The sequence below is a fragment of the Microbacterium sp. SL75 genome (genome assembly GCF_026625865.1).
Classification (GTDB): domain Bacteria; phylum Actinomycetota; class Actinomycetes; order Actinomycetales; family Microbacteriaceae; genus Microbacterium.
This window is the reverse complement of sequence record NZ_CP113067.1, coordinates 3,354,929-3,411,939: the sequence shown is the minus strand read 5'-3', so window position 1 is coordinate 3,411,939 and position 57,011 is coordinate 3,354,929. Positions and strand designations below refer to the sequence as shown.

The 57,011-nt window shown below is 70.0% G+C and carries 51 protein-coding genes (2 of these 51 running past the window's edge); 20 read left to right on the top strand and 31 right to left on the bottom strand.

The features are described from left to right. The 4 genes from OVA17_RS16245 to OVA17_RS16230 all read right to left on the bottom strand — a co-directional run. On the bottom strand, positions 1–1,383 hold the 5' portion of the coding sequence (locus OVA17_RS16245; protein ID WP_267787468.1) for a polysaccharide deacetylase family protein. 69 nt of this gene lie to the left of the window's left edge; only the first 1,383 of its 1,452 coding nucleotides appear in the window; the start codon lies at positions 1,381–1,383; the stop codon falls past the left edge of the window. Between the two features lie 83 nt (positions 1,384–1,466). Then, a complete protein-coding gene (gene glmS / locus OVA17_RS16240; protein WP_267787467.1) occupies positions 1,467–3,281 on the bottom strand; it encodes a glutamine--fructose-6-phosphate transaminase (isomerizing) in 1,815 nt (604 codons plus the stop codon). Further along, the gene (locus OVA17_RS16235; RefSeq protein ID WP_267787466.1) at positions 3,281–4,345 is read right to left on the bottom strand and encodes an NAD-dependent epimerase/dehydratase family protein; all 1,065 of its coding nucleotides are present in this window, start codon (positions 4,343–4,345) and stop codon (positions 3,281–3,283) included. Before OVA17_RS16235 ends, glmS begins: the two co-directional genes overlap by 1 nt. Further along, entirely contained in the window at positions 4,342–5,673 is a 1,332-nt protein-coding gene (locus OVA17_RS16230) for a nucleotide sugar dehydrogenase (protein WP_267787465.1), read from the bottom strand. Before OVA17_RS16230 ends, OVA17_RS16235 begins: the two co-directional genes overlap by 4 nt. A gap of 293 nt (positions 5,674–5,966) precedes the next feature. Here OVA17_RS16230 and OVA17_RS16225 point away from each other — a divergent pair, with 293 nt between their 5' ends. Next, positions 5,967–7,247, top strand: coding sequence for a glycosyltransferase (locus tag OVA17_RS16225; RefSeq protein WP_267787464.1), 1,281 nt, complete (start codon positions 5,967–5,969; stop codon positions 7,245–7,247). Positions 7,248–7,361: 114 nt separating this feature from the next. Here the strand turns inward: OVA17_RS16225 and OVA17_RS16220 are convergent, their stop codons facing one another. The 7 genes from OVA17_RS16220 to tkt all read right to left on the bottom strand — a co-directional run bounded on the left by OVA17_RS16220 (position 7,362) and on the right by tkt (position 18,295). Continuing rightward, positions 7,362–9,887, bottom strand: a complete 2,526-nt coding sequence (locus OVA17_RS16220) for a helix-turn-helix transcriptional regulator (RefSeq protein ID WP_267787463.1) — start codon at positions 9,885–9,887, stop codon at positions 7,362–7,364. 230 nt (positions 9,888–10,117) lie between these two features. Further along, a complete protein-coding gene (gene pgl, locus OVA17_RS16215) occupies positions 10,118–10,909 on the bottom strand; it encodes a 6-phosphogluconolactonase (RefSeq protein ID WP_267787462.1) in 792 nt (263 codons plus the stop codon). Next, positions 10,906–11,853: a glucose-6-phosphate dehydrogenase assembly protein OpcA gene (locus OVA17_RS16210; protein WP_267787461.1), complete on the bottom strand. Its 948-nt coding sequence runs from the start codon at positions 11,851–11,853 to the stop codon at positions 10,906–10,908. The genes pgl and OVA17_RS16210 overlap by 4 nt, the downstream gene beginning before the upstream one ends. Then, positions 11,850–13,400: a glucose-6-phosphate dehydrogenase gene (gene zwf / locus OVA17_RS16205; RefSeq protein WP_210076639.1), complete on the bottom strand. Its 1,551-nt coding sequence runs from the start codon at positions 13,398–13,400 to the stop codon at positions 11,850–11,852. Before zwf ends, OVA17_RS16210 begins: the two co-directional genes overlap by 4 nt. A 2-nt stretch (positions 13,401–13,402) precedes the next feature. Then, a complete protein-coding gene (locus OVA17_RS16200) occupies positions 13,403–15,028 on the bottom strand; it encodes a glucose-6-phosphate isomerase (RefSeq protein WP_267787460.1) in 1,626 nt (541 codons plus the stop codon). Next, positions 15,025–16,146: a transaldolase gene (tal, locus tag OVA17_RS16195; RefSeq protein WP_267787459.1), complete on the bottom strand. Its 1,122-nt coding sequence runs from the start codon at positions 16,144–16,146 to the stop codon at positions 15,025–15,027. Before tal ends, OVA17_RS16200 begins: the two co-directional genes overlap by 4 nt. A 19-nt stretch (positions 16,147–16,165) precedes the next feature. Further along, positions 16,166–18,295 carry a transketolase gene (gene tkt / locus OVA17_RS16190; RefSeq protein WP_267787458.1) on the bottom strand — a complete coding sequence of 710 codons (2,130 nt, stop codon included), beginning with the start codon at positions 18,293–18,295 and terminating at the stop codon, positions 16,166–16,168. A 229-nt stretch (positions 18,296–18,524) separates the two neighbouring features. On the opposite strand from tkt, the gene OVA17_RS16185 reads away from it, so the two are divergent. Continuing rightward, on the top strand, positions 18,525–19,451 hold the full coding sequence (locus OVA17_RS16185) for a heme o synthase (RefSeq protein WP_267787457.1): 927 nt from the start codon (positions 18,525–18,527) through the stop codon (positions 19,449–19,451). A gap of 97 nt (positions 19,452–19,548) precedes the next feature. On the opposite strand, the gene OVA17_RS16180 is transcribed toward OVA17_RS16185, so the two are convergent. The 3 genes from OVA17_RS16180 to OVA17_RS16170 form a co-directional block, all read right to left on the bottom strand. After that, positions 19,549–20,103, bottom strand: a complete 555-nt coding sequence (locus OVA17_RS16180; protein ID WP_267787456.1) for a GNAT family N-acetyltransferase — start codon at positions 20,101–20,103, stop codon at positions 19,549–19,551. Between the two features lie 85 nt (positions 20,104–20,188). Beyond that, positions 20,189–20,680 (bottom strand): dinucleotide-utilizing enzyme, encoded by a 492-nt coding sequence (locus OVA17_RS16175; RefSeq protein WP_267787455.1) that lies wholly within the window; start codon positions 20,678–20,680, stop codon positions 20,189–20,191. 280 nt (positions 20,681–20,960) lie between these two features. Continuing rightward, on the bottom strand, positions 20,961–21,947 hold the full coding sequence (locus OVA17_RS16170) for a COX15/CtaA family protein (RefSeq protein WP_267787454.1): 987 nt from the start codon (positions 21,945–21,947) through the stop codon (positions 20,961–20,963). Positions 21,948–22,196: 249 nt separating this feature from the next. Between OVA17_RS16170 and sufB the strand changes: the two genes are divergently transcribed. From sufB to OVA17_RS16135, 7 genes are all read left to right on the top strand, one after another. Further along, complete coding sequence (gene sufB / locus OVA17_RS16165; RefSeq protein ID WP_094734162.1) at positions 22,197–23,615, top strand: Fe-S cluster assembly protein SufB; 1,419 nt, start codon at positions 22,197–22,199, stop codon at positions 23,613–23,615. Then, complete coding sequence (gene sufD / locus OVA17_RS16160) at positions 23,616–24,809, top strand: Fe-S cluster assembly protein SufD (protein WP_210076624.1); 1,194 nt, start codon at positions 23,616–23,618, stop codon at positions 24,807–24,809. Continuing rightward, positions 24,806–25,135 (top strand): non-heme iron oxygenase ferredoxin subunit, encoded by a 330-nt coding sequence (locus OVA17_RS16155; RefSeq protein WP_115918788.1) that lies wholly within the window; start codon positions 24,806–24,808, stop codon positions 25,133–25,135. Before sufD ends, OVA17_RS16155 begins: the two co-directional genes overlap by 4 nt. Positions 25,136–25,176: 41 nt before the next feature. After that, on the top strand, positions 25,177–25,947 hold the full coding sequence (sufC, locus tag OVA17_RS16150) for a Fe-S cluster assembly ATPase SufC (RefSeq protein ID WP_056232130.1): 771 nt from the start codon (positions 25,177–25,179) through the stop codon (positions 25,945–25,947). Between the two features lie 9 nt (positions 25,948–25,956). Further along, complete coding sequence (locus OVA17_RS16145) at positions 25,957–26,286, top strand: metal-sulfur cluster assembly factor (protein ID WP_056232125.1); 330 nt, start codon at positions 25,957–25,959, stop codon at positions 26,284–26,286. Positions 26,287–26,404: 118 nt separating this feature from the next. Continuing rightward, positions 26,405–27,568 (top strand): MalY/PatB family protein, encoded by a 1,164-nt coding sequence (locus OVA17_RS16140; protein ID WP_267787453.1) that lies wholly within the window; start codon positions 26,405–26,407, stop codon positions 27,566–27,568. Between the two features lie 69 nt (positions 27,569–27,637). After that, a complete protein-coding gene (locus OVA17_RS16135; protein WP_267787452.1) occupies positions 27,638–28,567 on the top strand; it encodes a siderophore-interacting protein in 930 nt (309 codons plus the stop codon). Positions 28,568–28,634: 67 nt separating this feature from the next. Here the strand turns inward: OVA17_RS16135 and OVA17_RS16130 are convergent, their stop codons facing one another. From OVA17_RS16130 to OVA17_RS16115, 4 genes are read right to left on the bottom strand one after another with little or no spacing between them, the layout of a single operon-like run. Then, positions 28,635–29,462, bottom strand: coding sequence for an ABC transporter ATP-binding protein (locus OVA17_RS16130; RefSeq protein WP_267787451.1), 828 nt, complete (start codon positions 29,460–29,462; stop codon positions 28,635–28,637). After that, positions 29,459–30,535, bottom strand: a complete 1,077-nt coding sequence (locus OVA17_RS16125) for a FecCD family ABC transporter permease (RefSeq protein WP_373458854.1) — start codon at positions 30,533–30,535, stop codon at positions 29,459–29,461. The genes OVA17_RS16130 and OVA17_RS16125 overlap by 4 nt, the downstream gene beginning before the upstream one ends. Next, entirely contained in the window at positions 30,532–31,578 is a 1,047-nt protein-coding gene (locus tag OVA17_RS16120) for a FecCD family ABC transporter permease (RefSeq protein ID WP_267787450.1), read from the bottom strand. Before OVA17_RS16120 ends, OVA17_RS16125 begins: the two co-directional genes overlap by 4 nt. A 25-nt stretch (positions 31,579–31,603) precedes the next feature. Next, the gene (locus OVA17_RS16115; RefSeq protein ID WP_267787449.1) at positions 31,604–32,641 is read right to left on the bottom strand and encodes an iron-siderophore ABC transporter substrate-binding protein; all 1,038 of its coding nucleotides are present in this window, start codon (positions 32,639–32,641) and stop codon (positions 31,604–31,606) included. A 264-nt stretch (positions 32,642–32,905) separates the two neighbouring features. On the opposite strand from OVA17_RS16115, the gene OVA17_RS16110 reads away from it, so the two are divergent. Further along, complete coding sequence (locus OVA17_RS16110; protein ID WP_267787448.1) at positions 32,906–34,504, top strand: ABC-F family ATP-binding cassette domain-containing protein; 1,599 nt, start codon at positions 32,906–32,908, stop codon at positions 34,502–34,504. A 151-nt stretch (positions 34,505–34,655) separates the two neighbouring features. Here OVA17_RS16110 and OVA17_RS16105 read toward each other — a convergent pair whose 3' ends face one another. The 4 genes from OVA17_RS16105 to OVA17_RS16090 all read right to left on the bottom strand — a co-directional run bounded on the left by OVA17_RS16105 (position 34,656) and on the right by OVA17_RS16090 (position 36,999). Further along, entirely contained in the window at positions 34,656–35,558 is a 903-nt protein-coding gene (locus tag OVA17_RS16105) for an SURF1 family protein (protein WP_267787447.1), read from the bottom strand. A gap of 78 nt (positions 35,559–35,636) precedes the next feature. Continuing rightward, the gene (locus OVA17_RS16100; protein ID WP_210076610.1) at positions 35,637–35,843 is read right to left on the bottom strand and encodes a hypothetical protein; all 207 of its coding nucleotides are present in this window, start codon (positions 35,841–35,843) and stop codon (positions 35,637–35,639) included. Further along, the gene (locus OVA17_RS16095; protein ID WP_267787446.1) at positions 35,840–36,211 is read right to left on the bottom strand and encodes a DUF3099 domain-containing protein; all 372 of its coding nucleotides are present in this window, start codon (positions 36,209–36,211) and stop codon (positions 35,840–35,842) included. The genes OVA17_RS16100 and OVA17_RS16095 overlap by 4 nt, the downstream gene beginning before the upstream one ends. Before the next feature lie 113 nt (positions 36,212–36,324). After that, the gene (locus OVA17_RS16090; protein ID WP_267787445.1) at positions 36,325–36,999 is read right to left on the bottom strand and encodes a DUF4190 domain-containing protein; all 675 of its coding nucleotides are present in this window, start codon (positions 36,997–36,999) and stop codon (positions 36,325–36,327) included. 134 nt (positions 37,000–37,133) lie between these two features. Between OVA17_RS16090 and fabG the strand changes: the two genes are divergently transcribed. Beyond that, positions 37,134–37,844, top strand: coding sequence for a 3-oxoacyl-ACP reductase FabG (fabG, locus tag OVA17_RS16085; protein WP_267787444.1), 711 nt, complete (start codon positions 37,134–37,136; stop codon positions 37,842–37,844). A 75-nt stretch (positions 37,845–37,919) separates the two neighbouring features. On the opposite strand, the gene OVA17_RS16080 is transcribed toward fabG, so the two are convergent. Beyond that, on the bottom strand, positions 37,920–38,597 hold the full coding sequence (locus OVA17_RS16080) for an alpha/beta fold hydrolase (protein ID WP_267787443.1): 678 nt from the start codon (positions 38,595–38,597) through the stop codon (positions 37,920–37,922). Between the two features lie 118 nt (positions 38,598–38,715). Next, positions 38,716–39,357 carry a phosphoserine phosphatase SerB gene (serB, locus tag OVA17_RS16075; protein WP_267787442.1) on the bottom strand — a complete coding sequence of 214 codons (642 nt, stop codon included), beginning with the start codon at positions 39,355–39,357 and terminating at the stop codon, positions 38,716–38,718. Positions 39,358–39,518: 161 nt separating this feature from the next. Here serB and OVA17_RS16070 point away from each other — a divergent pair, with 161 nt between their 5' ends. Then, positions 39,519–39,992 carry an S-ribosylhomocysteine lyase gene (locus OVA17_RS16070; protein WP_150956214.1) on the top strand — a complete coding sequence of 158 codons (474 nt, stop codon included), beginning with the start codon at positions 39,519–39,521 and terminating at the stop codon, positions 39,990–39,992. Positions 39,993–40,175: 183 nt separating this feature from the next. Here the strand turns inward: OVA17_RS16070 and glgC are convergent, their stop codons facing one another. Beyond that, the gene (gene glgC / locus OVA17_RS16065) at positions 40,176–41,420 is read right to left on the bottom strand and encodes a glucose-1-phosphate adenylyltransferase (RefSeq protein ID WP_210076594.1); all 1,245 of its coding nucleotides are present in this window, start codon (positions 41,418–41,420) and stop codon (positions 40,176–40,178) included. 76 nt (positions 41,421–41,496) lie between these two features. Between glgC and glgA the strand changes: the two genes are divergently transcribed. From glgA to OVA17_RS16050, 3 genes are all read left to right on the top strand, one after another. Continuing rightward, positions 41,497–42,687: a glycogen synthase gene (gene glgA / locus OVA17_RS16060; RefSeq protein WP_267787441.1), complete on the top strand. Its 1,191-nt coding sequence runs from the start codon at positions 41,497–41,499 to the stop codon at positions 42,685–42,687. A gap of 236 nt (positions 42,688–42,923) precedes the next feature. After that, positions 42,924–43,706 carry an ABC transporter ATP-binding protein gene (locus OVA17_RS16055; RefSeq protein ID WP_210076589.1) on the top strand — a complete coding sequence of 261 codons (783 nt, stop codon included), beginning with the start codon at positions 42,924–42,926 and terminating at the stop codon, positions 43,704–43,706. A 131-nt stretch (positions 43,707–43,837) separates the two neighbouring features. Beyond that, on the top strand, positions 43,838–44,089 hold the full coding sequence (locus OVA17_RS16050) for a type B 50S ribosomal protein L31 (RefSeq protein WP_013586710.1): 252 nt from the start codon (positions 43,838–43,840) through the stop codon (positions 44,087–44,089). Positions 44,090–44,629: 540 nt separating this feature from the next. On the opposite strand, the gene OVA17_RS16045 is transcribed toward OVA17_RS16050, so the two are convergent. From OVA17_RS16045 to OVA17_RS16035, 3 genes are all read right to left on the bottom strand, one after another. Continuing rightward, positions 44,630–45,457: a carbon-nitrogen hydrolase family protein gene (locus OVA17_RS16045; protein ID WP_267787440.1), complete on the bottom strand. Its 828-nt coding sequence runs from the start codon at positions 45,455–45,457 to the stop codon at positions 44,630–44,632. 606 nt (positions 45,458–46,063) lie between these two features. Next, a complete protein-coding gene (locus OVA17_RS16040; protein ID WP_267787439.1) occupies positions 46,064–47,842 on the bottom strand; it encodes an HNH endonuclease signature motif containing protein in 1,779 nt (592 codons plus the stop codon). A gap of 832 nt (positions 47,843–48,674) precedes the next feature. Then, positions 48,675–49,409 (bottom strand): exonuclease domain-containing protein, encoded by a 735-nt coding sequence (locus tag OVA17_RS16035; protein WP_210076583.1) that lies wholly within the window; start codon positions 49,407–49,409, stop codon positions 48,675–48,677. Positions 49,410–49,519: 110 nt separating this feature from the next. Between OVA17_RS16035 and OVA17_RS16030 the strand changes: the two genes are divergently transcribed. Beyond that, complete coding sequence (locus tag OVA17_RS16030) at positions 49,520–50,392, top strand: alpha/beta fold hydrolase (protein WP_267787438.1); 873 nt, start codon at positions 49,520–49,522, stop codon at positions 50,390–50,392. Between the two features lie 52 nt (positions 50,393–50,444). Here the strand turns inward: OVA17_RS16030 and OVA17_RS16025 are convergent, their stop codons facing one another. After that, on the bottom strand, positions 50,445–51,005 hold the full coding sequence (locus tag OVA17_RS16025; protein ID WP_210076578.1) for a CGNR zinc finger domain-containing protein: 561 nt from the start codon (positions 51,003–51,005) through the stop codon (positions 50,445–50,447). Positions 51,006–51,076: 71 nt separating this feature from the next. Here OVA17_RS16025 and OVA17_RS16020 point away from each other — a divergent pair, with 71 nt between their 5' ends. Then, on the top strand, positions 51,077–52,069 hold the full coding sequence (locus tag OVA17_RS16020) for a DMT family transporter (protein WP_267787437.1): 993 nt from the start codon (positions 51,077–51,079) through the stop codon (positions 52,067–52,069). Between the two features lie 46 nt (positions 52,070–52,115). Here OVA17_RS16020 and OVA17_RS16015 read toward each other — a convergent pair whose 3' ends face one another. Beyond that, on the bottom strand, positions 52,116–52,589 hold the full coding sequence (locus OVA17_RS16015) for an Lrp/AsnC family transcriptional regulator (protein ID WP_210076576.1): 474 nt from the start codon (positions 52,587–52,589) through the stop codon (positions 52,116–52,118). Between the two features lie 173 nt (positions 52,590–52,762). Between OVA17_RS16015 and pdhA the strand changes: the two genes are divergently transcribed. From pdhA to OVA17_RS16000, 3 genes are read left to right on the top strand one after another with little or no spacing between them, the layout of a single operon-like run. After that, positions 52,763–53,899 (top strand): pyruvate dehydrogenase (acetyl-transferring) E1 component subunit alpha, encoded by a 1,137-nt coding sequence (gene pdhA / locus OVA17_RS16010; protein ID WP_267787436.1) that lies wholly within the window; start codon positions 52,763–52,765, stop codon positions 53,897–53,899. Positions 53,900–53,948: 49 nt separating this feature from the next. Continuing rightward, the gene (locus OVA17_RS16005) at positions 53,949–54,977 is read left to right on the top strand and encodes an alpha-ketoacid dehydrogenase subunit beta (RefSeq protein WP_267787435.1); all 1,029 of its coding nucleotides are present in this window, start codon (positions 53,949–53,951) and stop codon (positions 54,975–54,977) included. After that, positions 54,974–56,575, top strand: a complete 1,602-nt coding sequence (locus OVA17_RS16000) for a dihydrolipoamide acetyltransferase family protein (protein WP_267787434.1) — start codon at positions 54,974–54,976, stop codon at positions 56,573–56,575. The genes OVA17_RS16005 and OVA17_RS16000 overlap by 4 nt, the downstream gene beginning before the upstream one ends. Before the next feature lie 234 nt (positions 56,576–56,809). On the opposite strand, the gene OVA17_RS15995 is transcribed toward OVA17_RS16000, so the two are convergent. Beyond that, positions 56,810–57,011 carry the end of a TetR/AcrR family transcriptional regulator gene (locus tag OVA17_RS15995; RefSeq protein WP_267789418.1) on the bottom strand. The gene runs 425 nt beyond the window's last position, so only the last 202 of its 627 coding nucleotides appear in the window; its start codon lies beyond the right edge, outside the window — the gene reads right to left on this strand; it ends in the stop codon at positions 56,810–56,812.

The window sequence follows — 57,011 nt, the reverse complement described above, 5'->3', positions numbered from 1 at the left end:
CGGGGCGAACGAGGGAGCGGTCACGGTGGCGGGAGCCAGGGGCGGGGCACCGGCGCTGTCGTAGAGCTGCAGGTCGTCGGCTCGGAGGGTGCCGTTGCCGAAGATCGTCAGCGCGAAGCTGATGCCGCTGTACCCGGCCGGGATGGCCGCGGTCGTCCAATCGGCCTGCGTCCAGTCCGACGCCGAGCCGAACCAGGGGCTGGAGGTCCAGTACGACCACGAGCCGCTCGTCGAACGGAGATAGACGGCGAACTGCGTCACTCCGCTCGACTGGTACCACTCGCGAAGCGTGTACGACGTGCCGGGCGTCACGGTGGGGGAGCACTGCCCGAGGTCGAACTGCGGCAGCAACTTGGCGTCTCCGTCGACGTAGTTCGACATCGCGATAGCGCTCGAGATGTTGCCCGTATGGGCGGGAGACCCCGTGCTGAAGGCCGGTGAGTTGTCGCCGTATCCGCCCCTCATCCAGCAGTCGGGGGCACCGGTCTCCATGCTCGGGTTGACGATGCCGTTGGCGGACCCTGTCACCGCGGGCACCGACGGGCCGTCGACCACCGGCTTGGTGGCGCCGCCGATGGCCTCGCCGACGGTCTTGACCACCGTGCCGGCCGACTGGCGGGTCTTCAGCCACGCGGTGAACTGTCCGAAGAGCGACGTGGTCACCGCGAGGTCGCTGCAGGCGTCGTCGCAGATGTCGTGGAAGGTGTACGGCACCCAACCACCGCCGTTCTTCTCGGCGTTGGTGACCCCGGCCTTGAGATCGTCGAGCGTCCAGGTGGCGTCGACTTGATCGAGGGCTTTCAGTGCGTACTTGTCGGCGGGTCGGGTGGACTCCGCGTAGGCGCATTCGGGGCACCCGAAGCGGCTGCGGATGTCGCCGAGAAGTCGTGCGCTGTTGTATCCGCAGTTGGCCACCGCCTTCTCGACCGCGGCGTCAGCGGATGCGAACGGGTACGCGAAGCTGCGGACCGCGAACCCCCACGACGTGAGGTTCTTCCGGTCGGTGCAGATCTGCCGGGTGGCCTCGTCGATGCTCACCTGCGCGAGGTCGGGGTGGTTGACGGTGTGGCCGCCGAGCTCATGGCCCGCGTTCTTCAGGTTCGTCAGATCGGTTCGGGTCATGTGCCCCGCGGCGCCGATGAAGCCGGAGTTGACGTAGAACGTCCCCTTCATGCCGTTGGCCTGTAGGGAGGGGAGAGCATTGAGCTGGTCGGCGTTGGCGTCGTCGAAAGTAAGGCTGACGATCGTCCGGGTCGCGGCCTGCGCCGGCGCCGATGCCGGGGGCGAGGTGGCGATGAGCCCGCCCGTTCCCACGGCGACGGCGGCGAGCACCGCCAGGGCCCGAATCCGTCGCCGCCCGGGGGCGGCGTGTCGTTGGATCATGGGGGAGTCCTTTCGGGTGAGAGGGGCCGTCCGTCGACGCACCGGGGCGTCGTCGGACGCGCGTTCGTCGGGGGCGCGATCGGTCATGAGACCGTCACCGACTTGGCGAGATTGCGCGGCTTGTCGACGTCGCGACGCAGCCGCAGCGCGAGCTCTCGCGCGAACATCTGCAGGGGTACCACCGTTTCGAGCGGCCCCCACGAGGGACCGGTCCGCGGCAGGTGCATGGGCAGACCGCCGACGTTCAGCACCCTCTCACCGACGCGCAGCACGCGCCCCCCGCGGGCGAGGATCTCGGCGATGTCGACGTCGAGTCGAGGATCGCCGTTGTCGACGACGAACACGGGGGTGCCGGTGTCCACCAGGGCGAGCGGGCCGTGCTTGAGCTCTCCCGCCGGTTGGTGCTCGGCCCAGCGATACGACAGCTCCTTGAGCTTGAGGGCGCCCTCGGCCGCATAGACGAGGCCGGAGCCCCTCCCCAGGAAGAGGAAGCCGGGCGCGTCGACGAACTCGCCGGCCATCTTCGCGGCCGGCTCCCGCCAGGTGTCCAGCGCCGCCGAGAGCGCGTCGGGGGTCGCGGCCATCGCCCGCAGGTCGCTCTCGAACGCGATCGCGTCGGTTCGCGACGACACGGAGAGCCCCGATAGGGCGAGGCAGGCCCCCGTGAGCACCTGCGCGATGAAGGTCTTCGTCGCCGCAACGCCGATCTCGGGGCCGGCGAGGCAGTCCAGTGTGGCGTCGGCGCGTCGCGCGAGCGTCGAGGAGGGATTGTTCGTCAGTGCCAGCACCGTGGCGACACCCTCGGGCAGCCCGTCGAGGGCCCTCAACACGTCGGCCGTCTCCCCGGACTGACTGAGCGCGATCACGAGGGTCCGCGGCTCCCAGACCTCGTGCGCCGCCTCGCTCGCGACGAGGGTCCGGGTGGGAAGACCGCCCAGACGCGAGAAGACCTGCGCGACGGCCCGCCCCGCGTGCAGCGAGGTCCCGCAACCGAGGACGGTGACGCGGTCGATCTCGTCGAGCGGGGCCAGGCCCATCCCTCGCCAGAGCAGCCCGTCGGCGATACCCGGGGTGAGCACCTCCAGCACCCGGCGAGCCACAGCGGGCTGCTCGTCTATCTCGTTGCCCATGTGGTCGCGGTGGCGCCCCTTGCTGGCGAGATAGGCCGTCTGGGGCACCGGCCACAGCCCCCGCGGACGGCAGCTGCCGCCGGAACGGTGCCAGCGCATCCCCTCGGCATCGACCTCGACGACGTCGTCGTCCTCCAGCACGCGGAACGCCTCCACCACGGGTGTGATCGCGCCGACGTCGCTCGCGAAGTACACCCCCTCCTCACCCTCGGCGAAGATGAGGGGGGAGCCGTGAGCGGTGCCCGCGAGGGCCCCCGTGCGCGCGTCGAGGGCGACGACAGCCCAGGACCCCTCGAGGTGCCGGGCCGCGTCGGCGAGGGCGTCACCGAGACCCACCCCCGGGCGCAGGGCCTGCTCGACGAGGTGCACGATCACCTCGGTGTCCACGTCGGTGGCGAAGCGGTGTCCGCCGGCGACGAGATGCGCGCGCAGCAGATCGGCGTTGTCGACGATCCCGTTGTGCACCACGAAGAGCCGGCCGCTGCAGTCCTCGATCGGATGGGCATTGCGTCGGCTCACCTCGCCGTGCGTGGCCCAGCGCGTGTGGCCGATCGCTGCGGTCGTGGCATCCGTCCCCGACTCATCCGAATGCACCGCGTCGGTCAGGGAGGCCACGCCGTCGAGCGTGCGCACGTGCAGCGTCGTGCCATCGAGGTGCCGGGCGGCGATGCCCGCGGAATCGTAGCCCCGATACTCCAGGCGTTCGAGGGCGCTTCGCGCGCGCGATGCGGCTGAGGATGGTCCGCGATAGGCGGTGATCCCGCACATCAGAGAACCCCCCGAAAGGAGCCGGCACCGGCCAACGGCATGGCATCCGAACCGAGTCGTTCGCGCGAAAGCAGATCGGCGGCGACGCGCATGATGGTCGAGGTCAGCGAGGTGTGCGGCTCGTAGCCCACGAGGTCGTGCGCTTTGGTGTTGTCGGGCACACGGCGGCGCATGTCCTCGAAACCCGGCGCATACGCCTGCTCGTAGGGAACCAGCTGGATCGTGCTGCGACTGTCCAGGGTGCGGATGATCTCCTCCGCCAGCGCCGAGATCGAGATCTCGCGGGCGCCGCCGAGGTTGTAGGCCTGGCCGCGGGCGCGCGGATCTCTCTCGATGGCGACCATCGCGGGAACCACGTCTTCGACCGCCGAGAAGCAGCGCGTCTGCAGCCCGTCGCCGAAGACGGTGAGCGGCTGGCCGCGCAGGGCTTGGCCCACGAGATTCGGCAGCACCATGCCGTAGCGTCCGGTCTGGCGGGGGCCGACGGTGTTGAACAGGCGCACGATCGAGACGTCCAGGCCCTCCTGGTCGCAGTACGCTTTCGCGAACGCCTCGTCGATCCCCTTCGCCCCGGCGTACGTCCAGCGTGAGAGCAGCGGGTCGCCGAGCACGCGATCGGAGTCCTCGCGTAGGCGGTCGGCGGTGTTCTTGCCGTACACCTCGCTCGTCGACACCATCAGCACCGAGGCCTGCTGCTCGATGGCGGCGGTCAGCACGTTCTCTGTGCCGTGGATGTTGATGCGCAGTCCCCGCAGCGGCTGCTCGACGATGAGCTTGACCCCCACCGCCGCGGCCAGGTGGAACACGCGGTCGCAGCCCCGCATCGCCGAGCCCACCGTCTTGGTGTTGAGGATCGAGCCGTGGATCATCTCGAGGCGCGGGTTGTCGGCGACGCCCGCGAGATTGCGGGCTGAGCCGGTGGAGAGATCGTCGAGGACGACGACCTCGTCGCCGAGAGCGAGCAGATGCTCGACGAGGTGGCTCCCGACGAAGCCGGCGCCGCCGGTGACCAGCGTGCGCGTGTGCGAGTGCGCGGAGCCCGGATAGACCGGCACGCCGCTCACAGGAGCACCCGCCCCGCGATGTCGGCGCTGCGGTAGGTGCCGTCGACGACCACGGCTTCGCCGTCGAGCCAGCCGAGGTCGCTGTCATGGTGGCGCGTGTGCACGAGCACGACGTCGGGATGGAAGTCCGCGGGGTCGGCGAGCGAGTCGCGTTCCCGCCCCGAGTCGAGGTGGATGTGCGGTGCGTGCGTGTCGACGTACTGCACCTCTGCGCCGGCGTCGATGAGGTGGTCGATGATCTCCAGGGCGGGAGACTCTCGGAGGTCGGCGACGTCGGGCTTGTAGGTGACACCGACGATGAGGATGCGGGCGCCGAGGGTTCCCTTGCCCGCGCGACCCAGGACGTCGCGGATGCGGTCGACGACCCGGAGGGGGCGGGCGGCGATGCGGGTCATCGCCTCGGTGATCACGCCGGCGTCGACGTGGAGGGCCTTGAGCTGCCACAGCAGGTAGTGCGGGTCGCACGGGATGCAGTGGCCCCCGACCCCCGGGCCCGGGTAGAACGCCATGAAGCCGTAGGGCTTGGTGCTCGCGGCCTCGATGACCTCGGTGATACGCACGTCGAGAGCACCGCAGATGTCGGCGAATTCGTTGGCCAGGGCGATGTTGACGGCGCGAAAGGTGTTCTCGAGCAGCTTCGTCATCTCGGCGGTGGCCAGGCTCGACACCCGGTGCACCCGCGCGGCGTAACGGGCGAGGAGTCGAGCGCCCTCCTCTTCGCATTGCGGGGTGGCTCCACCGACGACGCGGGGGACGATCTCTTGGGCGAACCCGATGTTGCCGGGGTCGATGCGCTCGGCGCTGAAGGTCACGAACACGTCGCGGCCGACCTGCATCCCACGCTCCCGAAGCGGCATCTCGACCAGATCGTGCGTGCACCCGACGTAGGTGGTCGAGGTGAGCATGACGAGCTGCCCGGGCCGGACGGCGGCGACGACGGTGGCGCACGCCGCCCGGAGCGCGGTGAGATCCGGCACCTGCTGATGATCCACGGGCGTCGGCACGCACACGACGATCGCGGCGGCGCGACGGAGCTCCGAGGGGTCGCTGGTGAGCCGGAATCCGGCAGGTGCGCGCAGGGCCGTCTCGAGACGCTCCCGATCGGATCCGATCAGGTCGGCGCCTCGAGCGGCGATGGTGCGCAGGCGCCGGGTGGAGACATCGAGGGCGATCACTCGGGAGCCGCTGGCGTGGTAGGCGAGCGCCGTCGGGAGCCCCACGTATCCCAGCCCCACGATGGCGACGTCGAAGTCGAACGTCCGCGTCGGGGCGGGAGCAGAGGGCGGCGGCGTGGTGACCACGTCGGCCCGGATGTCGAGAGTGGACATGTTCATCCTCCAAGGCAGGGTCCGAGGGGACGGCTCGGGGGAGATGAGGCGCCCCCTCGGAGGAATTCGGGTGATGGGACGGCGTCCGTCGGGTATCGACGCTGCTCCGGGAATCACACTGGGGCGCGGCTCCGGCGACGGTCAAGATCGCCGGCCGCATCATGCGGGTTGCCGCCGACCGCACCGCGGAGTGCGGGAAACCGCACGTCGCTGTGCGGGCGGTTGCGGTCGTCTTCGGCCTGGGCACGGCGTACCGTCGGCACGAACGCCTCGCCCCGAAGAGGAGGGATGCCATGACCCCCGCCGTCGTCGTCATGGTCGCTGTGTGCACGATCGGCGTGTCGACCCTGGTGTGGGGGCTCGCCGCGATCTGCCGCCTGCTGGCCGAGGGTCGGCAGGAGCACGCCCTGCTCTCGCCGTCGATGTACTACCGCCGAGACGAGGTGGCCGTGTTGATCGCGGCGCACAACGAGGAGCTCGTCATCGCCGACGCCGTCGCGGCCGCGTGCCGCCTGGTGCCCGCGCGCAACGTGTTCGTGGTGTCCGACGGTTCGAGCGATGCGACGGTGGAGCGCGCGCGTACCGAGGGGGCCACCGCGTGGGATCTCACGCCCAACCGTGGGAAGGCCGGTGCCATCCGCGCGGGGCTCGAGCGGTTCGGCATCCCGTCGCGCTTTCCCCTCCTTCTGCTGCTCGACGCCGACTCCCGGCCCCGGCCGGACTACCTTCAGACAGCTCTGCCCCTGTTCACCGACGACGGTGTGGTCGCCGTGGCCGGGTGCGCCACGACCGCAGCCGACGCACCGACCACCCGCATGGGACGATTCCTCACGGCCTATCGTGAGCGCACCTACGTCTGCACGCAGTACCTGCACAAGTTCGGTCAGGCCGCCCGCGCCGCGGACGTCGTGGCGATCGTGCCGGGGTTTGCCAGTCTGTACCGCACCGACGTGCTCGACCGTATCGACATCGACGCTCCAGGCCTGTCGATCGAGGACTTCAACATGACGTTCGAGGTGCACGCGAAGCGGCTCGGACGCATCGCCTTCCATCCCGAGTGCGCGATCGCCGAGACGCAGGATCCGGCCGTCCTCCGCGACTACACAGCGCAGGTGCGGCGGTGGAGCCTGGGGTTCTGGCAGACGGTACGTCGCCACGGTGTGCGGCCGGGGCTCTTCTCGGCGACGGTCGGCGTCTTCGCGCTCGAGACCGTGGTGTCCAGCGTCGTCCTGACGGCCATCCTGCCCGTCCTGCTCGTGACAACGGCGGCGCTGGTGACGGCCCCTCTGCTCTCGGGCGAGGCGGGGCAGGTGTCGGCATGGGTGTCGGCCGCGTTCCCGGTGGGGCCCATCGCGCTGGGATTCTTCGTCGTGGATGCCGTGATGACGGCGTTCGCGTGCGCGATCTCGCGCGTGCGTCCCCGCGCGTGGATGCTGCTGTTCCCCCTCATGCGCGTCTGGGACGCGGTGCAGTGCTTGCGCGCACTCGGGGCGGCCCTGGGGCGTCCCTCGGACGGCCGGTGGTGCAGCCCCGATCGGCGCGCGATACGGCCCGCCCGGCAATCTGTGGCGTGAGCGGCGCGGGGTTCCCCCTCGTCTTCCCCTGTCGTCGAAGGGGCCGCGTACCCCGTCGCGCGAGCCGCGTCTCCTCGCCTCGCGCGGGGCCGTGAGTGCTCGGCAGCCCTCCCGTCAGCTCGCGGCGTTGTGCAGTGTGGCGATGAGGTGGGCGCGCGAGCTGACCCCGAGCTTGCGGTAGATCCCGGTGAGGCGCAGCTCGACGGTGCGGAGGGAGAGGAAGAGGGATGCCGCGATCTCGCGGTTGCGCAGGCCCTTCTCGACCAGAGCGACGACATCGTGCTCTTGGGCGGTGAGGGAGCGACTGCGCGTCTCGGCGCGGGGCACGGGGCGCAGGAGGACGCGTTCGTGGACGGTGACGCAGCGCTCGCGAGCGCGCGCGAGACGGCGGCGCTCGAGCGGCGCATCGTCCGTGCGGTAGATCGCCTCGGCCTCGCGGAACGCACCGACGGCGTCGCGATCCGAGGAGCAGATCGCTCGCGACCGCGCGAGGGCCAGCGTCGTCCAGCGGCGCGGGGAACGTCGGGCCGCGCGTTCGAGCCCGTGCAGCTCCTGCTGGGCCTGCGCCCGCCGTCCGCTGAGCCAGAGCGCCTCGATCAGGTCGGCGTCGGCGCGCAGCAGAGCCGGGTCGTCGGCTTCGACCGCGTCCCGCCCGGCTTGCAGCGATACGACGGCGTCGTCATAGCGGCCCTCTGCCAGGGCCGTCTGCCCCTCGATGACGGCGAACCACGGAAGAAGAGTCGGGGTCCCTGCTCTCCGGCACAGTTCGCGTCCCTGCCGCACCAGAGCGCCGGCCTGCGGGGCGAGCGGGTCGAGAGCCGCGGCCGAGGCCAGCACGAGAATCGTCGCGACGTCGACGGTGCGACCGTCGACCCATTCCCGCCGCCACGCGACGACGGCCTCGTGTGCTCCGAGGGGGTCGCCTCCGCGAACCTCGTTCGTGACGAGCAGGCACAAGAGGTGGTCGCGCCAGATCGGCGCCAAGCGGGGGGTACGCTCGAGCAGCCCTCGGATCCGGCGGCGCACCGCGGCGTACTCCTCGCGCATGACTCCGGCTCTCAACTGAAGCAACTCCAGCTCGATCGGCAGCTCGGCGTCCGCCGACGCCGTGGCGACGCCGGTGTCGATCGTCAGGTCCGAGAGGGTGTCGGTCCCCAGCTCTTCCAGCAATCTCGCCACCAGAGCGGTCTCGGTCGTGGCGACACCGCGCTCGATCGCCGTGGCGATCAGCTCCCGGGCTCGCTCGAGTTCGCCGTGCCAGAGATGCAGGAGGGCGCTTTCGCACAGGACGTGCTCGGCGGTGCGGCCGTCGTCGGCATCGACCGCGACGGCGATGGCGGCCTCGTCGATCATGTGCTCGATCGCCGCCGTGGCGCGAAGCCGAGCGAGAGCCGCCCGAGCGCGAAGATCCGGCTGGGCCGCGTGCCCGGCTCGGTTCAGGTAGTGCCGCCCCTGCACGTCTTGACCGTGCAGCACCAAGGCCTCGCCGAGGTCGATGAGGTGGCGGCAGCGCACCTCGGGAGAGATCTCGCTGGCCAGCGCTCTCTCCGCGAACTCGATCGCCTCGGGGTGATCGCCGCCGCGGGCGAGCTCGACGGCCGCGACGAGCAGTCCCTCGCGGTCCGCCTCGGGCTGGATGAAGCTGGTGTGCCACAGGTAGGTGGCCGGGTGTGCGCTCTCGTGCTCCTGCGCCGCTCGGACATGGAGTCGACGACGTTCTTCCGTCGACAGCGCCGCGTGGTGGCTCAGCCGGCGGGCAGGGTCGGCGATGCGGGCCAGCTCGTCGTGCACCGAGACGAGACCGTCGTCGATGAGCGCCTCGAGGTCGACGCCGCGCTCCTCGGCGACGAGTTCCAACCTGTCATAGCTGAAGACGGGGCCGACCGCCAGCAGATCGAGCAGCGAGGTCACTCGCGGGTCATCGGCGGTACGCCCTTCCCTGCGACGACGTGCGCGGTCGTCTGCCAGGCGCAGGGGGAGGGGAAGGGGCTGGTCGCCGGCGGCCTCTCGAGGCGTCAGCCGCACACGGACGATCGTGCCCGGGTGGCCCGCCGTGAACTCCGCGATCGTGTAGAGGACGGCCGCGGCGGTGCTCGATCCGAGGACCGACCGGGCGAGGTCGACGGACTCGTCGAACGACAGCCGCCGGATCCGCGTATGCGCCATACCCGTGAAGTCGTGGCGGCCGCCGGACTCGCGGGCGGTGGCGAGGACGGTGAGTCCCGTCCCGTGCAGGCGGGCGAACACGAAGGACAGCACGACGATGCTCGCATTGTCCATCTCATCGAGGTCGTCGATGACGAGGACGGCGGGTTCGTCGTGGACCAGATGCAGAGTCCGGTTCAGCTCCTCGGCGAACAGGTGCTCCGGCCAGTCGCGACCTCGAGCCAGCAGACCGTCGATGGCGGCTCCCCGTGCGCCGCCGAGAGCCGCGGCAGCGGCCGACAGCCCCGAGTACGGCCACATGCGCTCACTCGGGCTCGCCGACACGACGACCGTCTCGTGCCGCTCGGCGATAGCCCACGCGAGGCGCGTCTTGCCGATTCCGGGCTCTCCGAACAACAATCTCGCCGAGCCGTTGTGCGCCGCGACGTCTTTATCTGTGACCTGCTTTTCTCGGTCTCGACCGAAAAATGGCATCCGAACGCTCCCTGCTGCGTCGGCCGCTCGTCGCTGATCGACCCTTGCGGATCGAGCCCCGTCGAGTGGTCAAGGATGCCCCCCACGAGAAGAGTAAGACCGCGATGGGTCGAAGACAATGGGCGGGGACCCCGGCAGACTTACGAGTGCGTAACGACCGAGACCGGATGCCGTTTGGCATCCGGTCTCGACAGGCGTGACGCAGGCGGCAGCGCTCGTTCTCGCGAGTCTCAGTACTCGCGGTCGATGAGCTGCGGCGGAACCTGGTCGGCCGCGACCTCGTCGACGAAGAACGCCGTGCGGCGGCGTCCCTTGGCTCCGGCCGCCGGCACGCTCTGATAGCTGGCGCCGGCGAGGGCGAGGCCCAGAGCAGCGGCCTTGTCGGCACCCGCCACGACCATCCACACGCGCTTGGACGAATTGATCACCGGTCGCGTCAGCGACACACGCTCGCTCGGCGGCTTGGGGGAGTTGCGCACCGGCACGGTGGCTCGATCGACCACCGAGATCTCGGGGCGATCCGGAAACAGCGAGGCGATGTGCGCGTCGGGACCGACACCGAGGAAGCAGATGTCGAACGCGGGCCACGGACCGGTTTCGCTGCGATCGGACGGCGCGAATTGCGCCAGCTCGTCGGCGTAGGCGATGGCCGCCGCATCGAGGTCGAGTCCGTCTTCGCTCGAGGCCACGGTGTGGATGTTCTCGGCCGGGATGTCGAGGTGGTCCAGGAACGCCTCGCGCGCCTGCTTCTCGTTGCGATCGTCGGAGTCGCGCGGAACGAACCGCTCGTCGCCGAACCAGAAGTGCACGAGCGACCAGTCGATCTGCCCGATGCGCTCGTCGCGCGCGGCCGTGCGCAGCACCGCTCCGCCCATCGTCCCGCCGGTCAGGCACACGTGCATGCGCTTGCCCTCGGCGACGCGCTTGACGATGCGGTTCACGAAACGGGTGGCGACGTAGGATGCCAGGGTCTCGGCATCCGGCTTGATGATGACCTGTTTGGCCGAGCCGTTGTCGGTCATGACGCGTTCCGCTCGCTCGCTGCGAGCAGAAGGTCGTGCCCCTCGGTGATGACGCGACCGTAGAGCAGGTCGGGGTCGAGGCGGCGGAGCTCCTCGGCGAGGCACTCGCGGAGCGTGCGCCGGGGGAATGCCAGGTCGTGCGTGGGCTGACCCGGCTGGGTCAGCACCGCGACACCGGACTCCGGGCGCTCGAGAAGGGTGTCGCCGCTTGCCCGCGTCAGACGGACCGACTTGATGCCGCTCGACCACTCGTCCGCGGGCAGGTACGCGTAGTCGACGGGGGCTTCGAGCTTCATTCCCAGCCACGCCGCCAGCAGGGCGGTGGAGGGGGAGTCGGCGGCGCCGCGGACCTCGATCGCGGTGACCGGCTCGTAGGGCGGCTGGTCGAGGACCGCGGCCAACTGCTCGCGCCAGCGCGTCACGCGGGTCCATGCGAAGTCGGTGTCGCCGGGGGCGTAGTGCTCGCCGAGGTGCGCGACCCACGCGGCGGGATCCGCCTGAGAGGACGCGTCGGTGATGCGACGCTGGGCGATGCGACCGATCGCGGAATGCGATGGATCGTCGGGAGCGTCGGCCGGCCACCACGCGACGACCGGCGCGTCGGGGAGCAGCAGACCGGTCACGAGACTCTCGGCGTTGGAGCCCGCGGCGCCGTGGGCACGGAGCACCACGACCTCGCTCGCCCCGGCGTCGCCGCCCACGCGGATCTGCGCGTCGAGACGCGGCTCGACATCGCCGTCGCCGAACAGGACGGCGATGACGCGCATCGGGTGCTCGCGCGACGCGTCGTTCGCGGCCTCGATGACCTCTTCTTCGGCACCGTGGTGCGTGACGATGATGAGCGTCAGCACGCGGCCGAGGGCCACGGCGCCGCCCTCTTCGCGCACGCTCACGAGCTTCTTCGAGATGGCGCTGACAGTGGTGTCGGGAAGATCGATGATCACGGGCGTCTCCAGGTGCGGCCGTCGCGGGCGAGGAGTTCGTCGGCGGAAGCCGGACCCCACGAACCGGGCGAATACTGTTCGAGCGGACCGCCCTGGGCGGCCCAGAACTCCTCGATCGGGTCGAGGATCTTCCAGCTGAGCTCCACCTCTTCGTGACGGGGGAACAGCGGCGGGTCTCCGAGCAGCACGTCGAGGATGAGGCGCTCGTAGGCCTCGGGGCTCGCCTCGGTGAAAGCGTGCCCGTAGCCGAAGTCCATCGTGACGTCGCGCACCTGGGTGCCGTCGCCGGGGACCTTCGAGCCGAAACGGATCGTCACACCCTCGTCGGGCTGAACACGGATGACGAGGGCGTTCTGCCCCAGCTCCTGCGTCTGGCTCTGCGAGAACAGCTGCTGCGGCGCGCGCTTGAACACGACGGCAACCTCGGTCACGCGGCGGCCCAGGCGTTTGCCGCTGCGGACGTAGAAGGGCACGCCCGACCAGCGGCGCGTGTTGATCTCGAGCTTGATCGCCGCGTACGTCTCGGTGACCGACTCGGGATTCATGCCGTCTTCCTCGAGGAAGCCGAGCACCTGCTCCCCGCCCTGCCACCCGCCGGCGTACTGACCGCGAGCGGTGGCCTCGGCGAGGTTCTCGGGCACGCGGACCGCGGCGAGCACCTTCTCCTTCTCGGCACGCAGATCCGCGGCGTTGAAGCTGATGGGCTCTTCCATCGCGGTGAGGGCCAGGAGCTGGAGCAGGTGGTTTTGGATGACGTCACGGGCTGCACCGATGCCGTCGTAGTAGCCGGCTCGGCCGCCGACACCGATGTCCTCCGCCATGGTGATCTGCACGTGATCGACGTAGTTGCGATTCCAGATCGGCTCGTACAGCTCGTTGGCGAAACGCAGCGCGAGGATGTTCTGCACCGTCTCTTTGCCGAGGTAGTGGTCGATGCGGAAGATCGAGTCGGCGGGGAAGGCGCTCTCGACGACCTCGTTCAGCTCGCGAGCGGAAGCGAGATCGTGGCCGAACGGCTTCTCGATGACCACGCGACGCCACCCGTTGACGCCGTCGGACTCGTCTCCGACGAGCCCCGATGCCTTGAGCTGGGTGGTCACCAGCGGGAAGGCCTTCGGCGGGATCGAGAGGTAGTAGGCGTGGTTGCCCATCGTGCCGCGCTCGGTGTCGAGCTTGTCGACCGTCGCACGCAGGCGCTGGAAGGCTTCGGGGTCGTCGAACTCGCCCTGGACGAAGCGGATGCCCTCGAGGAGTTCTTTCCACGTCTCCTCGCGGAACTCCGTGCGGGCGTACTTCTTGACCGACTCGTAGACGACTTTCGCGAAGTCCTGGTCCTCCCAGTCGCGGCGTGCGAACCCCACGAGCGCGAAGCCCGGGGGCAACAGCCCGCGGTTGGCGAGGTCGTAGACCGCCGGCATGAGTTTCTTGCGCGAGAGGTCGCCGGTGACGCCGAAGATCACGAGGGCGCTGGGCCCCGCAATTCGGCTCAAGCGACGATCCTCGGGATCGCGCAACGGATTGTGACCCGGAGTGATCTCTACGACCATGCTTACTGTGCCGCCTCGAAGAGTGAGAGGACCTCGACCTGCGGGTCGGTCAGCGTCAGCGTGACGACGGGACGGCCGTGGCCCTCCGCCAACACGCTCGCGTCTCCCGCGGCCTGTGCCTGGATGAGTTGTCCGAACGTGAACGGTCGACCGGGGATTTCGAGGTCGACATCGGTGCGTTCGAGGATCTGCAGGAAGACGCCGGTCGCGGGTCCTCCCTTGTGGTACTGCCCGGTGGAGTGCAGGAACCGCGGTCCCCACCCGAACGTCGTGGGGCGACCGGAATCGGCGGCCACGAGTTCGCGCAGTCCCGCAAGCTGGGCGAGGTCGAGTCGGTTCACGTACGCCTGAACGCTGACGTAGCCGTCCGCGGGTACCGTCTGCCACAGCGCCGCGAGCACACCGGCGACCGTTCCGCTGGCCGCCAGGGCCGGGTCGGAGACGCGCACCTCTACTCCGCCATCGACGAAGGCCGGGGCGGTGGGGGCGGGTTGCGCGTCGAGCAGACCGCGCGTCGCGGTCTTGGCCGACTCGACGTCGGGCTGATCGAAGGGGTCGATCCCGAGCAGCCGACCGGCGATCGCGGTGGCGTACTCCCACACGACGAACTGCGCGCCGAGTGAGCCGCTCACCAGCACCTCGCCGGTGTGGCGCTCGAACAGGTGGAAGGCGTCGGCGTCGTCGACGAAGCGCACGACCTGAAGGTCGTCCGGTCTCGTCTCGAGCTCGGGCGAGACCGGGAGCAGGACGACGGGCAGGATGCCGGTGCCGTTCTTACCCGTCGACTCGGCCACCAGCTGCTCGATCCAGTCGGGGAGGCCGATGATGTGGCTGCCGTCGGTGACCAGTCCGAGCTTGTCGCGGCGCAGGTCGCCGCCTCCGGCGATGGCTGCCGCCAGCACGAGCGCCGGGTTCTCGGGCGAGTCGATCGCGACCTCGAGCAACGTGGCATCCGCCTCGTCGAGGAGATCCTCGATGTCGACGCCCGCGAGGCCCGTGGGGACGAGTCCGAACGCCGTCAGTGCCGAGTAGCGCCCACCCACGGTGGGGTCGGCGGTGAAGACGCGGTAGCCGTCGGCGAGAGCCGACTCCTCCAGCGGGGAGCCGGGGTCGGTGACGACGACGATGCGACCCACCGGGTCGATGCCGAGGTCGCGGAAGGCGGCCTCGAAGGCGCGCTTGGCGGAATCGGTCTCGATCGTGGAGCCCGACTTGCTCGAGACCACCAGCACGGTCTTCTCGAGGCCACCGGACTCGGCATCGCCGTCGATCGCAGCCAGCACCTGGCCCGGAGCGGTCGAGTCGAGGATGACGAGAGGTACGCCCGCTGACTGCGCGATGACCTCGGGGGCGAGCGAGGATCCGCCCATCCCCGCCAGGACGACACGGGTCACGCCCTGCGCGACGAGCTCGTCGCGCAGGGCCGTGATCTCGGGCACGAGCGGGCGCGAGACGGAGACCGCCCGCACCCACCCGAGCCGACGCGAGGCCTCGTCCTCCGCGGCGGCGCCCCACAGGGAGGCGTCGCCCGCGGTGATGCCCGACGCGATGAGCGAGCCCGTCAGGCCCGGCAGCTCCGCGTCGACGACCGACTTGACGTGGCCGGTGACCTTGACGGCGAGAGTCACTGCGCGGCCTGGGCGCTTCCGGCCTGCAGTGCGGTCTTCACGGTGTCCTGCAGCTCGTGCCAGGAGGCGATGAACTTCTCGACGCCCTCGTCCTCGAGCACCTGGGTGGCGTCGGTGACGTCGACGCCTGCCGCGGCGAGGCGGTCGAAGACCTCGTGCGCGTCGGAGTACGCGCCGGTGACGGTGTCGCCGGTGATGACGCCGTGGTCGAACGTGGCCTCGAGCGTCTTCTCGGGCATCGTGTTCACGGTGCCGGGGGCGACGAGCTCGGTCACGTAGAGCGTGTCGGGCAGAGCCGGGTCCTTGACCCCGGTCGAGGCCCACAGCGGACGCTGCACCGTGGCACCGGCATCCAGGAGCTCCTTGGCGCGGGGCTCGGCGAACTTCTTCTCGAAGAGCTCGTAGGCCAGGCGCGCGTTGGCGATGCCGGCCTTGCCCTTGAGGTCGGCGGCCTCGTCGGTGCCGATCGCGGCGAGACGCTTGTCGATCTCGGTGTCGACCCGCGAGACGAAGAACGACGCGACGGACTGCAGGTTCGCGATGTCGTGACCGGCGTCGCGCGCCTTCTCGACGCCCGCGAGGTACGCGTCGATGACCTCTTCGTAGCGCTCGAGGCTGAAGATGAGCGTGACGTTGACCGAGATGCCGGCGCCGATGACCTCGGTGATGGCGGGCAGGCCGGCCTTGGTCGCGGGGATCTTGATGAGGACGTTCTTGCGGTCGACGCGGGCCGAGAGGTCCTTCGCCTGAGCGACGGTGCCCTCGGTGTCGTGCGCGAGGTCGGGGGAGACCTCGATCGAGACGCGACCGTCGACGCCGTTGGTGGCCTCGAAGACCGGGAGGAAGATGTCGCACGCGTCGCGCACGTCGTCGGTGGTGATCGAGAAGATCGCCTCGTCGACGCTGGCGCCCTGGGCTGCGAGCTCTTTGACCTGGCCCTCGTACGCCTCGCCCTTCGACAGCGCACCGGCGAAGATCGTCGGGTTGGTGGTGACGCCCGAGACGTCGCGCTTCTCGATGAGCTCGGCGAGGTTGCCGGACTGGATGCGCTGACGCGACAGGTCGTCGAGCCAGATGCTGACGCCTGCGGCGGAGAGATCTGCGGTGGGAGTGCTCATTGTTCTGGTTCTCCTCTGATTACTTCTGCGTTGCGGACGTCTGTCCGGCTGCCGCTCCCGCGGCAGCAAGCGACTCGCGGGCGGCCTCGACGACGTGCTCCGTCGTGATGCCGAACTTCTGGAAAAGGGTCTTGTAGTCGGCCGACGCACCGAAGTGGTCGATCGCGACCGAGCGACCGGCATCGCCGACGATGCCCGCCCAGCTGAGGGCGGAGCCTGCCTCGACCGACACGCGTGCCTTGACCGACGAGGGCAGCACCGACTCGCGGTACGCCTCGTCCTGCTCGGCGAACCACTCGAGCGAGGGGGCCGACACGACGCGGGCGTGCACACCCTCGGCCGCGAGCGTCTCTCGCGCCTCGACGGCCAGCTGCACCTCGGAGCCGGTCGCGATGAGGATCACGTCGGGCTCGCCGTTCTTGGCCTCGGCCAGGACGTACGCTCCCTTGACCGCGCCTTCGGCGGAGGCGAACTCGTCACCGGATGCCGCGCCCTCGCCGCGGGCGAAGACGGGGATGTTCTGGCGGGTCAGGGCGATACCGGCGGGGCCGGCGGTGCGGCGCAGCATCTCGAGCCAGACCACGCTCGTCTCGTTGGCATCCGCGGGACGCACGAGGGCGAAGTTCGGGATGGCGCGGAGCGTGGCGATCTGCTCGATCGGCTGGTGCGTGGGACCGTCCTCGCCGAGGGCGACGGAGTCGTGCGTCCAGACGAAGATCGTCGGGATGTTCATCAGCGCGGCCAGACGCACCGGCGGGCGCATGTAGTCGCTGAAGATGAGGAACGTGCCGCCGAAGGGACGCGTGGGCCCGTGCAGGACGATGCCGTTGAGGATCGCGCCCATCGCGTGCTCGCGAATGCCGAAGTGCAGCACACGCCCGTAGGCGTCGCCGGACCACTCGTGCGTCGACCACTCGGCGGGGATGAAGGACTTGGCATCCTTGATCGTCGTCAGGTTGGACTCGGCGAGATCGGCCGAACCGCCCCAGAGCTCGGGGAGCTCGGCGGCCAGGGCGTTGATGACCGTGCCGCTGGCGGCGCGGGTCGAGACGTCCTTGCCCGCTTCGAAGGCGGGGAGCGCGTCGGCGATGCCCTCGGGGAGCTCGCGCGCCTGCAGGCGGTCCCACAGCTGCTTGCGCTCGGGGTGGGCCTCGGCCCAGGCGTCGAACTTCTGCTGCCAGGCGGCCTTCTCGGCCTCGCCCCGCTCGACCAGCTTGCGCGTGTGGGCGATGACGTCGTCGTCGACGGCGAAGTGCTGCTCGGGATCGAAACCGAGCACCTCCTTCGTCGCCTTGAGCTCATCGGCGCCGAGGGCGGAGCCGTGGATCTTGCCGGAGTTCTGCTTGCCGGGCGAGGGCCAACCGATGATCGTCTTGAGGATGATGAGCGAGGGCTTGCTCGTCTCGCCCTGGGCGCGCTCGATCGCCGCGTGGAGTTCGGCGACGTCCTCGACGTACTCGCCGGTCTTCTTCCAGTCGACCGTCTGCACGTGCCAGCCGTAGGCCTCGTAGCGCTTCTGGACGTCCTCGGTGAAGGCGACGTTGGTGTCGTCCTCGATCGAGATCTGGTTCGAGTCGTAGATGGCGATGAGGTTGCCGAGCTCCTGATGGCCGGCGAGCGAGGAGGCCTCGCTGGTCACGCCCTCCTGGAGGTCGCCATCACCGGCGATGACGTAGACGTAGTGGTCGAAGGGGCTCTCGCCGGCGGGGGACTCGGGGTCGAACAGACCGCGCTCGTAGCGCGCCGCGTAGGCGAAGCCGACCGAGGAGGCGAGTCCCTGGCCGAGGGGACCCGTGGTGATCTCGACGCCGTCGGTGTGACCGTACTCGGGGTGGCCGGGGGTCAGCGAGCCCCAGGTGCGCAGCGCCTCGAGGTCCTTCTTCTCGAGACCGAAGCCGCCGAGGTACAGCTGCACGTACTGCGTCAGCGAGGAGTGCCCGACCGACAGGATGAAGCGATCGCGACCCGGCCAGTGGGTGTCGGCGGGATCGTGGCGCATGACGCGCTGGTAGAGCAGGTAGGCCGCGGGAGCGAGCGACATCGCGGTTCCGGGGTGGCCGTTGCCCACCTTCTCCACGGCATCCGCCGCGAGAACGCGAGCGGTGTCCACCGCGCGCCGATCGATGTCATCCCATTCGAAGTCCGACAACTGGGTCGCCTTTCTCGATACTGAGCGCCCGGGTTCACTTCCGACGCCGCACTCACCACCGTAGGAGTGGGAGAGGGGTGGGGTGTCGGCGCGGGGCGCGCGTTCTCCGTCAGCATAGCGAGAACGCCGGTGCAGGTCGCGGTGCGTGACGGGGGTCGACAGGCGGCCGGGCGTGTGGTGGGGATGGCATAGAATCGTGAGGGTTCTATTCGCGCTATCCCGGGGGACGATGGACATCTCGACGACGTCGCACGTCATTGCGACGACCGATCGCCGCTCCGTCGGACGCACCCTCCGGGCCTACGTCGCTCTGACCAAGCCCCGCGTCCTCGAGCTTCTGTTGGTGACCACCGTGCCGGTGATGATCCTGGCGCAGGGTGGCCTTCCCAACCTGTGGCTGATCCTCGCCACCGTCATCGGCGGTTCGCTCAGCGCGGGGTCGGCGGCGGCGTTCAACATGTACCTCGATCGCGACATCGACGCCCACATGCAGCGCACGGTCAACCGCCCGCTCGTGACGGGAGAGGTCTCGCCGCGCGGTGCGCTGGTCTTCGCGTGGACGCTCGCGGCGGTCTCGACGATCTGGCTGTGGGCCTTCACCAACGTCCTCGCGGCGGGTCTGTCGGCCGCAGCGATCTTCTTCTACGTCGTGATCTACACGATGATCCTCAAGCGCCGCACCGAGCAGAACATCGTCTGGGGCGGCATCGCGGGGTGCTTCCCGGTGCTCATCGGCTGGTCGGCGGTGACGGGCTCGCTCTCGTGGACGCCGTTCATCCTCTTCGCCCTGGTGTTCCTGTGGACGCCCCCGCACTACTGGCCGCTGTCGATGAAGTACGCCGCCCAGTACGACGAGGTCGACGTACCCATGCTCGGCGCGACGCGCAGTGGTTCGCAGGTCGGCCTGCAGGTCATCCTCTACGCGTGGGCCACCGTCGCGTGCTCGCTGCTGCTCATCCCCGTCGCGCCGATGGGCCTGGTCTACACGGTCTCGGCGCTTGTCTTCGGCGGGTGGTTCATCTACGAGTCGCACCGGCTGTACTCCCGTGCCGTGCGCGGCGGAGAGCCCCGGCCGATGCGCGTGTTCCACGCCTCCATCACCTACCTCACCCTGTTGTTCGTCGCGATCGCGGTCGACCCGCTGCTTCCGTTCTGAGCGGATTCAGAAAGCGCCCGTCCCGTTCTCGGGGCGGGCGCTTTCTCGTTCCGGATGCCGGTTCCCGGGGTGTCCGAGCGAGCCGGCGCGGTGGCGATCAGCGGTCGGCGTGCGTGCGGGGTGCGTCGGCGATGAGGGAGCGGCTCATCTCCACGAGGCCGCCGTCCTCGGGGAGCGAACGGCGCCCGAGGACCCGGAGCTCCTGGGTGCGCCCGGTCGCGACGAACCCGTTTCGGGTGTAGTACTTCCGGGCCGGGGCGGCGCGCTCGGCCACCCAGAGCCGGAGGGTCGTTCCGCGTGTGGCCGCCCAGCTCAGGACCGCGGCGAGCAGGGCGTCGGTGACGCCGTTCTCACGCCCGCGCGCGTCCGGGGTCACATACACGCCCGTGAGGACGGGTTCCGGACCGTGCGCATCGCCGAGCTGCGCGCACATCATCCCGAGCCATCGACCCGTCTCGTCGGCGATGGCGGCCAGGCTCGTCGTGTTTGGTTGTTCGCCGCGACGTGCGCGCATCTTCCAGCCTTCGTCCGGGATGAGCAGCGTCTCTTCGACGGTCGCGGTCCACGACACGGGGTTGTCCGTGGCGTTCTCGATGCGGAACGACCGCACCTCTGGCCAGTCGACCTCCCGGGTCGTGCGCAGTGTGAACATCCCTCCACGGTACGCATTCGACCCGTCCTCCGGAGACGCGAAAAGCGCCCGCCCCCATCGGGAGCGGGCGCTTCGAGGCGCGGGATCAGCGGCGCGTGGCGTCGTCTCCGGCGTCGAGCCGGGGCTCGTCGTGGCGAGCAGCAGCTGCGGCCTGCGGGGGAGCGGTCGCGGTCGACGGCGTCTCGACGTCGGCATCCTCCACCGCGAGGGGCGTGGCGGTCGTGGCGGGCGCGAACGGGGAGACGGGAGCGGAGTCCTCGGCGACGGTCTCGTCGTCGCTGCTCCAGTCGATGGTCTCGATAGCGACGTCGGGACGGTGGGTGAGCGCGGTGGCGGCGGCGAGGGCGAGGACCGCGACGATGCCGATCGCACCCGCGCCGAGGACGGCGGCGCCGACGACGACCCACGACTGGCCGACGTAGACCTGCACGACGGTGGCGTTCGGATCGTTGAGCACCTGCTCCATCGCGTCGATCCCGTTCAGGACGATCGCGAGTCCGCCGGCGATGGCGGCCAGGGATGCGACGACGAGCACCCAGAACGGGATGCTGGTCACCAGGCGGGGACGGGTCTTCATGGGGAGTACTCCTTGTCGTTCCGACAGGGGGGTGTCGGGCGGCGGGTCCCGAAGCGGGGGACGACGGGACGGTGGACACGAAAGTGCCATGTTCGACCATGACCCATGCGCCGGTGTGCTGTGTAGGGGTCGCCGATGAAACGCCTATGAGCGTATAAGGGGGTCCGATCCGCGCCCTGAGGGCATGCGGAGGTGGACATCGCGGTGCCGAGCGGATGCCGGCCGGCGGCGAAGCGGACCGTCGGCGAGAGCGCGTCTCGGCGCAGACCCCGGCCCCGCGTCAGCCGCGGGCGGCCGCCGTCTCGCGTGCGGCATCGTGGCGGCCCGCGGTCGCGGGCTGCTTCAGGCGCAGCACCACGACGGTCATGGTGGCGGCGGTCAGGGCCGCGAGCACCATATGGGTACCGACCGCGAACTCGGGCAGACCGTTGCGTGCCTGGTAGAGACCGACGGCGATCTGAACGAGTTCGACGGCGAGCAGGGCGGTCGCCCAGCGGCGCACCGGCAGGCGCAGACGCCACGCCGCGACGACCACGACGAGCGTCAGCGCGAACAGCGCGTACCCGGGCCACGAGTGCACGTGCTCGAGCACTTCTGCGTCGAACCCGTTGCGTCCGGCGGAGGCGTCACCCGAGTGGGGGCCCGCGCCGGTGGTGAGCACGCCGAAGACGATCGTGAGCGCGAGGACGCCCGTCGTCGCGTGGACCAGGCCGGCGAACCAGCGGGGGACCGCGAGCAGGCGAGGGCCGGCGGGCTGGTTCATCCGCACGAGGAAGGCGGCGCACACCGCCACCAGGGACACCGAGGCGACGTAGTGGAAGCCGACGATAAAGGGGTTGAGGCCGGTGAGCACCGTGATGCCGCCGACGACGGCCTGGGCGACGATCCCGACGAGCACGACGAGCGCGAGCACGAACAGCACGCGGCGCTCGTGCCGCATACGCCAGACGAGCACCACCACGGCGATGGCGAGGATTCCGACCAGCCCGGTCAGCGTCCGGTTGCCGAACTCGATGACACCGTGGATACCCATCTCCTGCGTGTTCACGAGCGAGTCGGGCGTGCACTTGGGCCAGGTCGGGCAGCCGAGGCCCGAGCCGGTGAGGCGCACGGCGCCCCCGGTGCCGATGATGAGCACCTCGGCGACGAACGACAACCAGGCGAAAACGCGCACGCGACGGTCGACGTCGGTGGGGAGCCATCCGATGAGGCGGCGCAGAGCGCCGGAGTCGCGGGTGGAGGCGGTGGGGGACGAGGCGGAGGGCATGCGTACGGCTTCCTGGCGTCGAAGTGCTCCTGGCCGTCGGGAGAGTGGGCCTGCCATGCCGAGAGCGGGTGTTGCCTGTAGAATCAAAGGGTCCGGGTGCAGCGCTCACGCGTTCCGCACCCACGACAGTCTAGGCGCGCAGCCAGCGCCTTCGAGCGGGCCCACCAGCGACCTTCCTGAGACTTCGACCGGAGTCCGGAATGCCGGGGCGGATGACACCGTTGTGGCCCGAGAAGGAGAGTGATCACCATGTCCGATGTACTCATCGACCGACCCGAGCTCGAAAGCCTGGGGCAATACGAGTTCGGCTGGCACGACACCGATGCCGCCGGCGCGATCGCGCAGCGCGGGATCAACGAGGACGTGGTGCGCGGGATCTCCGCCCTCAAGTCCGAGCCCGAGTGGATGCTGAAGACGCGCCTGAAGGGCTACCAGCTCTTCGGCCGCAAGCCCATGCCCACCTGGGGTGCAGACCTGTCGGAGATCGACTTCGACAACATCAAGTACTTCGTGCGCTCGACCGAGAAGCAGGCGCAGACCTGGGAAGACCTTCCGGAAGAGATCCGCAACACCTACGAGAAGCTCGGCATCCCCGAGGCCGAGCGTCAGCGCCTCGTCGCCGGCGTCGCCGCGCAGTACGAGTCCGAGGTGGTCTACCACCAGATCCGCGAGGACCTCGAGCAGCAGGGTGTCATCTTCATGGACACCGACACCGCTCTGCGCGAGCACCCCGAATTCTTCGAAGAGTACTTCGGCACCGTCATCCCCGCCGGAGACAACAAGTTCGCCGCTCTGAACACGGCGGTCTGGTCGGGCGGCTCCTTCGTCTACGTCCCTAAGGGCGTGCACGTCGAGATCCCCCTCCAGGCGTACTTCCGCATCAACACCGAGAACATGGGTCAGTTCGAGCGGACGCTGATCATCGCCGACGAGGACAGCTACGTCCACTACATCGAGGGCTGCACCGCTCCCATCTACAAGAGCGACTCGCTGCACTCGGCCGTGGTCGAGATCATCGTGAAGAAGAACGCCCGCGTTCGCTACACGACGATCCAGAACTGGTCGAACAACGTCTACAACCTCGTCACCAAGCGCGCCATCGCGCACGAGGGCGCGACCATGGAGTGGGTCGACGGCAACATCGGCTCCAAGGTCACGATGAAGTACCCCTCCATCTACCTCATGGGTGAGCACGCCAAGGGCGAGACCCTCTCGGTCGCCTTCGCCGGTCCCGGCCAGCACCAGGACGCCGGCGCGAAGATGATCCACATGGCGCCCTACACGCAGTCGTCGATCGTCTCGAAGTCGATCGCCCGCGGTGGCGGTCGGGCGGGCTACCGCGGTGAGGTCCGAGTGGATGCCAATGCGCACCACTCCGCGAACACGGTGCGTTGCGACGCCCTGCTGGTCGACACGATCTCGCGCAGCGACACCTATCCCGCGATCGACATCCGCGTCGACGACGTGCAGCTCGGCCACGAGGCCACGGTCTCCAAGGTCAGCGAAGAGCAGCTGTTCTACCTGCAGTCGCGCGGTATGCCCGAAGACGAGGCCATGGCCATGATCGTGCGCGGCTTCATCGAGCCGATCGCTCGCGAGCTGCCGATGGAATACGCGCTCGAGCTCAACAAGCTCATCGAGATGGGCATGGAAGGATCCGTAGGCTAAATGACGACTGCGACTCAGACCCCCGCAGCCGCCGCGGAGGGGCATATCGACCCCGCCGCACTCGTGGCATCCGTCGTTCCGGTGCAGACGCGCTCCGAGCGACCGACCTCGTTCGATCCGGCTGACTTCGGCGTGCCCACGGGCCGCGAGGTCAACTGGAAGCTGACGCCCATCGCCCGGCTCGCGCCGCTGTTCGTCGACGAGGCGGGCCCCTCGGGCGTCGTCTCGGTCGAGGTGAGCGCCCCCGCCGCCGTCGAGCAGCTGCGGCTGGCCGCCGGTGAGGCTCCGCGTGGCGAGCACTTCCGTCCGGAAGACCTCACCGCCGCCCTCGCCTGGCAGCACGAGGCCGAGGCGCCGCTGCTGCGTATCCCCGCGAACGTCGAGCTCGACGAGCCCGTCGTCGTTCGCCTGACCGGCACGGGCGGCCTCGCGCACGCCCACGTCGTGATCGAGGCGCAGCCGAACTCGCGCGGCACCGTGGTGCTGCGTCACGAGGGCACCGCGAACCACGCGCAGAACGTCGAGATCATCGTGCGCGACGGCGCCGATCTCACCGTCGTCTCGGTGCAGCGCTGGAACGACGACGCCGTGCACGCGGCATCCCACCAGGCTCGTGTCGACCGCGACGCCAAGCTCACGCACGTCGTGGTGAGCTTCGGCGGCGGCGTCGTGCGCGTGAACCCCTCGGTGGAGCTGTCGGGACCCGGCGCCGAGGGACGCCTGTACGGCCTGTCGTTCGCCGACGCCGGTCAGCACCTCGAGTCGCAGGTCTACCTGCATCACAAGGGACCGCACACGGTCGGCGACGTGCTGTACAAGGGCGCCCTGCAGGGCGAGAGCGCGCGCAGCGTGTGGATCGGCGATGTCCTCATCGGACCGGATGCCACGGGCACCGACTCCTACGAGGCCAACCGCAACCTCGTTCTCACCGACGGTGCTCGCGCCGACTCGATCCCGAACCTCGAGATCGAGACGGGCGACATCCAGGGCGCCGGCCACGCCAGCGCCACGGGGCGTTTCGACGACGAGCAGCTGTTCTACCTGCAGGCTCGCGGCATCGCGGAAGACGAGGCTCGCCGCCTCGTCGTGCTCGGCTTCCTCAGCGAGATCGTGCAGCGCATCGGCATCCCCGAGCTCGAGATCGAGCTCATCGAGGCCATCGAGCACGAGCTGGCCGCGGGAGCCCCGGCGTGAGCGCCTCCCGCGCCTGCGCCCTCAGCGACCTCACGCAAGACGAGGCGCACCGCGTCGAGATCGACGGTGTCGCGATCGCCGTCGTCCTCGACGGCAACGGCGATGTCCACGCGATCGGCGACGTGTGCACGCACGGCGACATCTCGCTCTCCGACGGCTTCGTCGAGGGAGAGACCCTGGAGTGCTGGGCCCACGGCTCGGCGTTCTCGCTGAAGACCGGTCGCCCGCTGAACCTCCCGGCTTACGAGCCGGTTCCCGTGTACGAGGTCGTGATCGACGGAGACGACGTGCTCATCGATCCGTCCGTCACCAAGGCGACGGCCTGAGCCGCGCCCACGACCCCCAGAATTTACGAGTAAGGAACACCATGTCTGTCCTCGAGATCCGCGACCTCCACGTGACGGTCGAGACGGAGAACGGTACGACCCCGATCCTCAACGGCGTGACGCTCACCATGCGCACCGGTGAGACCCACGCGATCATGGGCCCCAACGGCTCGGGCAAGTCGACCCTGGCGTACACGATCGCCGGTCACCCCAAGTACACCGTCACGAGCGGCTCCATCACGCTCGACGGCGAGGACGTCCTCGAGATGAGCGTCGACGAGCGCGCTCGCGCGGGCCTCTTCCTGGCGATGCAGTACCCGGTCGAGATCCCCGGCGTCACCGTCACGAACTTCCTGCGCACCGCCAAGACGGCCATCGACGGCGAGGCCCCGGCGATCCGCTCGTGGACCAAGGACGTCAAGGGCGCCATGGAGAACCTCCGCATGGACCCGAAGTTCGCCTCCCGCAATGTGAACGAGGGCTTCTCGGGCGGCGAGAAGAAGCGTCACGAGATCCTCCAGCTCGAGCTTCTCAAGCCGAAGATCGCCGTGCTCGACGAGACCGACTCGGGTCTCGACGTCGACGCGCTGAAGATCGTGTCCGAGGGTGTGAACCGCGCGAAGGAGCAGACCGATCTCGGTGTGCTGCTCATCACCCACTACACGCGAATCCTGCGCTACATCCGCCCCGACTTCGTGCACGTGGTCGTCAAGGGCCGCATCGTCGAAGAGGGCGGGCCCGAGCTCGCCGACCGACTCGAAGAAGAGGGTTACGACCGCTTCCTCGAGGCCGGTACGCCGATCGACGCGTAGGATCGTTACATGACCGCAACCCTCGCTCCCGAGAAGTACGACGAGGTCACCGAGGCTCTCAAAGACGTCATGGACCCCGAACTGGGGATCAACGTCGTCGACCTCGGCCTCATCTACGATCTCGCGTGGGATGACGAGAACGACGCGCTCGTCATCCACATGACCCTTACCTCGGCCGGCTGCCCGCTGACCGACGTGCTCGAAGAGCAGACGGCCCAGGCCCTCGACAACGTCGTGGAACGCTTCCGCATCAACTGGGTGTGGATGCCGCCGTGGGGCCCCGAACGGATCACCGACGACGGCCGCGACATGATGCGCGCCCTCGGTTTCGCGATCTGAGACCCTCTCATGGACGCCCATCCCTCCGGGGGTGGGCGTTCGTGGTTCCTTGCGCGCCGTGTGTCCTCCTCTGACGCGCCGGATGCTCGGCATCCGGGGCTCTCGTTAGGCTTTTCGCATGAGCGTTCTCCCGTTGCAGGCCCTGCCGCTCGAACTTCTGCGCCAGCGCAGCAGCACGAAATGGCGTTCCTACGACGATGACGTGATCCCGATGTTCGTGGCCGAGACCGATTTTCCGCTCGCGCCGGCCATCACGAACGCTCTGCACCGGGCCGTCGAGATCGGTGACACGGGGTACACCCCGCCGCGACCGGGCATCGATCTCGACTTCGCCGACTTCGCCGAGCGGCAGTGGGGGTGGCGGCCGGATGCGGCGCGCATCCGCTGGACGGGCGACGTGATGATGGGCGTCGTCGAGGTGCTGCGCGCGGTGACCTCGCCCGGCGACCGGGTGGTCGTGACGCCGCCGGTGTATCCGCCGTTCTACGACACCGTCGAGGAGGCGGGGGCCGTGGTCGAGCGCGTCCCGCTGGTGGACGACGGCGAACGGTGGAGTCTGGATCTCGATGGCATCGAGCGGGCGCTGGCCGGGGGCGCGCGTGCCGTGCTGCTGTGCAACCCGCACAACCCGACCGGAACCGTGCACTCGCGTGAGTCGCTCGCGGCCCTCGCGCGTCTGGCCCGGCGTTACGGCGCCAGCGTGGTCAGCGACGAGATCCACGCGCCGCTCACTCACGCCCCGGCGGTGTTCACCCCCTTCCTGGATGCCGGCGACGATGCCGCCGCGGTCGGCTACACCGTGACGAGCGCGAGCAAGACGTACAACCTCGCCGGCCTCAAGTGCGCGGTCATCGTGACGGGGGCGGAGGACACGGCCGCCGTCGTCCGCGGGCTCCCGTGGGAGGTGGAGTGGCGAGCGGGGCTGTTCGGCGTCATCGCAAATCGCGCGGCGTTCTCCGTCGACAGCGACGAGTGGCTCGCGTCGCTGCTCGTGGCCCTGGATTCCAATCGCCGGCTGCTCGCCGACCTGCTCGCCGAGCATCTGCCGCTTGCGCGCTATCGCGTTCCCGAGGCGGGGTTCCTCGCGTGGGTCGACGTCTCGGCGTACGGCTGGGGCGACAACCCCGCTCCGTTCATCCGTCGCGAGGCCCAGGTGGCCCTGCATCACGGGCCGCTCTTCGGTGTCGAGGGCGTGGGGCACGTGCGCATCAACGTCGGGTGCGCGCCCGAGGTGCTGCGCGAGGCGATAGAGCGCATCGGGGGACTCGTCGATCGCGGATAGCCCGGCGGGGTACCTCGTCGTCGAGGCAGCGGCGTGGCATTCGGGACAAGGTAAGGGTATCCTTATCTCGTGATCACTGCCACGCGTCCCGCCTACCGCCCGTACGTCGCCGTGGTGAAGGAAGCGCGGCGACTCTCGCCGCACTTCGTGCGCGTGACGTTCACATCGCCCGACTTCGACGTCTTCGGCACCGACCGTCGCGACCAGCGCGTCAAGCTGGTCCTGCCCGGTCGCGACGGCACCGTCTGCGACATCGGGCAGGAGGACCCGGACGCCATCGCCAACGGCGAGTGGTACATCCGCTGGCGCGACCTTCCCGACGAGCAGCGGATGCCGTTCCGTACCTACACCGTGCGCCGGATCGATCCCGAGGCGCTCGAGCTCGACATCGACTTCGTCGTGCACCACGACGCCGGCCCCGCGGGTTCGTGGGCCGAGGCCGCGACCGTCGGCGACCAGCTCGTGGTCGTCGGGCCCGACGCGCGCAGCCCCGAGTCGGCGCAGGGGATCGACTTCCATCCCGGTACGGCTCGTCGCATCGTGCTGGCCGGCGACGAGACCGCCGCTCCGGCGATCTGCGCTGTGCTTGAGGGTCTCGAGCCGGGTCTCGAGGTCGACGCGTTCATCGAGGTGCCCGATGTCGACGACGCCCTTCCGGTGCGAAGCGGCGATGCGCGCGTCACCTGGCTTCCGCGTGGCGAACGGCCCCATGGCGAGGCGTTGATCGAGGCCATGGAGGCCTGGACCGCGGCATCCGGTGACGTTCTGGCGCGGGCGGCCGCGCCCCGCCCGCAGGTGCTCGAAGACATCGACCTCGACGTCGAGCTGCTGTGGGACAGCCCGGCCGACGCCGAGGGGGAGTTCTACGCCTGGATCGCGGGCGAATCGTCGACGGTGAAGCTGCTGCGCCGCATGCTCGTCTCCGGCTGCGGCGTCGACCGCGGGCGTGTGGCGTTCATGGGGTACTGGCGCGCGGGTCAGGTCGAGCGCACGGCGTAAGCGGCACGTTCCACGCCCCACGAGACAAGCCCCGGCCGAGGCCGGGGCTTGTCTCGTTCTCGGAGCGTCAGGCCGTCTGCGCCTGCTCCGGCTCGGCCACCGTGTGGTGCCGACCGATCGGGATGACCATGGGCCGCCCGGTCAGCGGGTCGGGTACGACGCGGCTGTCGAGGCCGAAGACGCGGCGCACGGTCTCTTCGGTGAGGACCTCGGCGGGGTCTCCGGCGGCGATGACCTCGCCCTGCGCCATGGCCACGAGGTGGTCGGCGTAACGGGCGGCGAGGTTGAGGTCGTGGAGCACCATGGCCACCGTGGTTCCGCGGTCGCGGTTGAGGTCGGCGAGCAGGTCGAGGACGTCGATCTGGTGGCTGATGTCGAGGAACGTCGTCGGCTCGTCGAGGAGCAGGACGTCGGTCTCTTGAGCGAGGGCCATCGCGATCCACACGCGCTGGCGCTGGCCGCCGCTGAGTTCGTCGACGGGGCGGTCGGCGAGGTGCGCGACGTCGGTGGCGTCGAGGGCGCGTGCCACCGCGGCGTCGTCGGCGCTCGTCCAGCGCGACAGCGCGCCCTGGTGGGGGTGGCGGCCGCGGCTGACGAGATCGGACACGGCGATGCCGTCGGGGGCGATCGGCGACTGGGGGAGGAGCCCCAACACTCGCGCGACCTGCTTGGTGGGCTGGCGGTGGATGGACTTGCCGTCGAGCAGCACCTGCCCCGCGGAGGGCGCGAGCAGGCGCGCCATGGCCTTGAGCAGCGTCGACTTGCCGCACGCGTTCGCGCCGACGATGGTCGTGACCTTGCCCGGCGGGATCTCCAGGTCGAGAGAGTGGACGATGGTCCGGTCTCCGTAGCCGAGGGTGACGCCCTCGGCTACCAGGGAGCGCTCGACGGTCATAGCGTGGTTCCTCCGGTTCGGCTGCTGCGAACGAGCAGGTAGATGAGATACGGCGCGCCCAGCACGCCGGTGATGACGCCCACGGGCAGACGCGTTCCGAACGCGTACTGGGCGCAGAAGTCGGCCACGAGCACCAGCAGGGCGCCGAGGAGACCGGCGGGGAGCACGGGAGAGCCGACGGGGCCGAGCAGGCGTACGGCGATGGGGCCCGCCAAGAAGGACACGAAGGCGATGGGACCGGCCGCGGCGGTGCCGAAGGCCAGCAGGCCCACGGCCGCCACGATGAGCAGCAGGCGCGTGCGCTCGACGGGGAGCCCGACGGCGGCGGCGGTGTCGTCGCCCATCCGCAGGATCTCGAGGCGGCCCGACAGAGCGAGCAGGATCGGTCCGAGGATGACGACGGCTCCGGCGACCGGGAGGGCGCGGTCCCACGTGGCGTCGTTGAGGTTTCCGGTGATCCAGCGCATCGCGGCGGGAAGGTCCCACTCGGCGGCGCGAGAGATGACGTAGGACACGACCGCCTGGCACATCGCGGCGACGCCGATGCCGATGAGGATCAGCCGCGCACCGGACCCGCCCTTGCGGTAGGCGAGGAGGTAGATCGACAGGGCGACGGCGAGGGCCGCGGCCATCGCGACGACCGAGACGGCGGTCTCGCCCCACCCCAGCACGACGATGCCGAAGACAGCCGCGGCGCTGGCGCCGGTATTGATGCCGATCACGTCGGGGCTGGCGAGGGCGTTACGCAGCATCGACTGGAAGACGACACCGCCCATGCCGAAGCAGAGTCCCGTGAGAAGGCCGGTCAGCGCGCGGGGAAGGCGCAGTTCGCCGACCGTGAACGAGGCGCCGGCCACCCGTTGTCCGCTCAGCACGCCCCATACCTCGGCGGGGGTGTAGAAGGTCTGGCCGATCATGAGCGACAGGGCGAAGGCGACGACGACCGCGATCGCGAGGACGACCGTGACGAGCGTCCAACGGTGACGGCGACGGCGGCGGCCGGCGACGACGGATGCCAGGGCATCGGGCACGACGCTCGCGGTGGCCACCCGTGGGGAGGTGTGCGTGCTCACAGGGCCCTCATCTTCTGGCGACGAACGAGGGCGATGAAGAAGGGGGCGCCGATCAGCGCGGTCACGATGCCGACCTCGATCTCTTCGGGGCGGGCGATGACGCGCCCCACGATGTCGGACACGGTGAGCAGGATGCCCCCGCCTGCGGCCGAGACGGGGAGCAGCCAGCGATGGTCGACCCCCACGAGCAGGCGGCAGATGTGCGGGACGACGAGACCGACGAAGCCGATCGGACCGGCCACGGCCGTCGCGGCGCCGCACAGGATGACCGCCCCTGCCGAGGCGACGAGGCGCGCCGTGCGGACGCGAGCGCCGAGACCCGCGGCGAGCTCGTCGCCGAGAGCGAGGGTGTTCAGGGCCGACGCGCTCGCGAGGCAGACGAGGAGGCCCACCAGAAGGAAGGGCAGTACCTGCAGGATCGTGTCGGGGGTGGCGCCTCCCACGCCGCCGATCTGCCAGAAGCGGAAGACGTTCATGACGTTGATGCGGGGGAGCAGAATCGCGCTGATCAGCGAGCTGAACGCGACGGCGGTGACGGCTCCGGCGAGAGCCAGGCGCAGGGGCGTGGGTCCGCCTCGACCGAGCGACCCGATCGCGTAGACGAAGACGGCGGCCGCGGCCGCGCCGATCATGCCGGTCCAGATGTAGCCGGATGCCGAGCTGAGGCCGAAGAACGCGATGCCCGAGACGATCGCGAGCGACGCACCGCCGTTGATCCCGAGGATCTGCGGGTCGGCGAGAGGGTTGCGCGTGGCGCCCTGGAGTACGGCCCCGGCCACGGCGAGGGCGGCACCGACGAGCATGGCGAGGATGGTGCGCGGGACGCGCTTGCCGACCGCGGCGGCCGACGCGGTGTCGGTCGAGCCGGTGAGGCCGGCCCAGATGTCGGCGGGTGCGACGTCACGGGCTCCGAACGTCACGGAGAGCACGGCGACGACGGCCAGGGCCGCGGCGAACAGGACGACCCAGAGCACGCGTCGCCGCCCCCGTCGACGCGGATCTGCGTCGACGGGGGCGGTCGATGCCGGGGCGAGACGAGTCATCGCGCCGGTGCGGGGGAGAACGCGATCACTTGCCGGCCTTGTCGGCCGCCGCGCCCACGAGGCCGATGAAGTCGTCGCCGTACGAGGTGCCGATCGACAGCGGGCTGGGGTTGCCCGCCGCGGCGATCGAGGTGTTGTCGGTGAGCAGCGCGACGGCACCGCTCTTGATGGCGGGGATGCGCGACCACAGCGGGTCGGCCTGCAACTGGGTCAGGAGCGCCGGGGTTCCGTAACCGACGATGACGTCGACGTCGGCGAAGGACTCGATGTTCTCGGTGCTCTGCGTGAACCAGAACGTCTCGCTGTCCTTGCTCGCGGTCTCGACGGCCGACGAGGGGGTCATACCGAGCTCGGAGAGGTACAGCGCGCGGGGGTCCTTGAGCGAGTAGAAGCCGACGGTGCTCAGGTCGGTCGGGTCGAGCGAGGTGAACAGCGTCTTCTTGCCGGCGAGGGCGGGGTACTTCGCCGACTCGTCGGTCACGTGCTTCTCGAGGTCGCCGATCAGCTGCTCCGCCTGCTCTTCGCGGCCGAGGGCTTTGGCATCCGCCAGCGTCATCTGCTGCCAAGAGGTGCCCCACGCGATCTCGGGGAACGCCACGACGGGGGCGATCTTGCTCAGCGTGTCGTACTGCTCCTGCGTCATGCCGGAGTAGGCGCCGAGGATCACGTCGGGCTTGGCGTCGGCGATCGCCTCGTAGTCGAAACCGTCGGTCTCATCCATGAGCGTGGGTGTCTGCGCGCCGAGCTCGTCGAGCTTGTCCTTGACCCAAGGCAGCAGGCCGTCGCCGTCTTCGTCGCCCCAGGTGACCTTGGGCATGGCGACCGGGACGACGCCGAGGGCGAGCGCCGCCTCCTGGTTGCCCCAGCTGACGGTGACGACGCGCTGCGGCTCCGCCTCGATCGTGGTCTCGCCGAAGGCGTGGTCGATCGTGACGGGGAAGGAACCCGATGCCGACGTCGACATACCTTCCTGTGCGCCCGGCGCGGCTGAGGTACCGGCGCAGCCGGTGAGGACGAGGGCGGTACCGACGGCGAGGGCCGCCAGAGCGCGGAATCGGGACACGAAGAGCCTCCTGCGTATTAAGTAAGGATAGGCTTAGGTTAGTTCAGGGATCGGGTGAGAACGCAAACTCAGAGGGTGATGGACCGGGGGATTCGTCTCGGTATCGAGGTAACCTCGGCCGCCGTTCCGACGTGTCCGCTGCGCCACGTCGGTAACCCGTCCACGACGAGATAGCGGGCTGTCGGCGGGCATGCAGGGGTGCGTCTTATACTGGGTGGCTGGCCATGTCGGCCACTCCCCATCCCCGAAGAACGGACGTTCGCTGTGCTCGCCGTGCACGACCTCGAGATCCGCGTGGGTGCCCGCGTGCTCATGTCCGACGTGGCGTTCCGCGTCTCCGACGGCGACAAGATCGGCCTCGTCGGGCGTAATGGCGCCGGCAAGACGACGCTGACCAAGGTGCTCGCCGGAGACCTGCTGCCCGCCAACGGCGGCGTCGACCGCTCGGGTGAACTCGGTTACCTGCCGCAGGACCCGCGCTCGGGCGACCCCGAGATGCTGGCGCGCACCCGCATCCTCGACGCCCGCGGCCTGGGCTCGCTCGCCCTGGGCATGCACGAGGCGTCGATGGCGATGGGTGACGACGACCCCGCCGTCGCCGCGAAGGCCATGAAGAAGTACGCGAACTTCACCGAGCGCTTCGAGGCGGCCGGCGGATACGCGGCCGAGGCCGAGGCGGCATCCATCGCCCACAACCTCTCGCTTCCCGACCGCATCCTCGATCAGCCGCTGAAGACCCTCTCGGGTGGTCAGCGTCGCCGCATCGAGCTCGCGCGCATCCTCTTCTCCGACGCGCAGACGATGATCCTCGACGAGCCGACCAACCACCTCGACGCCGACAGCGTCGTGTGGCTGCGCGAATTCCTCAAGGGCTACAAGGGCGGGCTCATCGTGATCTCGCACGACGTCGAGCTCGTCGGCGAGACCGTCAACCGTGTCTTCTACCTGGATGCCAATCGCCAGGTCATCGACGTCTACAACATGAACTGGAAGAACTACCTGCGCCAGCGGGTGGCCGACGAGGAGCGTCGCAAGAAGGAGCGCGTCAACGTCGAGAAGAAGGCCACGGCGCTGCAGCTGCAGGCCGCACGCTTCGGCGCCAAGGCCTCGAAGGCCGCAGCCGCGCACCAGATGGTCGCGCGCGCCGAGAAGATGCTCTCGGGCCTCGACGAGGTGCGTGCCGAAGAGCGCGTCGCGAAGCTGCGGTTCCCCAAGCCCGCGCCCTGCGGCAAGACGCCGCTCATGGCCTCGGGCCTGTCGAAGTCGTACGGTTCGCTCGAGATCTTCACCGACGTCGACCTCGCTATCGATCGCGGCTCGCGCGTGGTCGTCCTGGGGCTGAACGGTGCGGGAAAGACCACGCTGCTGCGTATTCTCGCCGGAGTCGACCAGCCCGACACCGGTCAGCTCGAGCCCGGGCACGGCCTGAAGATCGGCTACTACGCCCAGGAGCACGAGAATCTCGACGTGAACCGCTCGGTGCTCGAGAACATGATGTCGTCGGCCCCGCACATCACCGCGACCGAGGCCCGCAAGGTGCTGGGATCGTTCCTTTTCGTCGGCGAGGACGTATTGAAGCCCGCCGGGGTCCTCTCGGGTGGCGAGAAGACGCGCCTGTCGCTCGCCACGCTCGTCGTCTCGTCGGCCAACATGCTGTTGCTCGACGAGCCCACGAACAACCTCGACCCCGCCTCGCGCGAGGAGATCCTCGGCGCGCTGTCGCACTACGAGGGCGCCGTCGTGCTCGTCTCGCACGACGAGGGCGCCGTCGAGGCGCTGAACCCCGAGCGCGTGCTGATCCTGCCCGACGGGGTCGAGGACATCTGGGGTCGCGACTACGCGGATCTGATCACACTGGCGTAGCGGGTCGCGAAGGGCCGCGGTGCGTGGCACCATCGCCGAGTGACCCGTCAAGAGATTCCCGAAGACGTCAGAGCGATCGTCTTCGATGTCGGCGAGACGCTGGTGGACGAAACGCGTCTGTGGGGTGCCTGGAAATCCGTCCGTCCCGCGCTCAGCGTGCGTCGAGCAGGGCGTCCTCGTCGTCGGCGTCGCGGTCCTTCGGGCGTTTGCGCGAGCGGTGCAGGGCGACCGGGTCGACGCGACGGCGCTCACCGGAGGGCTTCTCGGGCGAGGGGAGGGGTTCGACCAGCGCGTCCTCGTCGTCCTCGTCTTCGTCCTCTTCGCGGCGGAGCTTGCGCTCGTTGATGATCACGTAGGTGATGAAACCGAAGCCCATCACGGCGAAGAGGATCCACTGCACCGCGTACGAGAGGTACGGTCCGGGGTCGTTGCTCGGTGGATCGACCGGGGCGGGGGCGGTCGCGGGAGCGGGGGATTCCGACATGAGCAGGCCGTACGCGCCCTGCTCGATGGGGCCGGCCTGCTCCTCCACGAGTCCGAGATTGATGGTGGGTACCTGACCCGCCTCGGCGGTGCGACCCGAGGTCGGGGCGGCCTCTTCGGGGCGCAGACGGACCTCGACGGTCACGTCGCCGGAGGGCGGCGCGGGGATGTCGTCGGGTTCCGACTGCTGGTTGCCCGGGGGGAGCCAACCGCGGTCCACGAGGAACGTGCGGCCGTCGTCGAGTCGGAACGGCACGAGCTGTTCGAAGGCCGCCGAGCCCCCGTGCGCGCGGTTGCGGACCAGCAGCTGCTCGTCGGCGAGGTACTGCCCCTGCATGCGCACGGGACGCCACTCGTCTCCCGGGTTCATCTCGGCGCCGGGGGCGAGCAACTCCGCGAGGGGGACCGGGGTCGCGTCGTAGTTGTCGGCGACGAGCTGCAGTTGCTCGCTGCGCTCGGCGTTGCGCGAGAACTGCCAGTTCGAGAGGAACCCGCAGGCGATCGCGAAGAGGATCGCGATACCGACGTAGATCGCCCAGCGCCCGGCCGCGGGCATCTCACGCGCGCTCATCGCGGGCACCTCTCGATGCGCACGTTCATCTCGACCGAACAGACCACGCCTTCCAGGGTACGTCCGACGGCAGGGCGTTCACGCGCGATCGCTCGAGAGGGCGGCGACCTCGACGGGGAAGTCGCGGGCGCTGAGGAACTCGCGCAGATAGGCGACGTGCTCGTCGCAGGCGACCCAGGTCTTGCGGCGGTCGGCCGCGTGGATGCGCGGGTTGCGCCAGTGGATCGCCCAGACGGCGGCTTCTCGGCATCCGGCCCGCGAGCATTCGGCGGGCTCGTCGCTCACGAGCGGTTGTCGCGCGGAGGGTCGAGGCGCGGGGTCTCGGCGATACGGATGACCAGCGGGCCCTCGGCAGCGGCTGCGGGAGCGGGGACGGCCGAGGGAGCTTCGATGGCGCGCTCGGGTTTGATCGCCTCGGTGGAGCCTTGGTCGGCGCCGACGTTGGCGACGATCACGGCGAGATAGGGCAGGAAGATCGCTCCGGCCGCGAACACGAAGGTGTACCAGCCGTAGGGAGTGATGACGGCCATCGCGATGAAGCACGCGATGCGGATCCCCATCATCACCATGTACTTGGTGAAACGGGAATCGGCGTCCTCCCTCGGTGCCTTGGGGAGCGACGTCGCGGACTGAGCGGTGTGCGATGTCTTCACAGTGGTATCAGGGTACGCCCGTGGGGATGACACAGGGTGCGCTCTCGCGCCGACTCTTCGACATCGTGACAAGCCGCCGGGCGCCTGAGCGCCCGGCGGCTTGATCGCGACCGTCAGGCGCCGTAGCGCGAGCCGCTGGAACCGGCGCTGCCGGCGATGAGGATCGAGATCCCGATGATGAAGAGGATGACGAACAGGAGCGTCACGTAGCCGATGATGACACCCGCGAGCGCCATTCCGCGGCCGCGCTCGCCTCGCTCCTTGATCTGCTTGAGCGAGATGTGCCCCATGATGACACCGGCGATCGATCCCACCACCGGGAGGATGAGCACGAAGCCGACGAGGGATGCCACCAGCGACACGATCGCGAGAACGTTGGTGCGCGCGGGGGCGGCGTAGGCGCCCCCGTACCCGTACGCCGCGTTCGGGGCACCGTACGCGGGCTGTCCGTAGGTCGAGGTCGTGGGCTGCCCGTACGCCGGTGCGCCATAGGCGGGCGCGCCGTAGGCTGCACCGGCCTCGGGCGCGGGTGCGCCGTAGGCGGGGGCCTCGGGCGCGGGTGTGTGGGATGCCGGGGCTTCCGGCGTCGGGGTTCCGTAGGGCGTAGCGGTGTCCGCCGGAGCGCCGGAAGGTGCCGCGGACGCCGACGTCCCCGCTGCCTCGTACGGGGGAGCCGGGGGCGTGTCGCTCTGCGGAGCGTACGGCGACGACGGCTGGTCGCCGCCGTTCGCGTTGTCGGACCCGATGTGCTCGGGATGCTGCGGGTCGGTGGTGCGGTCGTCGCTCACGGGAGCCCCTTTCGTCGCGCGTTCCTCCAGCGTTCCAGCGGCGCAGACCCCGTGTCAAACCTCGGCGGGCGAGGCGGGGGAGTCGCCTCGGTAGGCTAGGGCGGTTCCGTCACCGCAAGCGCAGGAGTCTCACCATGTCCCAGGACCGCGTCGTCGTCGTCACCGGAGGAAACCGGGGCATCGGTCGAGCCATCGCCGAGCGTTTCGTCGCCGAGGGATGGAAGGTCGCCGTGACCGCCCGCTCCGGTGAGGGCCCCGAGGGAACCCTGACCGTGCGCGCCGACGTGACCGACGCCGCCGCCGTGGACGCCGCCTTCACCCAGGTGGAAGCCGAGCTCGGCCCGATCGCAGTGGTCGTAGCGAACGCCGGTGTGACGAAGGACACCCTGTTGCTCCGCATGAGCGAGGACGACTTCGACAGCGTCGTCAACACCAACCTCGGTGGCGCCTTCCGCGTGGTCAAGCGCGCTTCCAAGGGCATGCTCAAGGCGCGCTGGGGTCGTGTCATCCTCATCTCGAGCGTCGTCGGTCTGTACGGTTCGGCCGGTCAGATCAACTACGCCGCCTCCAAGAGCGCGCTCGTCGGCTTCGCCCGCTCGCTCACGCGGGAACTCGGCGGTCGCGGGATCACGGCGAACGTCGTGGCACCGGGCTTCATCGAGACCGACATGACGGCCGAGCTTCCCGCCGACACCCAGTCCGAGTACAAGAAGAACATCCCCGCCGGACGTTTCGCCTCTCCCGACGAGGTCGCCGGAGTCGTCACGTGGCTCGCCGGTGACGACGCCGCGTACATCTCGGGTGCCGTGATTCCGGTCGACGGCGGCCTCGGCATGGGGCACTGACGCCGGGAGTCCGGCTCACCCCAGAACCCGAAGGCCCGGCGCGACACCATCGCCCTATCGATCGGGCCCGGTTTCTCACCGCACCGCGGCGACCAGCTTCTCGGCGAACCGCTGGGGCTGCGAGAACTGCGGCCAGTGGCCGGAGCCGAGCCGCACGACCTCGAGACTGTCGAGGCGGTCGACCTCCTCGGCGTACGCACCCCACTCGGCGAGCACCCGCGGGAGGGCTTCTGCATCGAGCTGCCCCGACAGGATCGTCACGGGCACGGTGAATCGCCGCTCGTCGCTCAGGGTGATCCGCGAGCTCGGCACGCGGCCGGGCACATCGACGACCTGCTGCGCGGTGCGCTCTCGCGTCTGTGGGTCGAGGTCGGCGACGTCGTCTTCGTCGAAGAAGTCCCACCCGGGGAAGTGCACGACACCGTCCCCGATGGGGAATTCGGAGATCATCGCGCCCGGATGCGGCACGATCGTGTCGACGAGGATGACGCGCGCGACCTCGTCGGGCCGGCGGTCGGCCGCACCCCAGACGACGTTGCCGCCACCGGAGTGCCCGACGAGGATCACCCGGCCACCGATGCGGTCGATCTCTGCGACGACCGCATCGACCCAGTCATCGACGACCAGGTCGCCCACGGCTGGTCCAGGCAGAGTCAACGGATGCGGACGATGGTCGGCCGCCTCGAGGGCGGGGATGATGTCGTCCCACGACGACGCGTCGAGCCACAGACCGGGAACCAAGATGACGTCCATGCGGCGAGGGTAGAACGGACCTCCGACATCGGGAAGGGGACCGTCGCGTCGGCTCGGTGGGGCGGCAGGCCGCCGCCGGAGGGAGAGTCCGAGGCGGTCGTCAGCCCGGGGCGCCCCGTCAGCGGGGGAGGAGGGCGACGACCTGCGCGAGGTTGACGGGGCCGACCACGAGATCCGCGCGCTCGCGCACGGCGGGCTTGGCGTTGAATGCCAGACCCAGGCCCGCGGTCGCCATCATCTCGAGATCGTTCGCGCCATCTCCGATCGCGAAGGTGAGGGGGAGGGGAACACCGAGCTCGGCGGCCCAGCGACGGAGCGTGTCGGCCTTGGCCGTGGCATCCACGATGTCTCCGTCGACCTCTCCCGTGAGAGCTCCGTCGACGGCCACGAGCCGGTTCGCGCGCCAGAGGTCGACGCCCAGGCCGGGAGCCACGGTGTCGAGAACCTCGTGGAACCCGCCCGACACGACGCCGACGACCCCGCCGCGCTCGTGCACGGCGGCGATCAGCTCGCGCACGCCCGGGGTGGGGTCGATGCGCGCGATCGCCCGCTCGAACGCCTCGGTGGGTACGCCCGCCAGTGCGTGCACCCGCGAGCGCAGGCTCGTGGCGAAGTCGACCTCGCCGCGCATCGCGGCTTCGGTGGCGGCGGCCACCTCGGCACCCCGGCCGGCCTCGTCGGCAAGGAGCTCGATGACCTCGTTGCGGATCAGCGTGGAATCGGCATCGAGGACGACGAGGAAACGGGCAGTCGCAGGCACGCGCTCCACGCTAGCGGTTCGAGAAGGGACGCCCCGCCGGGTCGCGTCCGCGCGCCGGAAGACGCGGCCGTCGGCGTCGCACGGCGTCACGCGGGGTCTGCCGGCGGCGCGCCCGCCGTAGGCTCGTGCGGTACCCCCGCTTCCTCCGAAGGGACCCCCTCATGGCCGACGTCGAAAGCTTCACCCTGGATCACACCGCCGTGCTGGCGCCGTACGTACGCCTCATCGGCACCGAGTCGGGGCCTCGCGGCGACGTCATCTCGAACTTCGACCTGCGTCTCGTGCAGCCGAACGAGCAGGAGATCCCCACCGCCGGGCTCCACACCATCGAGCACCTTCTCGCCAGCCTCGTGCGCGATCGCATCGACGGTCTGATCGACATCTCGCCGTTCGGCTGCCGCACCGGCTTCCACGTGATCATGTGGGGCGAGCCCGAGGTCGCGGCCCTCGTCGACGCGATCTCCGACTCGCTGCGCGCGATCGCCGACGACGTGGAGTGGGACGACGTCCCCGGCACCGACGCTTTCAGCTGCGGCAACTACCGCGACCACAGCCTGCACACGGCGAAGGAGTGGTCGAAAGCCGTTCTCGCCAAGGGCATCTCGCGCGACGCGTTCGAGCGCGTGGGGGTCTGAGAGAGGGCCTCTGCGTGCGAGCGCGTCTCACCCGGCCCGCGTCGCAGGCGCCCATCCCGTGCGACGGCCTCGGGCGCGATGGTGAGAAGATCGCTCTCCCGACAAGAGAGGGGCGGTGACCAGCTCGGTCACCGCCCCTCTTCTGCACCCGGAGCCGTGCGGCATCCGGAGCCGTCCCGATCGCTAGGCGTGGACGTGCACGTCCTTGCCGACGACGGTGATGCCCGTCTCGGTCACGGTGAACCCGCGGGCGAGGTCGCGCTCGCGGTCGACGCCGATGGTCGCGCCGGGCTCGAGGACGACGTTCTTGTCGAGGATCGCACGGTGGATCCGCGCGCCCGCGCCGACCTGCACGCTGTCGAAGAGCACCGAATCGGTGATCGTCGAGCCGCCCCCGGCGAGGGCCCACGGGCCGACGACGCTGCGCTCGAGATGCGTGCCCGAGAGCACGGAACCGAGAGACACGATCGAGTCGATCGCGTTGCCGATGCGTCCGACGGAGTCGCGCACGAACTTCGCCGGCGGGGCGTTGAAGGTCTGCGAGTAGATCGGCCAGTCGTTGTTGTAGAGGTTGAACACGGGCAGGGTCGAGATCAGGTCCATGTGCGCGTCGTAGAACGACTCGATCGTGCCGACGTCGCGCCAGTACGACTGATCGCGCGGCGTGGAGCCGGGCACGTCGTTGCGGTTGAAGTCGTAGACGGCGGCCTCACCGCGATTGACGAAGTAGGGCACGATATCGCCGCCCATGTCGTGCGCCGAGGTCGGCAGCTCCCCGTCGTGGGCGACGGCTTCGACCAGGGCGTCGGTGTCGAAGATGTAGTTGCCCATCGAGGCGAGCACCTCGTGGGGGGCATCGGCCAGTCCCTCGGGGTTCTGCGGCTTCTCGAGGAAGGCACGGATCTTCGTCGGGTCGGTGGGGTCGGTGTCGATCACGCCGAACTGGTTCGCGAGCGAGATCGGTTGACGGATGCCGGCGACCGTCGCCCGCGCGTCGGAAGCGATGTGGGCGTCGAGCATCTGCTTGAAGTCCATGCGGTACACGTGGTCGGCGCCGATGACGACGACGATGTCGGGCTTCTCGTCGCGGATCAGGTTCATCGACTGCAGGATCGCGTCGGCAGAGCCCGAGAACCACCGTTTGCCGAGTCGCTGCTGGGCCGGGACCGAGGCGACGTACGCGCCGAGCATCGGCGACATGCGCCACGTCTGCGAGATGTGGCGGTCGAGGCTGTGCGACTTGTACTGCGTCAGCACGACGAGCTGACGCAGTCCCGAATTGATCAGGTTCGATATCGCGAAGTCGATCAGGCGGTACTGGCCGCCGAAGGGGACGGCGGGTTTGGCGCGGTCCGCCGTCAGGGGCATGAGTCGCTTTCCCTCGCCGCCGGCGAGGATGATTCCGAAGACCTTCGGCGCTGCAGGCATGGCACCACCCTAGGGCTCAGGGAAGCGAGCGGGAACACGTTCACGGCGCGTCTCTGCCTGTACTACGGTTCGTCTCATGCGCGTCGACATCGTGACCAAGGAGTACCCGCCGGAGATCTACGGCGGAGCCGGGGTCCACGCCACCGAACTCGTGAAGGCGCTGCGCGCCGAGGGCACCGAGGTGCAGGTGCGCGCGTTCGGCGCGTCGCGCGAGGAGGCGGACACGACCTCGTACGGCGTGCCCGCCGAGCTCGCGTCGGCGAACGGTGCCATCCAGACACTCGGCACCGATCTGGCGATCGTGTCGGACATCGCGGGCGCCGACGTCGTGCACTCCCACACCTGGTACGCGAACTTCGCGGGTCACCTGGCGTCGCTTCTCCACGGCATCCCGCATGTCGTCACCGCTCACAGCCTCGAACCGCTCCGCCCGTGGAAGGCCGAACAACTCGGTGGCGGCTACGCGGTGTCGAGCTACATCGAGAAGACCGCGTACGAGGGCGCCGCGGCGGTCGTCGCGGTCAGCTCGGGCATGCGCGACGACATCCTGCGCAGCTACCCCTCGCTCGACCCCGACAAGGTTCGGGTCATCTACAACGGCATCGACACCGAGTCATGGCATCCGGTGTCGGACGACGACTTCCTGCGGTCGCAGGGAATCGACCCCGCACGCCCGTCGGTCGTGTTCGTCGGTCGCATCACCCGTCAGAAGGGCCTGCCGTATCTGCTGCGTGCGGCGGAGCAGCTTCCGCCCGAGGTGCAGGTGATCCTGTGCGCGGGAGCTCCCGACACCCCGCAGATCATGGCCGAGGTCCAGGAGCTCGTGCGGGGACTGCAGGCCACCCGCGACGGGGTCGTCTGGATCGAGCGACTGCTGCCGCGCCACGAGCTGTGCGCCATTCTCACGGCCGCGACCACGTTCGTGTGCCCCTCGGTGTACGAGCCCCTGGGCATCGTGAACCTCGAGGCCATGGCGTGCGGTGCCGCGGTGGTGGGAACGGCGACGGGCGGTATTCCGGAGGTCGTCGTGGACGGCGTGACCGGCCGCCTCGTGCCGATCGACCAGGTGCAGGACGGCACGGGAACGCCCGTGGATCCCGAGCGTTTCGTCGACGACCTCGCCCGTGTGCTGACGGAGGTGTCGATGGATGCCGAGAAGGCCCGGGCCTACGGACGCGCCGGACGCCAGCGCGCGGTCGATGACTTCAGCTGGGCGGCGATCGCGGAGACCACGGCGGCGCTGTACGCGGAGGTTGCGGGGAAGTAACTCGCGGTGCTCGTCGGGGGCGCGGTGGCGTTGTGCGCGGCGGTTGCGGGGAGGGAGTTCCGGGCGGTCGTCTAGGCGCGGTGGTGCTGTGCGCGGCGGTTGCGGGGAGGGAGCTCGCGGTGGTCGTCGGGGGCGTGGTGGTGCTGTGCGCCCGGGTCCTGCGCTGGCCGTGGCCCGCTGTCCACAGGGGCCGCGTGGCATCCGATTCTCTCCGGCTCGGACAGTAGGCTGGAGGCATGCCCCAGGTTCTCGAGTTCTCCGACGTCGTCGTCCGCCGGAACGCGCGGGACATCGTGTCCCACCTCGACTGGACGGTGTCGGATGACCAGCGCTGGGTCGTCCTCGGCCCGAACGGTGCGGGGAAGACGACGGTCCTCCAGCTCGCCGACACGCTGCTGCACCCCACGTCGGGTTCGGTGACGATCCTCGGCGAGCGTCTGGGGCGCACCGACGTGTTCGAGCTCCGCCCGCGCATCGGGTTCGCGTCGTCGGCGATGGCGCGTCGCGTGCCGCCGGAAGAGACGGTGCTCGACGTCGTGCTCACGGCGGCCTTCTCAGTCGTCGGTCGCTGGCGCGAGGACTACGACGACATCGACGAGCGTCGCGCACTGCGCGTGCTGGCCGAGTGGAAACTCGACCACCTCGCCGACCGCACCTTCGGCACCCTGAGCGACGGCGAGCAGAAGCGCGTGCAGATCGCCCGCGCGGTCATGACCGACCCCGAGCTGTTGCTGCTCGACGAGCCGACGGCCAGCCTCGACCTCGGAGCGCGCGAAGAACTGCTGGCTCTGCTGTCCGGTTACGCACAGGCTCCCACCACGCCCGCGATGGTCATGGTGACGCACCACGTCGAGGAGATCCCCGTCGGGTTCACGCACGTTCTTCTTCTGCGTGACGGTGAGGTCGTGGCATCCGGGCCCCTCGACGAGGCGCTGACGGCCGAGAACCTCTCCAAGACGTTCGGGCTCGACATCACGCTCACGCACGAAGCCGGGCGCTGGGCGGCTCGCGCCTCCTGATCCGATCGGCGCTCGAATCACGGGGCCGCGGCGCGGAGCTGGGCCTGGTAGACTCTTCCGTTGGTGCCATCGGCGCCGCAGACTTTGACGTCCTGGCAGAATCCAGGACACCACTTCTCAAAGGACCTCCCATGAAGACTGACATCCACCCCACGTACAAGGCCGTCGTGTTCCGCGACCTCGGTTCGGGCGACACGTTCCTCACCCGTTCGACCGTGTCCAGCGACAAGACGATCGAGCTCGACGGCGTGGAGTACCCCGTCATCGACGTGGAGATCTCGTCGGCTTCGCACCCGTTCTACACGGGCAAGCAGCGCATCATGGACTCGGCCGGTCGCGTCGAGAAGTTCAACCAGCGCTTCAAGAACTTCGGCGGTCGTTGATCCGCAGCGGTTCTCGCAGCGAAAGCCCCTCGTCCTTCGGGATGGGGGGCTTTCGCGTTACACGGGGAGCGCGTTGAAGCACGTTCGTTTTCCTGCGCGTGAGCGGATTGTTCTGCGGTATTCGCCTCACGCGGACGGGCGCTGCAACCGCCGCCGAGCTGTGGACCCTGAGAAACCCGGTGAACTTCGTGGGGCGGCGATGACCTCTGAGTCGCGTACCGCTGCGGGGTGGTGAGAGGGCTCGGCGGAATGTCTTCGGTTGTGCGGTGCTGTCGGCTCGTGGCGCGGGGTCGCCGTGCGGGGTGAGGGACGGGCGGGTGGTGGCGGACGTTCGCCGGGCTGGTTCGGGCCGGTGTTGCGGGAGCGGCTCGTGGCGTGGGTTCGCCGCGCGGGTTGAGGGACGGGCGGGACGGCCGGGTGGTGGGGGAGGTTCGCCGGACTGGTTCGGGCCGGCGTTGCGCGCCTCGTGGCGCGGGGTCGCCGCGCGGGTAGAGGGTCTGGCGGGACGGGCGGGTGGTGGGGGAGATTCGCTCAGCCGTTTCAGGCCGGTGCTGCGCGACCGGCTTGTGACCGGAGTTCGCCGGATCGCTCGAAGGCGCCCAGGTCGTCTCGGCGGTCCGCCCACATGCGCTGGTCGCGACGGACGTCTTCCACGACAGCGGGGTCGATGTCGGCGATGGCCAGCCCTTCGCGTTCGCCGACGGCCGCGATGCGGCGTCCCAGCGGGTCGAAGATGGCCGAGCCGCCGATGAAGTCGCTCGGAACGCCGACGAGACCGCTGTAGACGACGTAGATGCCGTTGTCGAGCGCACGTGCGGCCAGGTGAAGATCGCGGCGGCGGCCACCGCCCGGAAAATATGCGCCGCTGTTGAGATAGACGGTGGCGCCGGCAGCCGCAGCCGCGGCGGCATGCTCGGGAAAGTTCGCGTCATAACAGACCGATAAGGCGAACTCGACGTCGCGGATTCGGAACGAGTATCCACGCGCGCCGGAGGTGAACAAGGCGCGCTCGGGCGAGTGGAGGTGTTGCTTGGAGTACGCGGGGTAGGGCGGTTGGCCGGGGGTGAACAGGAGGTCGGTCAGCGTTCGTCGATCGCCCGCCTGGAGCGCGGTATTCACTACGGCGGCGACGCCCGTCTCGTCGACAGCCTCCTGCAGCGGGGCGAGCCACGCGCGGTCCGCGATGCTCGGCAGCACACCAGCGGCGAAAACGGTCTCGTCGTAGCCGGTGAGGAACGCCTCGGGAAAGAGGACGACGTCTGCTCCGGACGCGTCGCTTTCGATGACGAACTGCGCCGCTCGCGTGACGTTGACCTCGACGGCGCCAGGGACGGCCTCGGCCTGGACGGTGGCAATGCGGGCGGTCACGAGAGCAGTTTGACAGGTCAGGGGCGGGTCGTTGCGGTCGGCGGTGGCGGGGCGGGCAGGGCGCGGAAGTGGATCGGTGTTGGTGTCGGGTCTGGGATCGGGGCAGCGGTAGCGCGGTGCGGTCAAGGGGGAGGCCCAGGGCTGGGTCGGGGCCTCGAGCAGGGGCAGGCGACGGCGGCGGGTGCGCGGCGCGGTGCGGAAGTGTGCAGGGGTTGGGGGCGGATTCGAGATCGGGCAGCGGCCCGGCGGTGAGCCCGGGTTGGGGTCGGGGCCGGACTCGGAATCGGGGCAGCGGCGCGGGCGCAGCGAGACCCGGGGTCGAGTCGGAGCCTGGACCAGTGCAGGCGATGCCAGCAGGTGCGCGGCGCGGCCCAAAGATCGGGCGGGGTCGGGGTCCGGGCCGGGTTTGCGGGAGCGGCCGCGCAGTGCGGGCGCAGGAAGGGCAGGATCGGGGTTCAGTCAGGGGGAAGCGGTGCGGGAGGAGAGGGCCACGGGAGGGCCGGGTCCAAGGCAACGCGACTGCCGGTTTGGAACAGCGCGTGCGTCGGTGCAGGGCGAACCGAGCTCGCGGTCCGGTCCCATCGCGGCGGTCTCGCCACGTCGTTCCTAGAACGGCGGTGGATCTGTCCCGTATCTCCCACCGAGGGGAGAGGTCCAGGCGCTGTCGCCGCCGGCCCCGTGGTCGATATCCCAGCGGCTCTCGTGGCGCAGGCGATGGTGATGGCGGCATTTGGGGTCGAGGTTGTCATCATCGGTGGTTCCGCCGTCGGCCCACGCGGTGCGGTGATCGATGTCGCACTCGCGTGCAGCGCGACCGCACCCGGGGAAGACGCAGGTGGGCGAGGTGACACCGAGCCACCGGCGGAGGGCGACGGGAACCCGGTACGTCTTGCGGTCGAGTATGAGCGGGGCGCCGGTCACCGGATGGGTGAGGAGTCGGATCCATGAGGTCGCGGTGCCGGCCAAGCGCCGCGCCGTGTCGAGATCGATCGGCCCGTACCCCTCGAGCGTTGCGGGCTCGCTGCTGTGACCTAGGAGGGTGAGCGCGGGGATCGTGACGACGACGGTCGCTGAAGGCGCGGCTCGGAAGGTGCGCGGGGCGGTAGGTGAATCATGGGGTGCGTCGGGTGAGGGTGCGGGCGCGGGTCGCGGGGCTCCGGTTTCGTGAGCGCTGGATGATCCGCGGGGCTCGGCGTGCCGTATGTCGGGTGGGTAGGGCGCGCGTAGCGCTTCGCCCGGTGAATGAGGCCTCGGGCCTGCACCATCGACCGCTTGAGGGGAGGGGCCGACGGTGCCGTCAGCCGGGGTCGGGCCCATCGCTGCGGGCACCGGGTCGTCTGTCATCGTCACCAGGTCCGCGAGGGCGTCTGCTCGCAGTTGCGCGAGCGTGCGCTCTTCGTCGGGCGCAGCGCGCAGGTGCCGAGCTGCCTGGTCGAGGCGCGACATCACGGCGCGAGCGCGGTCAGCGGGGAGAAGCGCGTGCAGCGAAGCCATGCCGTCGAGCTCGGCTCTCATCCACACGCCGCGCTCCTCTACAGCCCGACGGTGACGGGTCTCGATGGACTCGGCGTGGACGCGCTCGCGAATGGCGCGGGCCGCCACGGCGAACTTCGCCGGGGGCAGGGCCAGCGCCTGCGCGCACGCTTCGTCGTCGAAGCGCCGAAAGGCGTCGGCGTCGCCGGCGGGGAGGGTCGAAGCCATCCGGGCCGCGTCGACGGCGTGCTTCTCGGAAAAGCGCCCCTCGCCGAAGGCGGTCCACAGCTTTGGGCACCCAACGGCCAGCGTCCGCGCGTGAGCGGCCCTCGTCCGGACCGTCTGTTCGGACAGATGCAGGCGCACCGCGATCTCGGCGACAGCGGCGCGTTCCGCGAGGTCGACGCGGTCGCGCCGCACGGCGCCGGGCGTGCGGCCTCGGGAATCACTCCAGGCGCGATCCACCGTGGGGTCGGGTCCGACCCACGGTGTGGGGTCGAAGGCGGCATCGTCGAGGATCGCCAGGATCAGACGGTACTCGTCGGCGGTCGCACGCTGCCGATCCCTGACGACGCACTCGAGATGCCCCAATCGCGCGTCGATGTCGGAGACCCCTGCGGTTTCGCCGCCGGGCGGGTCGATGACGTCGTCCCACTCCCACTCCCAGGTCGCGGCACCGTCGGGGGCATGAAGAGTGTGCGGCACCCGCAGCGGCGCGCTGCGGGCGAGAGAGGGAGACACAGGGTTCGCCGACGGGGCCTCGTCGCCCGTCGACCATTGCACATCGCCGCTCTCGCGAAAAGCAGCCCATGCGGCTTCGAGCTCGAGCTCGTCGTCGCTGGGCCAGGGCGCGCCGTCGCACTCTCGGAACACCGGCGTCGGCCGGTCTTCGGAGCGTGCGATGCGGGTCATGGGAGAACGGTATCGCCGACCTCCGACATTGGGTCGGGGTCGCATTCACTTGGTGAATCCGAGTCTCAAGGGCGACCTCGCACGCGAGTCCGGTGAAGGCCGGCGAGTGCAGGGGTAGAGCAGGGGTGGTTGCGGAACTCCCTCAACGCTGCTCCTCAGTGGCCGCGCTCGTGACCTCTTCGCCTAGGAGAGGGGGAGGAGCAGGCCTGGACCGGGCGTCGGGCCTTGCTCCTGACCGGGGCGGCACCTGGGGTCAGGTTGGTGTCGAGGCGGTGGGGGCGGTGTTGTGCACCGGGACGGGGGGGGGGGAGAACAGGCTCGGATCGGGGCGTCGGGTCTTGCTCCTGACCGGGGTGGGGCCTGGGTTCAGGCTCGTGTCGTGGTGTGGGGGGGCGGTGTCGTGCACCGGGACGGGGGCGAGAGCAGGTCCGGGTCGCGGTGTCGGGGTCGGGTGGGTGGTGTTTCGACCGGGGCGGGATCGGAGGTCGGGTGTGTGTCGTGGTGGCCGGTGGTGGGGCCGGAGCTTCGACCGGTGAGGAAGCGGGGTTCGGGTTTCGGTCGTGTGGTCCGCTCGCGCGAGTCGTGTTTCGCGCCGGAATCGGAGAGGGGTTCGGGCTCGGATCGTCGCGCCGGCTCGTATGAGTGTGCTTTTCGACCAAGCGAAGAGGTCGGCTCAGGTGCAGCTCGATGGTGTCGGGCTCGTGCGGATGGGGTGTTCAGCGGGTAGGGCGATCAGGTCGCACACTCGATCGCCGTGCCGGGAAGGCGGCCGGGCGCCCGGTGAGATTCGATACTGTCGGATGCCGGGAGCCCGAGACCGGTCGTCCGGGCGTCAGCGGATCGGCCAAGCCCCGTCGATCGCGGGAGCGGTGGCATCCAGCCGGCCGATCTTCACGAAGTACTCCGTGAGGCTCTCGGCTTGAGCGCGGGCCCAGGCGATCTGGCGGGTATGGAGCTCGTCGAGGGTCGAGGGGAGCCACGGGCCGAACTTCTCGGCGAGCGCCAGGGCGAGTCGCCCCGCAGCGACCGCGTCGGCGCAGGCCTCGTGGGCGGATTCGAGCGGCACACGGTAGTGCTCGGCGACGACCGAGAGGGTGCGCTTGCCGCGGCGGTACCGATCGAAGGTCTTGTCGACCACGAGAGGGTCGATGACGGGGGAGGGGGCGGCGATCGGAGTCACGCCGTGACGCACGGCTTCGTTCTTCAGCATCGAGAAGTCGAAGGGCGCGTTGTAGGCGACGACCGGGATGCCGGCGGCGAAGAGCGACCCGAGAGCCTCGACGACCTCGGCCACCACGCGCGGCGCCGGAGCGCCGTCGGCGCGGGCGCGATCGGTGGAGATGCCGTGGATGGCCGCGGCTCCCGCCGGGATCTCGACGCCGGGGTCGGCGAGCCAGTCGCGCGCGTCGACGACGTTGCCTTCGGCGTCGAGTACACCCACGTGCGCGGTGACGATGCGATCGTTCTCGACATCGATCCCCGTGGTCTCGAGGTCGAACACGCCGACGAGGCGCGCCCACTCGGGCGTCTGGAAGAGGGGGAGCGGCTCGGCCTGCCACGTGGTCATGCGCTCACGGTAGAGGGGAGCTCCGACATCACCGTCGAGGCGCGCAGAGCGGGGTGGATGACGAAGAGCGCTCGATCAGAGTCGTGTGTCCCCCCTCGTAGACTCGACGCATGCCGAACCCGTACGCCGAACGCCTCGCTCAGATCCCCGTCGTGCGGCGCGAGGCGCGGGTTCTCGGGGGGACCACGGCGTACTGGGTGTACGGCGACGACGACGCCGAGACGACGATCGTCGCGGTGCACGGCTTCCGCGGTGAGCACCACGGGCTCGATCCGGTGGTGGCGCATCTTCCCGGCATCCGGGTCATCTCTCCCGACCTTCCCGGGTTCGGTGAGACCGCGCCGTTCGTCGGCCGCCCCCACGATCTCGACACCTACGCCGCGTGGCTGCGGGCGTTCGTCGAGCAGGTCGCTCCGGATGCCGTCGTGCTCGGCCACTCGTTCGGCTCGATCGTGGCGTCCGCGGCGGTGGCGGGCGGGTTGTCGACGCCGAAGCTCATTCTCGTGAACCCCATCGGGGCCCCAGCCCTCGAGGGGCCGCGAGGCATTCTGACTCGTCTCGCCGTGTTCTACTACCTGGCCGGGGCGAGGCTTCCGCGCGTGCTCGGCGACGCGCTGCTGCGCAACGGCCTCATCGTGCGCGTGATGAGCAACGCCATGGCCAAGACGCGCGACCCCGACCTGCGCCGTTTCGTGCACGAGCAGCACGACGAGTACTTCTCGCGCTTCGCCGACCGCGACGTGCTGCACGAGGCTTTCGTTACGAGCGTCTCGCACGACGTGCGCGAGTTCGCCCCGCGCATCGCGCAGCCGACGCTTCTCATCGCGGCCGAGAAGGACGACATCACCCCGATCGAGGCCGAGCGTCACCTGGCGACGCTGTTCCCCGATGCGCGGCTCGTGGAGATCCCCGAGGTCGGGCACCTGATCCATTACGAGACGCCGGAGGCGGCGGCATCCGCGATCCGGGAGTTCGTGGAGTAGTCGCGCGGAGCGCTCGGCCCCGAAGTCGGGCCGAGCGCGAGACCGCGTCCGGTCAGGAGGGCGCGTGCGCCTTGCGCTTGCGGTAGGCGTTGACGTTCATGCGGTTGCCGCAGTTGCCCGCGTCGCAGTACCGCTTCGATCCGTTCTTGGAGAAGTCGACGTACACGCCGTTGCAGTCGTCGGCGTCGCACACGCGCACGCGGTCGTACTCGTCGGCGCGGATGACGTCGACGAAGGCGAGCGCCGTCTCGACGAGGATGCGCGTGGCCAGCGGATCCGCCGGGTCGCTCGCGTGGATGTGCCAGTCGAGGCCGTCGTGACGCACGAGCTGGGGGAGCGCCCGCCCGTCGGCGAGCATCGCGTTGACGAGGGGGGCTGCCGCGTCGCGATCCGCGCTCCACAGCTCCAGGATGCGGGGCCGGATGCCGCGGACATCGGCGAGCTCGCGGGCGTCGCGCGTGCGCGAGCCGGTGTAGCCGTGGCGGCCGGTGAAGGCCTCGAGGTCGGAGGCGTCGACGAGGGTGTCGACGCCGCTGACCTCCGTGTGGGGCAGGGTGTTGACGAGCTCGACGGCGGCGCGCAGCACGAGTTCGGTGTCACGGATGAAGACCACGTTGACTCCTGACAGGTAGAGGCCGTACTGTCACGAGTGTAAACCCCCTTCACTCGTGACAGCAGGCCCGCATGACCACGTCCTCCGTGACCCTCCCGCGTCCCACCCACCGCGGCTCCACCGCCGTCACCGGCCTCGCGATCGCCGTGGCCTCGGCCTTGGCGTTCTCCTCCAGCGGGCCGTTCGTCAAACCCCTGCTCGACGGCGGCTGGTCGCTGGGAGCGGTGCTCCTGGTGCGCATGGGGCTCGCGGCGCTGCTGCTCTCGCCCGCGCTCGTTCGCGCGGTACTCCGGCAGCCCGGGTTCCTGCGCCGCCACGGGCTGCTGATCGTGTCGTTCGGTCTGACCGCCGTCGCCGGATGCCAGCTGTTCTACTTCGCCGCGATGCAGCGGATGCCGGTGGCCGTCGCCCTGCTCATCCAGTACATCGCGCCGGTGCTCATCGTCATCGCCGTGTGGGTGCGCACCCGCCGCTCGCCGTCGAGGGCCGTGCTGATCGGGTCCGTCGTGGCGATGGCCGGTCTCGTGCTCGTCGTCGACATCAGCGGTGCACGGTTCGACCTGCTCGGCACGCTCTTCGCGCTGTGCGCCGCGGTGTGCGCGGCGGCGTACTTCGTCATCGCCGGGCGCGCGGGCGACGACCTCCCGCCCCTGGCTCTCGCCGCCGGCGGCCTGCTCACCGGGGCGCTGCTCATGGGGGTGCTGGTGCTCACCGGAGTGCTGCCCTTCGCGGCACCCTCGATCACCGTGTCGCTCGCGGGGCTCGAGCTTCCCGGCATCCTGCCTCTGCTGTGGGTGGGCGGTGTCGCGACCACCGTCGGTTACGCGCTCGGGGTCATCGCGGTGCCGCTCATCGGCGCGCGGCTGGCCTCTTTCGTGGGGCTCAGCGAGGTACTGTTCGCGCTGGGGTTCGCGTGGCTGCTGCTCGGTGAGACACCGGCGCCGGTCCAGTTCGCGGGCGGAGCGCTGATCCTCGTGGGCGTGGTTCTCGTGCGGATGGATGCCGGGAGCCCGACCGAGCAGAAGACCGAGACGGCGAGCATTCCGGTGATCCCGGCGCCGTAGACGGAGGGTTTCGGCGCCGTGAGATCGGCGACCCCCGGCGCCGACGCTAGATCTCGTCGCGCGCCAGCTGCATCAACGGGCCCACGCGGTAGCCGATGACCTCGCCCATGACGAGAGACGTCTCGGTGCGCTCGACGCCCTCGATCGCGAGGATGCGGGCGTCGGTGTCGAACAGGTGCTGGGTGTCGCGGCACGCGACCCGCACGAGCAGATCGACCTGCCCGCTGAGCCCGTGCGCCTGCAGGACCTCGGGAACCTTGGCGAGCTCGGCGCGGATCACCGGCAGCTCGGCCTGACGGACGGTCACCTGCAGGAACGCCTCGATCGGGAAGCCGAGGGCTTCCGCCGACAGCGTGCGTTCGTACGAGAGGAAGACGCCCCCGCGTTCCAGGCGGCTCATGCGCGCCTGGACGGTGTTGCGGGAGAGTCCGAGTTTCTCGGCGAGGGCGACGACGGTGGCGCGCGGATCGGCGGACAGGGCGCGGAGGAGGTCGAGGTCGACCGCGTCGAGCTTGCTCATGGTGCGAAACATTAGCAGCGCGAGGGTCGTTCGCGGTGGGCACGATGCTCAATGTGACGGCGAGGTCTTGAGCGGGGTGCGTTCCGCGCGTACGGTCGGCCTCGTCGGCGGTGCTGCCGGCATCCATACGCCCCCGCTCTCACGAGGAGCCCGGGCAGCACGGAGGGATGACGATGACGTACACCCAGACGCGAGGCTCTTCTGCGGGAAGCGCCGACGATCACGACGCCCCCGAGGATGTGCTCCGCCTTCTCGAGCCCGACGGCTCCCGGATCGCCGACGACACCCTCGACCCCTGGGTCGCCGACCTCTCACCTCACGAGCTGCGCGCCCTGCACCGCGACATGGTCCTCACCCGCAGATTGGATGCCGAGGGCGTCGCCCTGCAGCGTCAGGGCCAGCTGGCGCTGTGGGCTCCGTGCCGCGGACAGGAGGCCACCCAGGTGGGCACGGCCCACGCCCTCGCCCCCGGCGACTTCGTCTTCCCCAGCTATCGCGAGCACGGCGTGCTGCTCGGGCGTGGCGCCAAGCCCGCCGACTACGTGCTCGCGTGGCGCGGCGAGGAGCACTCGGCCTACGACCACACGTCGATCAACGCCGCTCCTCCCCAGATCATCATCGGCGCGCAGTCGCTGCACGCCACCGGCTGGGCGATGGGCGCCCAGCGCGACGGCTCCTCCGACGTCGCGGTCGCGTACTACGGCGACGGGGCGACCAGCCAGGGCGACGTCAACGAAGCGATGGTCTTCGCCTCGTCGTTCCGCGCCCCCGTCGTCTTCGTCTGCTCGAACAATCAGTGGGCGATCAGCGAACCCGTCACCGTCCAGGCGAAGTACCCCATCGCGGGTCGGGCGCCGGGGTTCGGCATCCCGAGCCTCCGGATCGACGGCAACGACGCCCTCGCCTGCGTCGCCGCGATGCGGTGGGCCCTCGATCGCGCTCGACGCGGTGAGGGTCCCTCGTTCATCGAGGCCGTGACCTACCGCATGGGACCCCACACCACGAGCGACGACCCCACCCGCTACCGCGATGCCGCCGAGGTCGAGGAGTGGGCGCAGCGCGACCCCATCGCGCGGCTCGAGGCGTACCTGCGCGCCGAGGGGATGCTGGACGATTCCGGCATGGCCGAGGTCGCCCGTGCCGCCGACGCGCTCGCCGCCGAGGTGCGCGCGGCGTGCATCGGGGCGACGACGCGCGCACCCGAGACGATGTTCGACCACGTGTATGCGGAACCCCACGCCGGGCTCGCGCGGCAGAGGGCGGAGTACGTCGAGTACATGGCCGGCTTCGAAGGGGAGGGTTCGCGATGACGATGTCCACCACGACCGGTACGGCGACAGGAAGCACGGAGGCGTCGCGATGACTTCCCTCACCCTCGGTTCCGCGATAAACGCGGGCCTGTCCCGCGCTCTGGACGGCGATGAGAAAGTCCTGCTCATGGGCGAGGACATCGGCAAGCTCGGCGGCGTCTTCCGCGTGACCGACGGCCTGCAGCAGCGTTTCGGCGCGCACCGCGTGGTCGACACCCCGCTCGCCGAAGCCGGGATCGTCGGGACCGCGGTCGGCCTCGCCCTGCGCGGCTACCGCCCCGTCGTCGAGATCCAGTTCGACGGCTTCGTCTACCCGGCGTTCGATCAGATCGTCTGCCAGGTCGCCAAGCTCCACTACCGCAGCAACGGGCGGATCCGGATGCCGCTGGTGATCCGCATCCCGTGGGCCGGGGGAGTGGGAGCAGCCGAGCATCACTCCGAGTCGCCCGAGGCGTACTTCGTGCACACCGCCGGGCTGCGCGTGGTCGCGGCGTCGAACCCGCAGGACGCGTACGTCATGCTGCGGCAGGCGATCGCCTCTGACGACCCGGTCATCTTCTTCGAGCCCAAGCGTCTGTATCACTCCAAGGGCGAGGTCGATCTGGATGTCGACCTCGCCGACGCTCCGCCGATGCACCTCGCCCGCGTCGCCCGCGAGGGCACCGACGCGACGATCGTCACCTACGGCGCCCAGGTGCGCACGGCTCTCGACGCCGCGCTCGCCGCGGAGGACGAGGGGATCTCGCTCGAGGTCATCGACCTGCGCTCGCTCTCGCCGATCGACATGAACACGGTCGCGGCATCCGTCCGCAAAACCGGTCGGGTCGTGGTCACCCATGAGGCGGCCCGCGAGGCGGGGGTGGGGGCCGAGCTCGTCGCGAGCATCACCGAGCAGTGCTTCCACTACCTCGAGGCGCCGCCGCAGCGTGTGACCGGGCACGACATCCCGTATCCGCCCTCGAAGCTCGAGAAGCACCACGTGCCGGATCTGGATCGGATCCTGCACGCGGTCGACCGGGTGCGGGAGCGCGGGTCGCACGAGAGCGCCGTCGAGACGAGCGGAGGGGGAGTTCGATGATCGCGGAGTTCCGCCTCCCCGATCTCGGCGAGGGTCTTCCCGAAGCCGAGATCGTGCAGTGGCACGTGTCGGAGGGCGACACCGTCGCCCTCAACCAGACCATCGCCGAGGTCGAGACGGCCAAGGCCATCGTCGAGATCCCCTCGCCCTACGCGGGCACCGTGCAGGGTCTGCACGCCGCGGCCGGAGACACGGTCGAGGTCGGTTCGCCCCTCGTGTCGTTCGCCGTCGAGGGGGCGGATGCCGGCACCTCGGCGCCCGCGGGGCAGGCGGTCGCGGGCCAGGCTGTCGCGGGGCAGATGCCCGCGGGGCAGGCGCCCGCGGGGCAGGCCGTCGCGGGACAGGTGCCTGCGGGGCAGGCTACCGCGGGGCAGGGTGTCGCGGCACGGACCGAGGGTCAGACGACGGGTTCGTCGCGGTCCGCGGGTGGATCGGCCGACCGTCCTGCGGAGTCGGGCGGCGACACGCCGCTTTCGGACCCTGCCGAACGGCGTGTCGCCGCCGACATCCGCACGACGGCTCCGAGTGCGGGAGAGGGAGAACGGGCGACGCCCAACCTCGTCGGCTACGGCGCCGCGCCGAGCTCGGGCACCCGCCCGCGCCGCCGCGCCCGCGGGGCCGGAACCGTCACGCTCGACACCGACCACGCCGTGCGCGAGGCGGCCCCGCACGACATCGTGCGGACGGGTCCGATCGACCTCCCGGTCGAGCGTCCGCGGTCCACGCCTCCGGTGCGCAAGTTCGCGAAGGACCACGGGGTCGACCTGGTGCTCGTCGCGGCTGCGCATCCGGGCGAGATGGTCACACGAGCGCACGTCGAGGAGTACCTCGCCCGTGCCGCGGTGTCGCCGCCGGATGCCGCGGTGCCTCACGCGAGCGTTCCCCCCTCGCCGGGAGACCGGGTCACGCGCACGCCGATCCGCGGGGTGCGCAAACACACGGCGGCGGCGATGGTGCAGAGCGCGTTCACCGCCCCGCACGCGACGACCTTCCTCACGCTGGATGCGACCGCGACGACCGAGCTGCTGGCATCCCTCAAAACCGACCGTGCACTGGACGGGCACAGAATCGGGCTGCTCGCGATCGTGGCGAAGGCGGTGTGCCTCGCTCTCGGGCGGACTCCCGCACTGAATGCGAAGTGGGACGGGGCGGCCGGAGAGATCGTCGAGCACCACTACGTGAACCTGGGGATCGCCGCCGCGACCGACCGGGGACTGGTGGTTCCGGTGATCGCCGACGCGGACCGTCTCGACCTCGTCGACCTGGCCGACACGATCGCCGAACTCGCTGCCACCGCCCGCGCCGGGCGCACCGCCCCCGCCGCGATGACCGGCGGAACCTTCTCGATCACCAACGTGGGTGTGTTCGGAGTGGATGCCGGAACCCCGATCCTCAACCCGGGCGAGGCCGCAATCCTCGCCGTCGGCGCCCTGCGGCGCACCCCCTGGGAGCACCACGGCGAGATCGCGCTGCGCGATGTGCTCACCCTCAGCCTCTCGTTCGACCACCGGCTGGTCGACGGGGCCGAGGCCGCGCGCTTCCTCACCGACGTCGCCGGAGTGCTTCGCGAGCCTGGGCGGGCGATGCTGCTGCGCTGAGCCGGTGGCGCGGGCCCCGGTTCGTGCTCGCGGGCAGTGGGAGCCGGGGTGACGCCTGATCGAGTGTCCAGGGCATGCCGCAATCTCCGCCCGGTGCGCGGGGTTTCGTGGACACTCGCCCGGGGGTGTGGGTGCGTGTTCCCGTTGAGTGTCCAGAACACCCGGGCGCGATGTCGGGGGCGTCCGGGTTTCTTGGACACTCGCGGCGGTGAAGGGGCGGGCGGATGCCGCAGCTCACGCCGTCAGCGCCGCCAGAGCCATGCGGGTCAGGGTGGGGCGGACGCGTGACGCGGGCACGCCCCGCACACTGTGCGGCGTCGAGTTGATCAGGCCGAAGCACGCGAGGGCGCGCACGCGGCGCTCGGCCGGGGACTCGGCATCCGGATTCCGCGCGGCGAGAGCCGCCGTCCAGACGGCGACGTACGCGTTCTGTAGG

What these genes read in the sequence shown, in the direction of transcription:
- glmS (WP_267787467.1), bottom strand. Translation starts at nt 3,281, where the DNA reads ATGTGCGGGATCACCGCCTATCGCGGACCATCCTCAGCCGCATCGCGC.
- OVA17_RS16230 (WP_267787465.1), bottom strand. Translation starts at nt 5,673, where the DNA reads ATGTCCACTCTCGACATCCGGGCCGACGTGGTCACCACGCCGCCGCCC.
- OVA17_RS16225 (WP_267787464.1), top strand. Translation starts at nt 5,967, where the DNA reads ATGACCCCCGCCGTCGTCGTCATGGTCGCTGTGTGCACGATCGGCGTG.
- OVA17_RS16220 (WP_267787463.1), bottom strand. Translation starts at nt 9,887, where the DNA reads ATGCCATTTTTCGGTCGAGACCGAGAAAAGCAGGTCACAGATAAAGAC.
- pgl (WP_267787462.1), bottom strand. Translation starts at nt 10,909, where the DNA reads ATGACCGACAACGGCTCGGCCAAACAGGTCATCATCAAGCCGGATGCC.
- zwf (WP_210076639.1), bottom strand. Translation starts at nt 13,400, where the DNA reads ATGGTCGTAGAGATCACTCCGGGTCACAATCCGTTGCGCGATCCCGAG.
- tal (WP_267787459.1), bottom strand. Translation starts at nt 16,146, where the DNA reads ATGAGCACTCCCACCGCAGATCTCTCCGCCGCAGGCGTCAGCATCTGG.
- OVA17_RS16185 (WP_267787457.1), top strand. Translation starts at nt 18,525, where the DNA reads ATGGACATCTCGACGACGTCGCACGTCATTGCGACGACCGATCGCCGC.
- OVA17_RS16180 (WP_267787456.1), bottom strand. Translation starts at nt 20,103, where the DNA reads ATGTTCACACTGCGCACGACCCGGGAGGTCGACTGGCCAGAGGTGCGG.
- OVA17_RS16175 (WP_267787455.1), bottom strand. Translation starts at nt 20,680, where the DNA reads ATGAAGACCCGTCCCCGCCTGGTGACCAGCATCCCGTTCTGGGTGCTC.
- OVA17_RS16170 (WP_267787454.1), bottom strand. Translation starts at nt 21,947, where the DNA reads ATGCCCTCCGCCTCGTCCCCCACCGCCTCCACCCGCGACTCCGGCGCT.
- sufB (WP_094734162.1), top strand. Translation starts at nt 22,197, where the DNA reads ATGTCCGATGTACTCATCGACCGACCCGAGCTCGAAAGCCTGGGGCAA.
- sufD (WP_210076624.1), top strand. Translation starts at nt 23,616, where the DNA reads ATGACGACTGCGACTCAGACCCCCGCAGCCGCCGCGGAGGGGCATATC.
- sufC (WP_056232130.1), top strand. Translation starts at nt 25,177, where the DNA reads ATGTCTGTCCTCGAGATCCGCGACCTCCACGTGACGGTCGAGACGGAG.
- OVA17_RS16145 (WP_056232125.1), top strand. Translation starts at nt 25,957, where the DNA reads ATGACCGCAACCCTCGCTCCCGAGAAGTACGACGAGGTCACCGAGGCT.
- OVA17_RS16140 (WP_267787453.1), top strand. Translation starts at nt 26,405, where the DNA reads ATGAGCGTTCTCCCGTTGCAGGCCCTGCCGCTCGAACTTCTGCGCCAG.
- OVA17_RS16130 (WP_267787451.1), bottom strand. Translation starts at nt 29,462, where the DNA reads ATGACCGTCGAGCGCTCCCTGGTAGCCGAGGGCGTCACCCTCGGCTAC.
- OVA17_RS16120 (WP_267787450.1), bottom strand. Translation starts at nt 31,578, where the DNA reads ATGACTCGTCTCGCCCCGGCATCGACCGCCCCCGTCGACGCAGATCCG.
- OVA17_RS16105 (WP_267787447.1), bottom strand. Translation starts at nt 35,558, where the DNA reads ATGAGCGCGCGTGAGATGCCCGCGGCCGGGCGCTGGGCGATCTACGTC.
- fabG (WP_267787444.1), top strand. Translation starts at nt 37,134, where the DNA reads ATGTCCCAGGACCGCGTCGTCGTCGTCACCGGAGGAAACCGGGGCATC.
- OVA17_RS16080 (WP_267787443.1), bottom strand. Translation starts at nt 38,597, where the DNA reads ATGGACGTCATCTTGGTTCCCGGTCTGTGGCTCGACGCGTCGTCGTGG.
- OVA17_RS16070 (WP_150956214.1), top strand. Translation starts at nt 39,519, where the DNA reads ATGGCCGACGTCGAAAGCTTCACCCTGGATCACACCGCCGTGCTGGCG.
- glgC (WP_210076594.1), bottom strand. Translation starts at nt 41,420, where the DNA reads ATGCCTGCAGCGCCGAAGGTCTTCGGAATCATCCTCGCCGGCGGCGAG.
- glgA (WP_267787441.1), top strand. Translation starts at nt 41,497, where the DNA reads ATGCGCGTCGACATCGTGACCAAGGAGTACCCGCCGGAGATCTACGGC.
- OVA17_RS16055 (WP_210076589.1), top strand. Translation starts at nt 42,924, where the DNA reads ATGCCCCAGGTTCTCGAGTTCTCCGACGTCGTCGTCCGCCGGAACGCG.
- OVA17_RS16050 (WP_013586710.1), top strand. Translation starts at nt 43,838, where the DNA reads ATGAAGACTGACATCCACCCCACGTACAAGGCCGTCGTGTTCCGCGAC.
- OVA17_RS16040 (WP_267787439.1), bottom strand. Translation starts at nt 47,842, where the DNA reads ATGACCCGCATCGCACGCTCCGAAGACCGGCCGACGCCGGTGTTCCGA.
- OVA17_RS16035 (WP_210076583.1), bottom strand. Translation starts at nt 49,409, where the DNA reads ATGACCACGTGGCAGGCCGAGCCGCTCCCCCTCTTCCAGACGCCCGAG.
- OVA17_RS16030 (WP_267787438.1), top strand. Translation starts at nt 49,520, where the DNA reads ATGCCGAACCCGTACGCCGAACGCCTCGCTCAGATCCCCGTCGTGCGG.
- OVA17_RS16020 (WP_267787437.1), top strand. Translation starts at nt 51,077, where the DNA reads ATGACCACGTCCTCCGTGACCCTCCCGCGTCCCACCCACCGCGGCTCC.
- OVA17_RS16015 (WP_210076576.1), bottom strand. Translation starts at nt 52,589, where the DNA reads ATGAGCAAGCTCGACGCGGTCGACCTCGACCTCCTCCGCGCCCTGTCC.
- pdhA (WP_267787436.1), top strand. Translation starts at nt 52,763, where the DNA reads ATGACGTACACCCAGACGCGAGGCTCTTCTGCGGGAAGCGCCGACGAT.
- OVA17_RS16005 (WP_267787435.1), top strand. Translation starts at nt 53,949, where the DNA reads ATGACTTCCCTCACCCTCGGTTCCGCGATAAACGCGGGCCTGTCCCGC.
- OVA17_RS16000 (WP_267787434.1), top strand. Translation starts at nt 54,974, where the DNA reads ATGATCGCGGAGTTCCGCCTCCCCGATCTCGGCGAGGGTCTTCCCGAA.